The organism is Zavarzinia sp., assembly GCF_041650655.1.
Classification (GTDB): Bacteria; Pseudomonadota; Alphaproteobacteria; order Zavarziniales; family Zavarziniaceae; genus Zavarzinia.
The window spans coordinates 1-56,548 of record NZ_JBAZKR010000004.1 but is presented as its reverse complement, the minus strand read 5'-3'; the positions used below and the strand labels follow the sequence as shown (position 1 = coordinate 56,548).

General features: G+C 68.1%; 52 protein-coding genes, 1 pseudogene and 1 riboswitch (1 of these 54 cut by a window edge). Of the genes and pseudogenes, 41 read left to right on the top strand and 12 right to left on the bottom strand.

Translation table 11 applies throughout. The annotated features are described in order from the left end of the window. The 12 genes from WC493_RS01740 to WC493_RS01685 form a co-directional block, all read left to right on the top strand. On the top strand, positions 1 to 857 hold the 3' portion of the coding sequence (locus tag WC493_RS01740; RefSeq protein WP_373061875.1) for a serine protease. It extends 385 nt beyond the left edge of the window; only the last 857 of its 1,242 coding nucleotides appear in the window; the start codon falls outside the window, past its left edge; its stop codon occupies positions 855 to 857. A 9-nt stretch (positions 858 to 866) separates the two neighbouring features. Then, positions 867 to 2,189, top strand: a complete 1,323-nt coding sequence (locus WC493_RS01735; RefSeq protein ID WP_373061873.1) for a hypothetical protein — start codon at positions 867 to 869, stop codon at positions 2,187 to 2,189. Positions 2,190 to 2,238: 49 nt separating this feature from the next. After that, positions 2,239 to 5,208, top strand: a complete 2,970-nt coding sequence (locus WC493_RS01730; protein ID WP_373061871.1) for a virulence factor SrfB — start codon at positions 2,239 to 2,241, stop codon at positions 5,206 to 5,208. 8 nt (positions 5,209 to 5,216) lie between these two features. Beyond that, the gene (locus tag WC493_RS01725) at positions 5,217 to 7,844 is read left to right on the top strand and encodes a virulence factor SrfC family protein (protein ID WP_373061869.1); all 2,628 of its coding nucleotides are present in this window, start codon (positions 5,217 to 5,219) and stop codon (positions 7,842 to 7,844) included. A 9-nt stretch (positions 7,845 to 7,853) separates the two neighbouring features. Continuing rightward, positions 7,854 to 8,786 (top strand): hypothetical protein, encoded by a 933-nt coding sequence (locus WC493_RS01720; protein ID WP_373061867.1) that lies wholly within the window; start codon positions 7,854 to 7,856, stop codon positions 8,784 to 8,786. Further along, positions 8,783 to 9,010 (top strand): hypothetical protein, encoded by a 228-nt coding sequence (locus tag WC493_RS01715; protein ID WP_373061865.1) that lies wholly within the window; start codon positions 8,783 to 8,785, stop codon positions 9,008 to 9,010. The genes WC493_RS01720 and WC493_RS01715 overlap by 4 nt, the downstream gene beginning before the upstream one ends. An 11-nt stretch (positions 9,011 to 9,021) precedes the next feature. Beyond that, positions 9,022 to 10,959, top strand: coding sequence for a vWA domain-containing protein (locus tag WC493_RS01710; RefSeq protein WP_373061863.1), 1,938 nt, complete (start codon positions 9,022 to 9,024; stop codon positions 10,957 to 10,959). Beyond that, positions 10,959 to 11,675 carry an ABC transporter ATP-binding protein gene (locus WC493_RS01705; RefSeq protein ID WP_373061861.1) on the top strand — a complete coding sequence of 239 codons (717 nt, stop codon included), beginning with the start codon at positions 10,959 to 10,961 and terminating at the stop codon, positions 11,673 to 11,675. The genes WC493_RS01710 and WC493_RS01705 overlap by 1 nt, the downstream gene beginning before the upstream one ends. Next, positions 11,669 to 12,862 (top strand): ABC transporter permease, encoded by a 1,194-nt coding sequence (locus tag WC493_RS01700; RefSeq protein ID WP_373061859.1) that lies wholly within the window; start codon positions 11,669 to 11,671, stop codon positions 12,860 to 12,862. The genes WC493_RS01705 and WC493_RS01700 overlap by 7 nt, the downstream gene beginning before the upstream one ends. Beyond that, positions 12,855 to 14,384: a formylglycine-generating enzyme family protein gene (locus tag WC493_RS01695; RefSeq protein ID WP_373061857.1), complete on the top strand. Its 1,530-nt coding sequence runs from the start codon at positions 12,855 to 12,857 to the stop codon at positions 14,382 to 14,384. Before WC493_RS01700 ends, WC493_RS01695 begins: the two co-directional genes overlap by 8 nt. Before the next feature lie 61 nt (positions 14,385 to 14,445). Further along, a complete protein-coding gene (locus WC493_RS01690) occupies positions 14,446 to 15,189 on the top strand; it encodes a YMGG-like glycine zipper-containing protein (RefSeq protein ID WP_373061855.1) in 744 nt (247 codons plus the stop codon). A 1-nt stretch (position 15,190) separates the two neighbouring features. Then, entirely contained in the window at positions 15,191 to 15,691 is a 501-nt protein-coding gene (locus tag WC493_RS01685; RefSeq protein ID WP_373061853.1) for a hypothetical protein, read from the top strand. A 203-nt stretch (positions 15,692 to 15,894) separates the two neighbouring features. Here WC493_RS01685 and WC493_RS01680 read toward each other — a convergent pair whose 3' ends face one another. The 3 genes from WC493_RS01680 to WC493_RS01670 form a co-directional block, all read right to left on the bottom strand. Beyond that, positions 15,895 to 16,143, bottom strand: coding sequence for a hypothetical protein (locus WC493_RS01680; RefSeq protein ID WP_373061851.1), 249 nt, complete (start codon positions 16,141 to 16,143; stop codon positions 15,895 to 15,897). A gap of 26 nt (positions 16,144 to 16,169) precedes the next feature. After that, the gene (locus WC493_RS01675) at positions 16,170 to 17,300 is read right to left on the bottom strand and encodes a type III PLP-dependent enzyme (RefSeq protein ID WP_373061849.1); all 1,131 of its coding nucleotides are present in this window, start codon (positions 17,298 to 17,300) and stop codon (positions 16,170 to 16,172) included. Between the two features lie 442 nt (positions 17,301 to 17,742). Beyond that, positions 17,743 to 18,402, bottom strand: a complete 660-nt coding sequence (locus WC493_RS01670) for a hypothetical protein (protein WP_373061847.1) — start codon at positions 18,400 to 18,402, stop codon at positions 17,743 to 17,745. A 33-nt stretch (positions 18,403 to 18,435) separates the two neighbouring features. On the opposite strand from WC493_RS01670, the gene WC493_RS01665 reads away from it, so the two are divergent. Then, entirely contained in the window at positions 18,436 to 20,499 is a 2,064-nt protein-coding gene (locus WC493_RS01665) for a protein-disulfide reductase DsbD family protein (protein WP_373061845.1), read from the top strand. On the opposite strand, the gene WC493_RS01660 is transcribed toward WC493_RS01665, so the two are convergent. After that, on the bottom strand, positions 20,490 to 20,714 hold the full coding sequence (locus WC493_RS01660; RefSeq protein ID WP_373061843.1) for a DUF4169 family protein: 225 nt from the start codon (positions 20,712 to 20,714) through the stop codon (positions 20,490 to 20,492). The two genes, WC493_RS01665 and WC493_RS01660, sit on opposite strands and share 10 nt — an antisense overlap. Positions 20,715 to 20,846: 132 nt before the next feature. On the opposite strand from WC493_RS01660, the gene WC493_RS01655 reads away from it, so the two are divergent. From WC493_RS01655 to WC493_RS01640, 4 genes are all read left to right on the top strand, one after another. After that, complete coding sequence (locus WC493_RS01655; RefSeq protein WP_373061841.1) at positions 20,847 to 22,103, top strand: tyrosine-type recombinase/integrase; 1,257 nt, start codon at positions 20,847 to 20,849, stop codon at positions 22,101 to 22,103. 233 nt (positions 22,104 to 22,336) lie between these two features. Then, positions 22,337 to 23,083, top strand: coding sequence for a hypothetical protein (locus WC493_RS01650; protein WP_373061839.1), 747 nt, complete (start codon positions 22,337 to 22,339; stop codon positions 23,081 to 23,083). Next, a complete protein-coding gene (locus WC493_RS01645; RefSeq protein ID WP_373061837.1) occupies positions 23,083 to 23,604 on the top strand; it encodes a hypothetical protein in 522 nt (173 codons plus the stop codon). Before WC493_RS01650 ends, WC493_RS01645 begins: the two co-directional genes overlap by 1 nt. Before the next feature lie 59 nt (positions 23,605 to 23,663). Continuing rightward, complete coding sequence (locus WC493_RS01640) at positions 23,664 to 24,035, top strand: hypothetical protein (protein WP_373061835.1); 372 nt, start codon at positions 23,664 to 23,666, stop codon at positions 24,033 to 24,035. On the opposite strand, the gene WC493_RS01635 is transcribed toward WC493_RS01640, so the two are convergent. Then, positions 24,017 to 24,265 carry a helix-turn-helix domain-containing protein gene (locus WC493_RS01635; RefSeq protein ID WP_373061905.1) on the bottom strand — a complete coding sequence of 83 codons (249 nt, stop codon included), beginning with the start codon at positions 24,263 to 24,265 and terminating at the stop codon, positions 24,017 to 24,019. The genes WC493_RS01640 and WC493_RS01635 overlap by 19 nt on opposite strands. A 281-nt stretch (positions 24,266 to 24,546) precedes the next feature. Here WC493_RS01635 and WC493_RS01630 point away from each other — a divergent pair, with 281 nt between their 5' ends. From WC493_RS01630 to WC493_RS01570, 13 genes are all read left to right on the top strand, one after another. Beyond that, complete coding sequence (locus tag WC493_RS01630) at positions 24,547 to 24,765, top strand: hypothetical protein (protein WP_373061833.1); 219 nt, start codon at positions 24,547 to 24,549, stop codon at positions 24,763 to 24,765. 2 nt (positions 24,766 to 24,767) lie between these two features. Continuing rightward, entirely contained in the window at positions 24,768 to 25,247 is a 480-nt protein-coding gene (locus WC493_RS01625) for a hypothetical protein (protein WP_373061831.1), read from the top strand. Between the two features lie 166 nt (positions 25,248 to 25,413). Then, positions 25,414 to 26,142, top strand: a complete 729-nt coding sequence (locus WC493_RS01620; RefSeq protein WP_373061829.1) for a hypothetical protein — start codon at positions 25,414 to 25,416, stop codon at positions 26,140 to 26,142. Continuing rightward, entirely contained in the window at positions 26,139 to 26,438 is a 300-nt protein-coding gene (locus tag WC493_RS01615; protein WP_373061827.1) for a hypothetical protein, read from the top strand. The genes WC493_RS01620 and WC493_RS01615 overlap by 4 nt, the downstream gene beginning before the upstream one ends. 2 nt (positions 26,439 to 26,440) lie before the next feature. Beyond that, positions 26,441 to 26,728: a hypothetical protein gene (locus WC493_RS01610; RefSeq protein ID WP_373061825.1), complete on the top strand. Its 288-nt coding sequence runs from the start codon at positions 26,441 to 26,443 to the stop codon at positions 26,726 to 26,728. After that, positions 26,718 to 28,544: a DUF927 domain-containing protein gene (locus WC493_RS01605; protein ID WP_373061823.1), complete on the top strand. Its 1,827-nt coding sequence runs from the start codon at positions 26,718 to 26,720 to the stop codon at positions 28,542 to 28,544. The genes WC493_RS01610 and WC493_RS01605 overlap by 11 nt, the downstream gene beginning before the upstream one ends. A 430-nt stretch (positions 28,545 to 28,974) precedes the next feature. After that, on the top strand, positions 28,975 to 30,180 hold the full coding sequence (locus WC493_RS01600; protein WP_373061821.1) for a phage portal protein: 1,206 nt from the start codon (positions 28,975 to 28,977) through the stop codon (positions 30,178 to 30,180). Next, on the top strand, positions 30,177 to 31,790 hold the full coding sequence (locus WC493_RS01595; protein ID WP_373061819.1) for a phage major capsid protein: 1,614 nt from the start codon (positions 30,177 to 30,179) through the stop codon (positions 31,788 to 31,790). Before WC493_RS01600 ends, WC493_RS01595 begins: the two co-directional genes overlap by 4 nt. Before the next feature lie 10 nt (positions 31,791 to 31,800). After that, positions 31,801 to 32,187, top strand: a complete 387-nt coding sequence (locus WC493_RS01590) for a hypothetical protein (protein ID WP_373061817.1) — start codon at positions 31,801 to 31,803, stop codon at positions 32,185 to 32,187. A 456-nt stretch (positions 32,188 to 32,643) separates the two neighbouring features. After that, complete coding sequence (locus tag WC493_RS01585; protein ID WP_373061815.1) at positions 32,644 to 33,219, top strand: head-tail connector protein; 576 nt, start codon at positions 32,644 to 32,646, stop codon at positions 33,217 to 33,219. 2 nt (positions 33,220 to 33,221) lie between these two features. After that, entirely contained in the window at positions 33,222 to 33,692 is a 471-nt protein-coding gene (locus WC493_RS01580; RefSeq protein WP_373061813.1) for a P27 family phage terminase small subunit, read from the top strand. Next, positions 33,661 to 35,262, top strand: a complete 1,602-nt coding sequence (locus WC493_RS01575) for a terminase large subunit (protein ID WP_373061811.1) — start codon at positions 33,661 to 33,663, stop codon at positions 35,260 to 35,262. The genes WC493_RS01580 and WC493_RS01575 overlap by 32 nt, the downstream gene beginning before the upstream one ends. Before the next feature lie 367 nt (positions 35,263 to 35,629). After that, on the top strand, positions 35,630 to 39,115 hold the full coding sequence (locus WC493_RS01570) for an AsmA family protein (protein WP_373061809.1): 3,486 nt from the start codon (positions 35,630 to 35,632) through the stop codon (positions 39,113 to 39,115). 3 nt (positions 39,116 to 39,118) lie between these two features. On the opposite strand, the gene WC493_RS01565 is transcribed toward WC493_RS01570, so the two are convergent. Together WC493_RS01565 and fumC are read right to left on the bottom strand one after the other, a co-directional pair. Further along, positions 39,119 to 39,352, bottom strand: a complete 234-nt coding sequence (locus WC493_RS01565; RefSeq protein ID WP_373061807.1) for a ribbon-helix-helix domain-containing protein — start codon at positions 39,350 to 39,352, stop codon at positions 39,119 to 39,121. Positions 39,353 to 39,361: 9 nt separating this feature from the next. Further along, on the bottom strand, positions 39,362 to 40,765 hold the full coding sequence (gene fumC, locus WC493_RS01560) for a class II fumarate hydratase (RefSeq protein ID WP_373061805.1): 1,404 nt from the start codon (positions 40,763 to 40,765) through the stop codon (positions 39,362 to 39,364). Positions 40,766 to 40,847: 82 nt separating this feature from the next. On the opposite strand from fumC, the gene WC493_RS01555 reads away from it, so the two are divergent. After that, positions 40,848 to 41,525, top strand: a complete 678-nt coding sequence (locus WC493_RS01555; protein WP_373061803.1) for a hypothetical protein — start codon at positions 40,848 to 40,850, stop codon at positions 41,523 to 41,525. A gap of 2 nt (positions 41,526 to 41,527) precedes the next feature. Here the strand turns inward: WC493_RS01555 and WC493_RS01550 are convergent, their stop codons facing one another. Beyond that, a complete protein-coding gene (locus WC493_RS01550) occupies positions 41,528 to 42,427 on the bottom strand; it encodes a LysR family transcriptional regulator (protein WP_373061801.1) in 900 nt (299 codons plus the stop codon). Between the two features lie 109 nt (positions 42,428 to 42,536). Here WC493_RS01550 and WC493_RS01545 point away from each other — a divergent pair, with 109 nt between their 5' ends. From WC493_RS01545 to WC493_RS01530, 4 genes are read left to right on the top strand one after another with little or no spacing between them, the layout of a single operon-like run. Continuing rightward, positions 42,537 to 43,208 (top strand): cysteine hydrolase family protein, encoded by a 672-nt coding sequence (locus WC493_RS01545; RefSeq protein ID WP_373061799.1) that lies wholly within the window; start codon positions 42,537 to 42,539, stop codon positions 43,206 to 43,208. Next, entirely contained in the window at positions 43,205 to 43,519 is a 315-nt protein-coding gene (locus tag WC493_RS01540) for a GYD domain-containing protein (protein ID WP_373061797.1), read from the top strand. The genes WC493_RS01545 and WC493_RS01540 overlap by 4 nt, the downstream gene beginning before the upstream one ends. A gap of 29 nt (positions 43,520 to 43,548) precedes the next feature. Then, on the top strand, positions 43,549 to 44,355 hold the full coding sequence (locus WC493_RS01535; RefSeq protein ID WP_373061795.1) for a transporter substrate-binding domain-containing protein: 807 nt from the start codon (positions 43,549 to 43,551) through the stop codon (positions 44,353 to 44,355). A 9-nt stretch (positions 44,356 to 44,364) separates the two neighbouring features. After that, positions 44,365 to 45,042 (top strand): amino acid ABC transporter permease, encoded by a 678-nt coding sequence (locus tag WC493_RS01530; protein WP_373061793.1) that lies wholly within the window; start codon positions 44,365 to 44,367, stop codon positions 45,040 to 45,042. 36 nt (positions 45,043 to 45,078) lie between these two features. Here the strand turns inward: WC493_RS01530 and WC493_RS01525 are convergent, their stop codons facing one another. The 3 genes from WC493_RS01525 to WC493_RS01515 form a co-directional block, all read right to left on the bottom strand. Next, entirely contained in the window at positions 45,079 to 45,531 is a 453-nt protein-coding gene (locus tag WC493_RS01525) for a cupin domain-containing protein (protein ID WP_373061791.1), read from the bottom strand. Between the two features lie 256 nt (positions 45,532 to 45,787). Continuing rightward, complete coding sequence (locus tag WC493_RS01520) at positions 45,788 to 47,410, bottom strand: fumarate hydratase (protein ID WP_373061789.1); 1,623 nt, start codon at positions 47,408 to 47,410, stop codon at positions 45,788 to 45,790. Between the two features lie 86 nt (positions 47,411 to 47,496). Continuing rightward, positions 47,497 to 48,018, bottom strand: coding sequence for an SspB family protein (locus WC493_RS01515; protein ID WP_373061787.1), 522 nt, complete (start codon positions 48,016 to 48,018; stop codon positions 47,497 to 47,499). A 232-nt stretch (positions 48,019 to 48,250) separates the two neighbouring features. Between WC493_RS01515 and WC493_RS01510 the strand changes: the two genes are divergently transcribed. Together WC493_RS01510 and WC493_RS01505 are read left to right on the top strand one after the other, a co-directional pair. Next, positions 48,251 to 51,472: a carboxyl transferase domain-containing protein gene (locus WC493_RS01510; protein WP_373061785.1), complete on the top strand. Its 3,222-nt coding sequence runs from the start codon at positions 48,251 to 48,253 to the stop codon at positions 51,470 to 51,472. Positions 51,473 to 51,505: 33 nt separating this feature from the next. Further along, positions 51,506 to 52,204 carry an SDR family oxidoreductase gene (locus WC493_RS01505; protein ID WP_373061783.1) on the top strand — a complete coding sequence of 233 codons (699 nt, stop codon included), beginning with the start codon at positions 51,506 to 51,508 and terminating at the stop codon, positions 52,202 to 52,204. A 9-nt stretch (positions 52,205 to 52,213) separates the two neighbouring features. Here the strand turns inward: WC493_RS01505 and WC493_RS01500 are convergent, their stop codons facing one another. Next, positions 52,214 to 52,915: a tRNA-uridine aminocarboxypropyltransferase gene (locus WC493_RS01500; RefSeq protein WP_373061781.1), complete on the bottom strand. Its 702-nt coding sequence runs from the start codon at positions 52,913 to 52,915 to the stop codon at positions 52,214 to 52,216. Between the two features lie 137 nt (positions 52,916 to 53,052). After that, positions 53,053 to 53,140: riboswitch (glycine riboswitch) on the top strand. A gap of 161 nt (positions 53,141 to 53,301) precedes the next feature. Between WC493_RS01500 and gcvT the strand changes: the two genes are divergently transcribed. The 4 genes and pseudogenes from gcvT to WC493_RS01480 form a co-directional block, all read left to right on the top strand. Continuing rightward, a complete protein-coding gene (gene gcvT, locus WC493_RS01495; protein WP_373061779.1) occupies positions 53,302 to 54,426 on the top strand; it encodes a glycine cleavage system aminomethyltransferase GcvT in 1,125 nt (374 codons plus the stop codon). A gap of 9 nt (positions 54,427 to 54,435) precedes the next feature. Continuing rightward, positions 54,436 to 54,810, top strand: a complete 375-nt coding sequence (gene gcvH / locus WC493_RS01490; RefSeq protein WP_373061777.1) for a glycine cleavage system protein GcvH — start codon at positions 54,436 to 54,438, stop codon at positions 54,808 to 54,810. Between the two features lie 13 nt (positions 54,811 to 54,823). Then, a complete protein-coding gene (gene gcvPA / locus WC493_RS01485) occupies positions 54,824 to 56,170 on the top strand; it encodes an aminomethyl-transferring glycine dehydrogenase subunit GcvPA (protein WP_373061775.1) in 1,347 nt (448 codons plus the stop codon). Further along, a pseudogene (locus WC493_RS01480) lies at positions 56,167 to 56,548 on the top strand (aminomethyl-transferring glycine dehydrogenase subunit GcvPB); the annotation flags it as partial. The gene gcvPA and the pseudogene WC493_RS01480, both read left to right, overlap by 4 nt.

Below are 56,548 nucleotides of genomic sequence, written 5' to 3'. Positions count from 1 at the left end.
CCTTGCTCGACCTGATCGACGGTGCCGTCGTCCTGGTCCTGGCGCCGACCAACGACGGGGTCGAGATGGGCTCCGGCTTCTTCGTGGCGCCAGGCCTCGTGGTGACCAACGCCCATGTCGTCGCCGGTGCCGCCGGGCAAGTCTTTGCCACCTCGAAGCCTTTAGGCGGGGCGCACAGGGCGACCGTCGTCGCCTCCACCAATGCGACCAGTCCGGGCGAGGTCGATTTCGCCCTGCTCAGGGTCGACGGCGCGCCCACGACCATCCAGCCGCTCTCGCTGACCACCACGGTCGCCAAGTTGGACCATGTCGTCGCCGCCGGCTTCCCCGGCATCGTGATCGAGGGCGACCAGGCCTTTCAGCGCCTGATGGAACAGGGCGACGCCTCGGCCGTGCCGGAAATGGCGGTCACCAGCGGCGAGGTTTCGGTCATCCAGGAACTCCAGGGCGGGGTTCCGGTGGTGGTCCATACCGCCGGCATATCGCCCGGCAATTCGGGCGGTCCGCTCGTGGACCGCTGCGGCCGCGTGGTCGGCGTGAACACTTTCCTCCGGGTCGAAGCTTCGCAGGCGGTGCGGGTCAACTACGCCCTCTCGGCCAGCAAACTGGTCGAATTCCTCAAAGGACAGGGCATCGGCTTCCATGAGCTGACCGGCAAATGCGTGCCTGCCAACGCCCCGGCGACGCCGCCCGGTCAAGCCCCGCAGACCCCGCCCGGCCAGGGCGGCGCCGCGGCCCCCGCGACTCCGGCCCCCGCGACTCCGGCCCCCGCGACTCCGGCCCCCGCCGCGCCAGCTCCGGCTGCGCCGGCTCCCGCGCGACCGGCCAATCCGGCCGGTCCGTCGAGCGGCCAGTAACGCATCGCCATGACCAGCCAACTCGTCACCACGACACGGTCGACCGAGGTCCATGCCCTCGGCACCGGCGGCCAGCCGGTGACCCTGGCCTATGACCAGATCGCGCAATATCTGCGCCGCAACCTCACGCCCGACCATGCCGCCCTGCTGGCCGAGCCGAATTTCGACCCCGCCCGCGGCCAGATCGACTGGTATGCCGAAGGCAGCGGCAGCCCGCGCCGCCTGACCGAACTGCCGGAGGCCGAACGCCGCCCGCTGGAAGACCGGATCGGCCTGCTCTCGGGCGAAATCCGGACGCGGGGCGAAGCCCTCTCCGCCTCGCGCGACGGGGCGGAGCGGCTGATGGGCCAGATGCTGCTCTCGGCCCTCGAGATTCCGTCGCTCGACCATGTCTATGTGCTCGACGGCCGGCCGGTCTTGACTGCCTGGGGTAATGTCATGCAGGGGGAGGGGGCTGCACGGGGCGTGCTGACCCGCTTCCGCCGGGGCGTGATCCCACCCCCGCCGCCGCCCGAACTGCCGCCGCCGCCGGCCACCGTGGTCGCCATGGCGCCGCCGCCCCGGCGCTTTCCCTGGTGGCTCGCCATCCTCTTCGCCCTTCTTCTGCTGCTGGCCGGGCTCGCCTGGTGGTTCTGGCCGCGCATCCTGGCGCTCTTCGCCATTCCGGAGCCGGTCTGCGGCATCAATCCGAACGAGATTGCCCTGATCCAGGAGCGCGACGAAGCCAGCGCCCAGGAAGCGATCCTGCGCCGCGAGCTGGCCGACCTGGAGCGCCGCATCGCCGAAAAGCGCCTGGCCTGCCGGCCTCCTCCGCCCCCGCCGCCGCCCCCTCCACCACCACCGCCACCGCCGCCGCCACCGCCGCCGCCACCGCCGCCACCCGTGTCGCCGCCGCCACCACCACCGCCGCCGCCGTCGGTGAACGAGGACGATCGCCGTGTGCAGCGCGACGGCGGCCAGCGCGGCAAGATGCAGGTGATCCTGGCCTGGGACGATCCGAACGATGTCGACGTCCATGTCGTCTGCCCGAACGGCCAGCGCATCTATTGGGATCATGTGAGTGCCTGCGGCGGCGAGCTGGACATCGACCACAACCGCTACGACGACCGGGTGATCATGGACCCGGTCGAGAACATCGTCTGGGTCGACGATCCGCCACCGGGCCAATACCGGATCGAGGTGCAACTGCCGAAGGCGCGCGGCATTTCCCGCTCGCACTACCGCATCACGCTGCGCCGCGAGGGCCATCCGGACGAAGTCTTCGAAGGCACGGTCGACCAGGCGCGCAACCGGAACGACACGAAGATCGTTCACGTCTTCAACGTGCCGTGATGTACCGTGCTACAAGGGGTGGGCCGCAGGGTCCGATGGTTGCGAGAAGATGCTGAAACGCCTGACTACGTTCCGCCGCCTGGTGAGTCTGGTGCCGAGCAGCGGGCTCCAGTTCCTCGATTTCGGCTTCGACATCGATGCCCTGCCCAAGGTCACCCGCGCCTTCTGGGAAGAGCCGGTGGCCAATACGGTGACCGCCGAGGGCCAGCAGCAGGTCGTGCTGCGCGGCCTGCAATTCGACGAGACCAGGGGTGGCCTGGTCGACCCGCGCACCGGCCAGCTCGCCCCGTCGGACGACGTCTATGAACTGAACGGGCGAAAGGGCCTGGAACCCTTCCTCGGCCGCTGGGTGCCGCTGCCCTATCTCAAGGTCAAGGCCAAGGCGGGTGACGGGGCCGACATCTTCGACCAGGGGCCGAGCAATTGGGCGCGGCTCCGCGTCGTCGAACTCGCCGAACGGGACCGCGACGGTTTCAGCCACCGTGCGACGCTCGCCTTCGATACGGCGCTGGGCAACCGCCTGCCTGGCCGGCCCTATGTCATGCCGAGCCCGACCGACGCCACGGAGCAGCAGGAATTCGCCCTGGTCGCCGAGGACGACAAGAATGCCTGGTTCATGGAGGAAGCCTGGGTCGACCAGTGGCTCGACGAGAATTTCCGCGAGTTCAAGCAGGCCCAGCGCCCGAACCGCCCGCTGCGCGACGAGGATTTCCCCCATGCCTGCGAGCATTGGGCGCGCTATCTGACCTTGCTCGCCCTGATCGACGCAGCCGAGATCCTGCCCCGAGTCCGCCTGATCGACACGCTGTCCGAAGCGGGGCGCCATATTCCGGTCGAGGTCGACCTGGTGCTCGACATCGGAAATTCCAGGACCTGCGGCATCCTGATGGAATCCCATGCCGACGACCGCATGGACCTGAACGATTCCTATGTCCTCGAGCTGCGGGACCTGGGCCATCCCGAGCAGGCCTACGGCAAGCCGTTCGAGAGCCGGGTCGAATTCGCCCGGGCGAGCTTCGGCAAGGAGGCGGCCTCGCGCCGATCGGGCCGGGCCAATGCCTTCTGGTGGCCGAGCCCGGTCAGGATCGGGCCGGAAGCCATGCGGCTCGCCGGCGATGCCCTGGGCAACGAGGGGGCGACCGGCCTGTCCAGCCCCAAGCGTTACCTCTGGGATACCAGGGCGCTGGCCCAGGGCTGGCGTTTCAACGGCCTCGGCCCCGACGGCGTCACCACCGAACCGCCGGTCTCCGGCCCGATCATGGGCTTGATGACCGAAGAGGGCGAGGTGCTGCGCCAATTGCATGACGGCCGGGGCCAGCCGGCGGTCAGGGCCAAATTCTCCCGTTCGGCGATCTACAGCCTGATGCTGGCGGAAATCCTGTTCCAGGCGCTGGCCATGATCAACGCGCCGGAAATCCGCCTGGCCCGGCGCCACGGCGACGTGCCGCGCCGGCTGCGCCGGATCGTGCTGACCATGCCGCCGGCCATGCCGGTCGCGGAGCAGCGGATCATGCGCCGGAGGGCGGAAGCCGCGGTCAAGCTGGTGTGGGACCTGATGGCCCAGGCCGCGGCCGATGGCAGGCTGCCGCCGGAACCGGCCGTGGTGCTCAATCTCGACGAGGCTTCGGGGACCCAACTCGTCTATCTCTATACCGAGATCACGCAGAAGTTCCGCGGCGACTACGGCGCCTTCTTCGCCTTGAAGGGCAAGATCCGCGACGGTGAAGGTTACGGGGCGGAAGCCGCCTTGCGCATCGCCTCGATCGACATCGGCGGCGGCACCACGGACCTGATCGTCACGACCTATACGGTCGAGGGCCAACGGGCGATCAATCCGAACCAGAATTTCCGCGAAGGCTTCAAGCTCGCCGGTGACGACATCTTGGCCGCGGTGATCGAGCGTCACGTCCTGCCGGCGATCGGCGCCGGCCTGGCCGCTGCCGGTATCGCCGATCCTTCCGCCCTGCTGAAGAAGCTGTTCTCCGGCAATCGCGGTTCGGAGACCGAGTTGGAACGCCACCTGCGCCGGCAGTTCGTCGCCCAGGTGCTGGAGCCCGCCGGGCTCTCGCTGCTCCATGCCTACGAGCAGGGCGGGGCGGGGCCCCAAGTGGGCGTGGAGACGCGCCGGCTCGACCAGGTCTGGGATCGCGGCCTGCCACCGTCGGCCCGTGTGCTCGCCTTCTTCGCACGGGAAGCGGGGGATTACGGCGCGACCGGCTTCGACCTCGCCGCCGTGCCGGTGGAGATCGACCTCGCCGCGATCGAGGCGACCGCGCTCGGCGTCATCGGCCAGACTCTGGCCGACCTCGCCGAAGTGATCCACGCCTATGACTGCGACGTCCTCCTGCTCTCCGGCCGGCCGTCGCGCCTGCCGGCCGTGATCAAGGTGATGCTGGCCAAGCTTCCCGTGATGCCGGACCGGGTGGTGCCCATGCATCAGTATGCGGTCGGGAGCTGGTATCCTTTCCGCGACGTGAATGCCCGGATCGAGGACCCGAAGACCGCGGCCGCCGTGGGCGCCATGCTGTGCGGCCTGGCGGAAGGCCATCTCGAAGCCTTCCTGATGCGGACCTCCAAGCTCACCATGAAGTCGACCGCGCGCTTCTTCGGCGAGATGGAGATTTCCGGCCAGATCCGGCGCCGCAACGTCTTCCTGTCCGATCCGACCCTCGACAAGAAGACGGGCGAGGGCGGGGGCGAGACATTCGTGCTCGATTTCTACGCCCCGGTCTTCATCGGTTTCCGCCAGCTCGACCTCGAACGCTGGCCGGCGACGCCGCTCTATTTCCTGGAATTCGCCGGTACCGGCGGCGCCGCTGGCCTGGCACTGCCGCTCAAGGTGACGCTGGAGCGGGCCGAGGTCGATGTCGACCATCTGGAACGCTGGGAAGAATTCCGCATCACCGAGGTCGAGGATGCGGAAGGCAATCCGCGCCGCGGCCAGGTCGCACTTCGCCTGCAGACGCTGAAATCGGCGCAAGGCTATTGGCGCGACACCGGCGTGCTGAACGTAATGTGAGACGGGACATGAGCAGCGATCAGCAGGCCGAGAACGAGAAGCTGAAGGCGCTCGCCGCCCGCACGGCGGAAGTGGCGGGCGGCGCGCTCGACTGGTTCCAGGCCCATCCGGGCAAGCTCAAACAGGACGAGGCGGCGCTGCGCCGGGATTTCCGGCGTTACGCGACGGGCGCCCGCAAGCTCGCGGCGGCCGCGGTCCGGCCCATGTGCGTCTCGGTCTTCGGGCCGAGCCAGGCCGGCAAGTCCTATCTGATCTCGGCCTTGGCGCGGAAGGGCACCGACCGCCTGATGGCGGTGTTCGAAGACCGCACGCTCGATTTCGTCGCCGAACTCAATCCCGAAGGCGGGCAGGAGGCGACCGGCGTCGTCACCCGCTTCACCATGCGCCGCCAGGCGGGGCCGGCGGGCAAGCCGGTGGCGCTTCGCCTGCTGTCGCAGACCGATGTCGTGAAGATCATCGGCAATGCCTATTACTCGGACTTCAACCTCGAAGACGAGGAACCACCGGCGCCGCAGCAGTTGGGCGAACTCTTCGCCCGCCTGGAACCTCGCGCGTCCAGCACCGCGGCCGACCCGCTGACGGCCGACGACGTCTTCGACCTGCAGGAATATTTCGAGAAATATTTCAAGCCGCAGGCCGGCATCCGGGCGCTTTCGGCGAGCTTCTGGGCGCGCGCGGCCGATCTCGCCCCGCGCCTGTCGCTGGTCGATCGGGCCGAGCTGTTCGCCGCGATCTGGAATTTCATTCCCGAACTGACCAGGCTCTACCTCCGCCTTGCCCAGGGGCTCGAAAAGCTCGGCCATGCGGGCGAGGCCTGGGTCGGCATCGAGGCGCTGGTGCCGCGCGAAACCTCGATCATCGACGTGCGCACCCTGGGCGACCTCGGCAAGGAGGGGGCCGGTGAGACCCTGACCCTGGTGACGCGCGAGGGCCGCAAGGCCGATCTGGCCCGGGCCGAGGTGACCGCCCTGATCGCGGAACTGACCATCGTCATGCGCGACCAGCCCTGGCCCTTCTTCGATCACACCGATCTCCTGGACTTCCCGGGTGCGCGCAGCCGCGAGAATTTCCCGGACCCGCGCGGTTTCATCCGGCAAGTGGGCGCGCTCCGCTCTGTCTATCTCCGCGGCAAGGTCGCCTATCTGTTCGAGCGGTACTGCGCCGAGCGGGAGCTGACCGCCATGCTGCTCTGCATCGGCCCCTCCAACCAGGAGGTGCGCACGCTGCCCGCCATGGTGAAGGACTGGATCGACGCGACCCACGGCGCCACGCCGGAGGAACGCCAGCGCCAGGAGAACGCGCTCTTCCTCGTGCTGACCAAATTCGACCAGGAATTCGAGGAGAAGGCGGGTCAGGCCGCCTCGACCGAAGGACGCTGGACGATCCGCCTGAATGCCTCGCTGCTCGACTTCTTCGGCAAGGCGCATGATTGGCCGAAGGCCTGGACCCCGGGCAACGCCTTCGACAATACCTATTGGCTGCGCAACCCCAATTTCGTCGCCAAGCACATCCTGGATTACGACGCCGAGGGCAACGAGGTGGGCATCCGCGCTTCAGAAGCGGTGCGGATCGCCAATGCCAAGGCGGATTACCTGGCCAATGATGCCGTTCGCGGCCATTTCCGCGATGCCGAGAAGGCGTGGGACGAAGCCTTCCGCCTGAACGACGGCGGCATTTCCTATCTCGCCGCCTCGCTCGATCCCGTCTGCAACCCGGCGATCAAGCGGCGCCAGATCGAGGAACAGCTCAGGTCGCTTCGCCGCGCCATGGCGGAGCGCCTGGCGCGTTACTATGTCTCGGGCGATCTCTCGATCGAGCTCGAGAAGCGCCGCGCGGCGGCCAGGGCTTGCGGGCGGCGGCTGGTCGCCTGCGCGGGCGACCAGAAGTTCGGCGTCCTGCTGCGTGCCCTCCACGTCCGGCCGGAAGCCCTGGTCGACCTGTTCTACCGGGTCGAGGCGAACGACCCGGGCGAGAAGGAAGCGGTCGACGACGGTGGCACCGCGCTGGGCCGGCGGCCGGACGCCAAATCGATGATGGATGCGCTGTTCGGCGACGGCCCGGTTGCGGAGGCACCGGCACCGCTGCCCCAGCGCGCCCGCGACCAGGCGGAACGTTTCGCCGATGCCGCCCTGGAACATTGGATGGAACAGATCCACGCGCTCGCCGACAACGGCCCCTTGCGCGACGGCCTCGGCCTCGACGCGCAATCGGCCGCGACCCTGGCGGAAGAACTCGGCATCGGTGCCCGCCGCCTCGATCTCGCGGAGCGGATCGCGGCCGACGTGCGGCGCATCGCCTCCTACCGCGCCAAGATGGGCGAGGCGGCGGCCAAGCCCGTCGCGGTCGCCGAGACGGCGATCAATTCCTATGTGAACCGGCTGGGTTACGATCGCCAGCCGCTGGCGGCGCGGCCGGTCAACCGGTCCAGCGGCAAGGCGATCTTCACGCCGCCGCCGCCCGCCGGGCCTTACCCGAAGCTGGCGGAAGAACCGGCGGCTTACGACCAAGCCTTCTATGTCGACTGGATCACCGGCTTCTTCGCCTTCACCGACGACAATGTCTCCTTCAAGGATGGCGAGGCGGTGGACGTCGAGGCCAATGCCCGCCTGGGCGGCCTTATCCAGGCGCTGGACTGAGGAGGCGAGATGCCGGTCATCCGCATCGTCGAGGACAAGGCCCAGGTCGACGGCGGCCATGCCATCGTCGTCGTGCAGGGCGTCGAGCAATACCGGGGCGACGGCACGCTGGCGATCCGCCGGCTCGGCTACGAGGCGGCCAATCTGTCGCCCGAAGGCTGGCGCGTGCCCGATGCCCGGCTGACCGCGGAACGCTATGAGATCCGGGACGGCGCCCTGCATCTCTACCTCGGTCCCGACGTCACCGAATTCCTGACCTCGGACGATCACGTCTCGATCGAGGTGAATGGCGTTCCGGGCAGCGCCACCGTGGCCTGGCCGCCGATCACGCCCCATTACGGCGGCCGCACCCAGTTTCGCCGGGTCGCCCAGCGCCCCGTGCCGCCCCCACCGCCGCCCCCACAGGCGCCGCCGCCGGCACCCGTGCCGGACGAGGAACCGACCGTCTTCGTGCCCTTGCCGCCGCCTCCGCCACCGCCCGAACCGCCGAAGGAAGAGGAGGCGGTCCGGCCGGAGCGCATGGTCGATGTGATCGACAAGCCGAAGGCGATGAACCTCGGCTGGCTCGGGCCGGCACTGTGGTGCCTGCTGTCGCTGGCGATCGGTGCTGCGGCCTATGCCAACCGGCCGCACGAGGAGGTGGCGGGGACCGTGCCGCCGGTCGCCGCCCTGCCCGAGACGCCGAGCCTGCCCCCTGCATTGCCGGAGCCCCCCGGAACACCGCCCGCGGTGCCGCCGGTCGGCGAGCTGCCGTCGCCCGGCAACCCGCCGCCATTGTCCCCGCCGCCGCCCGAGGACCAATCGATCCAGGCGATCGTGCGCGCCGCCGGCAGCGCCCAGGAGATTTTCGACTGGGCGCAGAAGTTCCGCGCCCGGGGCGATTACCAGGGCATGTTGCTGCTGCTCGAAAACGCGGCGGAGCGGGCAGCGTCGCGGCGATGATGGAGATCGCCCGGCTCTACGATCCCGCCACCTTCATCGCGGGCCAGCCCTTCTCGAAGGCCAATCCGGCCCAGGCGGCGAAATTCTACCGCAAGGCGGAAGCCGCGGGCTCGGCCGAGGCGGGGCCGGCGCTCGCCGCCCTGAAGAAGCGGCTCGACGCCCTGGCGGCCCAGGGTGACGCCGACGCCAAGGCCGCCCTGGCGACCTATTGGCCCGGGCAATAGGAGGGGTTTCGATGCGGCGGCTGCTGTTCCTGCTCTGCGCCTGCCTGGCCCTGGCCGGCGGCCTGGCGCCCGCCTTCGCCCGCCAGCCCCTGCTGATCGAGGGCAAGAAGACCCTGTTCCAGCGCGTGCTGAGCAGGCCTGGCGCCCAATTGGTGGCCGATCCCATGGCGGGCAGCGGCAAGCCGGTGCCGGCCTTCAGCGTCTTCTACGTCTATGGCCGGCAGAACGCGGGCGGCACCGCTTACGTCGAGGTCGGGCGCGATACCAGGGGCACGGTCGCCGGCTTCATCCGGGCCGACCAGGCGATCGACTGGAAGCAGAGCCTGACCGTCGCCTTCGCCAGTCCCGCCGCGCGGGAACGGGTGCTGTTCCTCAAGGATCGGGACGCCATCGCCAAGCTCATGTCCTCGCCCCGCCGCGCGGCCGAGGCAACCGAGTTGCGCAATGCTGCGATCGGCGACCGCCTGCCGGCGGATAGCCCGGTGCTGGCGATCGAACCGCCGACCTATGTCGACATCGCCAAGCAATTCTACCTGCTGCCCATCCTGCAGGCGGATTCGGTGCTGACCGACGACGGTTTCGCCGCCCGCCTGCTCGAAGTCGCCTCGGTGCCGGCGGCGGGGGCCACGCCGCCGCCGGCCACCGCGCCGCCGGCCGATCCCGCCGCGGCGCTTGCCGCCTTCAAGGTCGGCATTACCGTGGTGATCGACAATTCGACCTCGATGCAGCCCCATATCGAGCGGACGCGCGAGGCGGTGCGCCGGATCTACGACAAGATCAAGGGCACGCCCTTCGCCGACAGCGTCCGTTTCGGCGTCGTCGGCTTCCGCGACAATGCCAAGGTGACGCCCGCCCTGGCCTATGTTTCGCGCGTCTTTTCGCCCCTCTCGGTCGACCGCAAGCCGGAGGAGACGCTGGCGGCGCTCGACCAGATGAAGGCAGCCGACGTCTCCAGCCCGAATTTCTACGAAGACAGTTTCGCCGGCATCAAGACGGCGATCGACGGCATGGATTGGGCGCCCTTCGGCGGGCGCTACGTCGTGCTGATCACCGATGCCGGCAGCCGGGCGGCCAACGACCCCCTGAGCGAGACACGCCTCGGCCCCGAGCAGTTGAACCAGCTCGCCCGGACCAAGGGGATCGCCATCTTCGCCCTTCACCTGTTGACCCCGCCCGGGGTGAACGACCACGCCAGGGCCAAGGCGCAATATGTCGAGCTGACCCGCTTCCCGGGCGCCGGCAGCCTCTATTTCCCGGTGCCCGGCGGCACCGCCGACGCCCTCGGCCAGACCGTCGACCGCCTGGTCGACGCCCTGGTCGCCCAGGCCCAGGCCACGGTCGCCGCCGCCACGCCGGCACCGGCACCGGCCCCCGCTGCGGCGGCAACCCCGACGATCGAGGAACAGAGCGCCATCGTCGGCTATGCCATGCGGCTCGCCTATCTCGGGCGGACGCAGGGCACCCGGGCGCCGGACGTGTTCAAGGCCTGGACCTCGGACCGCGACACCACGAGGCCCAATATTCCGGCGCTCGACGTTCGCGTGCTCCTGACCAAGAACCAGCTCTCCGACCTCGCGACGGCGCTCAGGCTGATTCTCGACAAGGGCGAGCAGAGCCGGCTGTCGCCCCAGGATTTCTTTGCCGAACTCCGCTCCGCCGCCGCCGCCACGGCGCGCGACCCTTCCCAGGTGCGCCAGGTCGGCAATCTGGGCGACCTGCTCGGCGAATATCTCCAGGACTTGCCCTACAAGAGCCAGGTGCTCGGCCTCGGCGAATCCGAATGGCTCGCCATGGGGCCGTCGGCCCAGCGCGAGATCCTCGATACGATCGAAGCGAAGCTCCGCCTCTATGCCGAATTCGACGCGACGCCGGCTCTCTGGGTCTCCTTCGGCGAGGGCCAGGCGGCGGGCGATTCCTATTTCCCCGTGCCCTTGGAGGCGCTGCCCTGATGGCCGTGATCGAGGTCGAAGACCTCGCCTATGGCTGGCAGGGGGAGGGCGGTACCTACCGCGTCGAGGTGGCGGCCCTGTCGATCGCACCGGACAGCCGGATCGTGCTGACCGGGCCTTCCGGTTCGGGCAAAAGCACGTTGATCGACGTCCTCGCCCTGGCGCTGGCGCCTTCTGTGGCGCGCCGCTTCACCCTGAACATGGACGGCACGCCGGTCGACCTCGCCCGCCTGTGGCAGCGCGGCGGCCGGGGGCGGGAGGCGCTGGCCCGGCTGCGCGCCCGCCTGATCGGCTATGTGCCGCAGACCGGCGGCCTGCTGCCCTATCTCTCGGTCGAAGGCAATATCGCGCTGACCCAGCGCCTGTCCGGCCGGCCGGACCGGGCGCGGATCGCGGACTTGGCGCAAAGGCTCGAAATCGCCGACCTGCTGCCCCGGATGCCGGAGAGCCTGTCGGTCGGCCAGCGCCAGCGCGTCGCCATCGCCCGGGCGCTCGCCCATCGCCCGCTGCTCGTGCTCGCCGACGAACCCACCGCCTCGGTCGATCCGGTGCGCGCGGCGGCGATCCTCGACCTCCTGTTCGAGGCTTCCGCCGGTTCCGCCCTGGTGATCGCCAGCCATGATGCCGACGGTCTGGCCGGGCGGGCCCCCTTGCGCCTGTCGCCCCGGATCACGACGGGGGCGGGGGGCACCACCGCGGTCTTCGTGCCATGCTGAGCCTTCGCCTGGCGCTCGCCGACCTCTGGCACGAGCGGGGCCTCGCCGCCTGTTTCATGGTGGCGCTGGCGGCGATCATGGCGCCGCTCCTGGTCCTGCTCGGTCTCAAGACCGGGGTGGTCGATACGTTGCGCGGCCAGTTGCTGCAGGACCCGCGGATGCGGGAAGTCTCCTCCCTCGGCAATCGGACGCTGGAAGCAAGTGAGATCGAGGCGCTCGGCCGGCTGCCCGGCGTCGTCTTCATCGTCGGCCGCACCCGGCAATTGGCCGCCACCGCGACGCTCGCCCGGGCGGACGGTAGCGGCGCCTTGACCGCCGAACTGGTGCCGAGCGGGCCGGGCGATCCCCTGATCGCCCCCGTGGCGGCACCGGCGGGCGACGACCAGCTCGTCCTGGCGGCGCCGACGGCGGAACATCTGGGCCTCGCCGCGGGCGACAAGATCCGCCTCGCCGTGCAGCGCCGCCTGGGCGAGACGGTGGAGGGCAAGAGCCTGACTCTGACGGTCGCCGGCATCGCGCCGCTGTCCGCCTTCGGGCGGGACGGCGCCTTCGTCTCCCTGCCGCTGCTGGCGGCGCTGGAAGACTACCGGGACGGCCGGCCGGTGCCGCGATTCGGCTGGGACGGGCCGAATACGCTGGCGATCCGGGCCTATGCCGGGTTCCGCGCGGTCGCCGCAGACCTGGAAGCGGTGGCGACGGTGGCCGCCGCCTTCGAGGCCCGGGGCTATACGGTGACCACGCGGGCGGACGAGATCGAAACCGTGCTCCGCCTCGACCGCAATCTGACCGCGATCTTCCTCATCGTCGCGGTGATCGGCGGGGCCGGTTTCGCCGTCTCGCTCGGCGCCAGCCTGATCGGCCATGTCGCGCGGAAGCGGGGCGAATTGGCGCTACTCCGCCTCATGGGGCTGTCGCTCCGGGGCATGGCGGGATATCCGCTGTTCCAGGGCTTGGCCATCGCGCTCGCCGGCAGCGCCCTTGCCGTCGGCACCTTCTTCGGCGGGGCGGCGGTGATCAATGCGCGCTTTTCGGCCGGGCTGCCGGGGGGCGAGGATCTGTGCCGGCTCGGGCCCGAACAGCTGGCGGCGGTGGCCGGCTTCGCCGTGCTGGTGGCCCTGGTGTCGGCCGGGGCGGCGGGCATCGCGGCGGCGCGAGTCGAACCGGGGGAGGGGATGCGCCATGGCTAGAGCCTTCGGAATCCTGCTCGCGCTCCTGCTGCTGCCGGCGCCTGCCTTCGCCGCGGATTGGGACGCCAAATATTGGAACCCGCAGGCGGCGGGGGACGACGTCGTGCTGCCCATGCCCTGCGGCGGCGCCATGGCCTTCCGTGTGGTCGAGACGCCGGCCGGCGATGCCGCGGCGGGGCCGCTGGACGACCGCCAGGTGACGCTCGGGCTGAGCGATCCCGAGACGGATTATGTCGAGCACAGCCGGAAGGACTATCTCGCCGGCGGCCTCGTCGACGGCAAGGGCAGGCGGCGCTTCCTGATCGGCAAATACGAGGTCACGGCCGATCAATTTGCCGCCGTCACCAGCGGCCAATGCCCGGCGCCCTCGATGCAGGGGCGCCTGCCGGCAGTCAATCTCTCCTGGTTCGACGGTGTCGGCTTTACCGAGAAATACACCGAATGGCTGCTCGCCAATGCCAAGGGCAGCCTGCCCAAGCAGGGCGACACCACGGCCTTCCTGCGCCTGCCGACCGAGGCCGAATGGGAATTCGCGGCCAGGGGCGGGGCCGCCGTTTCCGAGGCCGATTTCCGCGCCCGCACCTTCCCGATGCCGGAAGGCGCCGCCGCCTATGCCTGGATCGACGGGCCGGCCTCGGCCGACGGGCAGTTGCACCCGGTCGGCCTGCTGAAGCCCAATCCGCTCGGCCTCTATGACGTGCTGGGCAATGCCGCGGAATGGGTGCTGGAGCCCTATCGCCTGGTCCGGGTCGCGCGGCTGCATGGCCAGGCCGGCGGGCAGATCGCCAGGGGCGGCGATTTCCGCACGGCGGAGGGGCGGTTGCGTTCCTCGCTCCGGCTCGAGATCCCGCCCTATGACGCCGCCACCGGCAAGGCGACGCGGCTGCCCAGCGTGGGCTTCCGTCTGGTCGTTTCGGCTCCCGTCTCGGTCAGCCAGTCGCGCATCCAGGCGCTCCGCGATGCCTTCGTGGCGATCCAGCGTGGCCGGGCGGGGGAGACCGATCCGGTCGCCCTGCTGCGCCGCCTTTCCGACGACGCGACCGACCCCGACATGCGGCGCGCCGTCGAGACGATCGCCGATGCCTTGGGGGCCGAACGCGCGGCGCGGGACGAGGCGGAGACGCGTTCGGCCAAATCGACCATCTATGCCGCCGCGGCCATGATCCGCTCGATCCGCGACCTCGACCGCCGCCTGGCGCCGGTGAAGGCGCGCTGGGAACTGGCGGAACGGAGCCGGGCCGGCAACCCGGCCGATGCCGACGAATGGAAGACTCTCTACGAAACGACGCAGCAGGCGCTCGACATCTCGAAACGGGCCTATCGTGATATCCTGGTGCAAACGGCGGACGATGCCGACGCCGCCCGCCTGGCCAAGGCGCTGGGCGTGGCGACGGCGGAATTCGAGGCCCAGGGGCTTGCCAGCTTCAGCCGTTTCGCCAAGCTCTTTGTGGCTCAAGTCACTGACTATGCCGCGCACCCGTCGCAGAATGACGACCGTTGGTATCGTCAGTTGTTGGAATAGGGCGGAACCCGGCCGCGGCCCGGCCGTTGGTTCCACGGGCTATTGGATCTGGGAGGTCGGCATGGTTCGGCGGCGTTCGCGCCATATGGTTCGTCTGGGCGGCACGCTCGCGCTGGCGGCGGCGCTCGGACTCGCGGGCTGCGCTTCCGGCGGGCGCTATGGCGGCGATCCTTACGGCGGTGGCTATTACGACCAGTCCTTGACCCCGGCCCAATCGGCCCTGCGGTCGCAGACCGATCGCTTCAACGAAACGGTGGGCACCGGCGCCGTCGCTGGTGCGCTGCTCGGCGCCCTGATCGGCGCGGCGGCCGACCCGCATCATGCGGGTCGTGGGGCGGCCATCGGCGCGGTCGCCGGCGGCTTGGTCGGCGGTGCCTCCGGCTATTACATCGCCAGCCAGAACGAGCAATATGCGAGCCGGGAGCAGGCGCTGGACGCGCGCATCCAGGCGGCCCAGAACGAAGCCCAGTCCTACCGCCAGATCGCCCAGTCCTCGGCCCGGGTGGCGGCCGAGAACCGCCAGCGCATCGCCGAGCTGGAGCAGCAGTACCGCCGCGGCCAGATCAGCGCCAAGGATTTCGCGGCCCGCACCGAAGTGATGAACGAAGACCTGCAACGCATGGACGAGGCGCTCTCCAACGCCAACGACGTGCGCCAGAAGATGGGCCAGGACGCCGCCTATGCCGGGCCGCAAGGCCGTTCCATGCTGGGCCAAGCCAATGCCGACATCGGCCGTTCCCAGGCCGAGATCGCGCGCAGCCGCGACGAGCTGGCGCGCGCCCTGGCGGCGGTGCCGGATGCCTAGGATGAACTATTGGCCGCTGCTGGCCGGCGCCATGCTGCTCGGCGCCTGTGCCCGCGATCCCAATCCGGCCTCGGCCGGCTATTTCTCCGGCCTCGGCAATGTCCTCGACGGCACTTACGACCAGCGCGTGGCCGAACGCCAGGCCGATGCCGCCAGGGCCGAGCAGATGGCGCAGGAGATGCAGGCCCGCGCCGCCCAGTCCCGCTCGGAGGCGGCGGTGACCAGCGCCCAGGTCGATGCCCTCCGTGCCCGGAACGCCAAGCAGAAGGCCGAGCTGAACCGGCTCCAGGCCGCCTATGAACGGGCGCGCCAGAACCGCAACGCCAGGGCCGCCGAACTCGACGCCGCCCAGGCCCAGCTCGACGCCGCGCGCCGCCGCCAGCGGGAGCTGGAACAGCATCCGCCGGCCGATCCCGCCGAACGCGCCCGCCAGCAGGCGGAATTGGACCAGCAATTGAAGGCGCTGGACGACCTGATCCTGCATTCGACCCGGGCCGAGTGATTCCGGGCGTCTTCTGGCGGTCGCCTTGTGCCTCTGGGCCGGTACGGCGATCGCGGAACAGAAAGTCTGTCCGATGGGCGGCTTCGGCACCGAGCCCGGCCCGATGGACGCCATTCCGCCAGCCGTGCGGTGACACGTAAGGCACCGCGAATCGAAAAGGCCCGCCGGTTTCCCGGCGGGCCTTTCCCTGAAGGCGTCGGCTGTTACGCCGCGCGAGCCTGCGGGTCGGCGCCGCCGAAGGCGCGGGCGCCGCGGTTCAGGCGGAACAGGCGCTCCGGCGTGTCGCTCGACACGCGGCCGTCGTCGAGGCGGTAGACCACGACATGGGCGACACGGCCGGCGTTACGCCCCTGCAGGGTGGCGAAATCGATCACGGTGCCCATCTGCTCGCCCCAGAGACCCGGAACGGTGATGCGCTCGCCGACCCGGAAACCCCAATGTTCGTTGATCATCGTTCTGTTCCTTCGCCAGACGGGGGTCAGATGCAGATGGTGTTCAGCGGCGCGAAGCCGTTGAAGTTCACCGATGAATAGGAGGTCGTGTAGGCGCCGGTCGCCAGGATCTCGATCTTGTCGCCGATCTGGAGGTCGACGGGCAGTTCGTAGCTCGCCTTCTCGTAGAGGATGTCCGCCGAATCGCAGGTCGGGCCGGCCAGGATCACCGGGCCCGTTTCCTTGCCGTCGTGCGGAGTGACGACGCGATATTTGATCGCCTCGTCCATGGTCTCGGCGAGACCCGAGAATTTGCCGACGTCGAGGTAGATCCAGCGCTTGTCCTCGGCAGTGTCCTTCTTCGAGATCAGCACGACTTCGGTCTGCAGCACGCCGGCATCGCCTGCCATGCTGCGGCCCGGCTCGATGATGATGTCGGGGATCGCATTGCCGAAATGGCCGTAGATCGCCGCCATCACCGCTTCGGCATAGGCTTCCAGCGGGGGGATGTCCGAACGGTACTTGGCCGGGAAGCCGCCGCCCAGGTTGATCATGCGCAGCTCGACATCGCGCTCGCGCAGGATCGAGAACAGGCGGGCGACGCCGCCCACCGCCTTGTCCCACTGGCCGAGGTCGGTCTGCTGCGAGCCGACGTGGAAGGAGATGCCATAGGGGTCGAGGCCCAGGCTGCGGGCGCGCACCATCAGGTCCGCCGCCATTTCGGGGGCGCAACCGAACTTGCGCGACAGCGGCCATTCGGCACCGTCGCATTCGACCAGCACGCGGCAGAACACGCGCGAGCCGGGGGCCGAACGGGCGATCTTCTCGAGCTCGGCGTCAGAGTCGAAGGCGAACAGGCGCACACCCAGGGCATAGGCGGTCGCGATGTCGGTTTCCTTCTTGATCGTGTTGCCGAAGGAAACGTTCTCAGGGTTCGCCCCCTGCGACAGCACGAGCTCGATTTCACCGCGCGAGGCGGTGTCGAAGGACGAGCCCAGCGCATTCAGCCGCGCCACCACTTCCGGCATCGGATTGGCCTTCACGGCGTAGAAGATCTTCGCCGCGGGCAGCAGGTGGTTGAGCTTGCGATAGTTGTCCTCGATCACGTCGAGATCGACCACCAGGCAGGGGGTGGCGGGTCGGCGCTCGTCGAGGAAGCGGCGGATCTTCTCGGTCATTGGCGTAGTCCCAAGCGTGCCGCAGCAGATGCGGCCCAAAGCAATAACGGCGATGTGAGGTTTTGGATGCGAGGTCGGCCCGTCGGGGCCGGGCGCCGGAAGTCAGTCCGGCGCCCGCATACTCGAGCGCAGGGGACTATCGCTGCCGACGGCGGCGAACACCTGCCGGCCCCCCATGTACTGGGTGGCGGCTTCGTCTCGGGTGTGGCAGTGGGCAGTGCCAGCCTTCCGGCCTTCACGGTCCAACATCGTGGTTCCCTCTCGGGTTTCGGGGCGAACCCCGGAAATTCCAAAAAGGACGCCTAACGTCGTTGCTGTACCACCGTGGGCCAAGGGCACGTGCGGGTGCGTCTGGAGCGGAGATATAGGCGAATATCCTGGGGGTGCAAGTGGAAATTTGTGACGATTCCGGACCGGATTCCCTGGATGTGACCGAAATCACTCAATCGAGCCGAAGAGGCGCCCAGACCAGGCAGAAATAATCGGCCCGCAAGAACCCGCTACCGCGCCGCATCAAGAGCGAAGAGCCGTTCCGGGACCAGCGGAAAGTCAATCGCTCGCCCGACTCGGCATCGCGCCAGGCGAGTTCGATTCGGGGGCTGCCCAGCGACTTCTCGCAGCATTCGTGGGCGCCGCAATCGGCGACGCAGCAACCCCAGGGCTTGGCCGGATCGGCCAGGCAGGCGTGCAGGGCAGGGGGGAAGGCGACCGTGGCGGTCGGATGGCCCAGGCTGCGGGCCTTGCCGCCGGGCTCCAAGGCGACCAGCGTGGCGGCCTCGAAGCCCGCCTTGGCGGCGAGGTCGGCGGCGGCGAGCGGCAGGGTCTCGGCCAGATGGCGAAGGTCGGCATCGCCCAGCGGCCAGCTCATCAGGAAGCCGCGCGGCGGTTCGCCCAATAAGGCGTGGGAGAAATAGCGGGGGCCGGTCTCGACCGCGGCGTCACCGCAGGCGATCACGCCCCTGGTGCCGCAATCGGGGCAGACGGTGAGGATCGCCGCGCGCAGATCGGCGGTCAGGTGTAACCTTTCCGCCGCCCGTGCCGAAGGGATCAGGGTGCAGACCAGGACCAGAAAAAAATGCAGAGCGGCAAGGCGGCGCATCATCACACGGCCTCATTCCTGCGTATAAGAGGCAGCATGACACGCCGAGATTCCCGCTTCAATTTCGCCTTCCTGCTGTTCGCCCTGGTCGCGGCGCTGCTGATGCCGCTTGCCGCGCGGGCCGGGGTGAAGACCGAGAATGCGGAAGTCGAGCTGGTGGCCGACCATGCCGCGGTGCCGGGCCAGAGCCTGACGGTGGCGCTTCGCTTGGTCGCGCGGCCGGGCTGGCATACCTATTGGCTGAACCCCGGCGACACCGGCCTCGCCACCACGATCGCCTGGAGTCTGCCCGAAGGGGTCACCGCAGGGCCGATCCAATGGCCCTTCCCGGAGGCGATCCCGGTCGGCCCCCTGGTCAATTACGGCTATGAGGGCGAGACCTGGCTGCTGACCGAGGTCACCGTCCCGACCGGCTTCCAGGGCCCTGTGCTGAGCCTCAAGGCGCGGGCCGATTGGCTGATCTGCGAGACGATCTGCGTGCCCGAGGGGGCGGATCTCAGCCTCGACGTGCCGGTCGCGGCCGGTGCAGCGGAACCCAACGCCGGCCGGGCGCTGGGTTTCGAGCGGGCGCGCGACCGCCTGCCGTTGCCCCTGCCGGCCTCCGCCGTCGCCATCCGCCACGGTGCGGCGCTGCGCCTGACTCTGCCGGCGGAGGTCCAGGCCAAGAGCGCGCATTTCTTCCCCGAGGACGACGCGGTGGCCGCGGCCACGCCGCAGAATTTCACGGGCGACAGCCTCGAATTCGCCCTCGACTCCACCTACAAGGGCAGTGCCCTGAAGGGCATCGTGGTGGTCGCCAACGACGGCTGGCGCCGGGCCTATGTCGTCGACGCGGCCCTGCCGCCGGCCCCCGCCGCCGCATCGCCACCCGCCGCCGCGGTTACGGCGCCCGCGCCCGCGCCGGACCTCGGCCTCTGGCTGGCACTCGGCTTCGCCTTCCTGGGCGGGCTGATCCTCAACCTGATGCCCTGCGTGCTGCCGGTGCTCTCGATCAAGCTGCTCTCCCTCGCGCGCTCGGGCGAGGCGGGCCATGCTCAGCGCCACGGCATCGCCTATACACTCGGCGTCCTCGTCTGCTTCTCGGTGCTGGCGGGCGTGCTGATCGCGCTCCGCGCCGGGGGCGAGGCGATCGGCTGGGGTTTCCAGCTTCAGTCGCCGCTGATCGTCGGCCTGCTCGCCTACCTTTTCTTCGCCCTCGGGCTCTGGTTGCTCGACGTCATTTCGACCGGCAGCGGGCTCATGGGGCTCGGGGACGGGCTGGCGCGGCGGGGCGGCGTGCTCGGCTCCTTCTCGACGGGCTTGCTGGCCGCCGTGGTGGCGACGCCCTGTTCGGCGCCCTTCATGGGGGCGGCCCTCGGCTTCGCCCTGACACGGCCCATCGTTGAAGCCTATGCGATCTTCCTCTTCCTCGGACTCGGCCTGTCGTCGCCCTTCCTGGCGGTCGCCCTGGTGCCGGCGCTGGGCCGGCGCCTGCCCAAACCCGGGGCCTGGATGGTGCGGCTGAAGCGGCTGTTGGCCTTTCCCATGTTCGCCTCCTGCGTCTGGCTGGTCTGGGTGCTCGCCGTGCAGGCCGGGCCGATGGCGGTGGCCGCGGCCGGCGGCGGCATCCTGCTGATCGCCTTCGCCGCCTTCCTGGTCCGGGAATTCGCCGGGGGCGGGGCGCGCATGGCCGCTTTCGCTGCCGTGCTGGTCGCCCTCGGCCTCGCCGGAATGCCGGTCGGCGGGCTCGGCACCAGCGAACAGGGGTTGGCCGCGGCGGCCGGGGCCGAAGCCTATTCGCCCGCCCGCCTGGCCGAGCTGCGCGCCGCGGGCAAGCCGGTCTTCGTCAATCTGACCGCCGCCTGGTGCATCACCTGCCTCGTGAACGAGAAGGTGGCGTTGGAGCGGCCGGCGGTGAAAAAGGCGATGGAAGAGACCGGCACGGTCTACATGGTCGGCGACTGGACCAACCGCGATCCCGAAATCTCCCGCCTGTTGACGGAAAACGGGCGCTCCGGCGTGCCGCTCTACCTGCTGTTTCCGGCCGGCAGCGGCGCGCCCCGCGTGCTGCCCCAGTTGCTGACCGAAGGACTGGTCGCCGAGGCGATTGGTCACCCCTGATCGTCGTCGCGGTCGAGGCGGTGGCCGTCGAGTCGGCGGGTTTCGAGTTCCTTCTCGGCGGCGTCGCGTTTGCGCTCGGCCCCAGGGCGGCCGAAGCGGACGCGGTTCTCGGCCGCCTGGACTTCGGCCTCGCGCCGCTTCTTCGCCTTGCGGGCCTGGCGCAGATTGACGATTTCCGCTGACCCACCTTTGGTTGTGTCGCCTATTTTTGCCATTCTGTGATTTTCCATGCAATTTCAATATGTTAAAGGGTCTGCTTCGTTTACATGCGTTCCCTTCCCGTTCTATCCTTTGCGCCGCCGTGGGTGCTGGGTGGGTGCTGGGATTGCTCGGGAGGTTACGCCGGGATGCGCGAAAAGATCACCAAGACGCTGGTCGAAAGTATCGAGCCGCAGGCGGTCGATGTCTTCGTTTTCGACACCAAGCTGGCGGGCTTCACACTGAAGGTGACGCCGAGGGGATGCCGCGTCTACCAGCTGCGCTACCGCATGGGCGGCGGACGGTCGGCGACCAAGAAGACCTTCACCATCGGCCGGCACGGGCAGCCCTGGACGGCGGAGCAGGCGCGGAAAGAGGCCGAGGTAATCCTTGCCGGTGTCCGGCGGGGAGTCGACCCGGCCACCGAAAAGCAGGCTGTCGTGGCGCAGCGCTTCACCCTCGACCAGTTGGCCGATCGCTTCATGGCCGAGCATGTCGAGGTCAAGACCAAGCCGAGCACGACCAAAGCCTATCGATATGTCGTCGACACTGTCGTTCGCCCGCAGTTGGGGCAGCGGAATGTGGCAGCACTCACCCGGAGCGATATCGCCGGCTTCCACCACGGCCTCAAGGACACGCCCTATCAGGCGAACCACGCCCTGGCGATTCTGTCGAAGATGCTGAACCTGGCAGAGGTATGGGGGTACAGGCCCGACGGTTCCAATCCATGTCGTCATATCGAGCGTTATCGCACCAGGCACCGGGAACGCTTCCTCGCGACCGAGGAGGTCAAGCGGCTCGGTGAAGTCCTGGGGCGCTTCGAACGGGACGAGGGTGCGCCCGATGTCGTCATCTTGGGTATTCAATTGCTGCTGTTGACGGGGTGCCGGGTAGGCGAGCTGCTGAAACTGCAATGGGACGATATTGACTTCGAGGCCGGCACCTTCCATTTCGCCGACAGCAAGACCGGCGCGAAAACGGTGACCGTGGGGTCGGTCACCATTGCCCTGCTGGCCGACAGGCCGCGCCAGGGTTCGGCCTGGGTCCTGGCAGGCTATGTGAACCCCAGGAAGCCATTGCCCTATTCGACGCTGAAAGCCTGGTGGCACAAATTCCGGGAAGCGGCCGACATCGCCGATGTCCGCATCCATGACGCGCGCCACACGGTCGGCACCTATGCGGGCCAGGCCGGCGCCAATGCTTTCCTGATCCGCGACAAGCTGAGCCACAAGACCGTGGCCATGACCGGCCGCTATGTGAACCCCGATCACGGCCCCCTGCGGCAACTGTCCGACCAGGTGGAGGGCAGGGTTTCCGCGGCGCTCCAGGCCGGCGCCACGGGCCGAGAGGGGGATGTGGAGCCCCTGTCGAAGGCCCCGAAACCAGCAAACCGCCGCAGGACATGACCAATTTCGGTTGGGACAGGTTGGGACAGTTGGTACAGCGCTGAATTCAAAGGGAAATTCGCTGTCCCAACCTGCGCTGAGAGGTTGGGACAAGTTGGGACGTGAATTGAACGGTTCTAAACTGCTGCCCGGCGAGGCGAACGGCGTTCGCGTGTCGGGCGTGCGGCTTCGGCGGGTGGTGGTGCTGGACGTCGCCACCTGCTGCGGATAATCATCAGCATCAGGAGGCCACTGTGGACGACCTGCGGTTCAAGATCGACGCCTGGCGCCCGGACACGATCCCCATGGCGCGTCTGGCAGAATACATGGCGGAGCTGGCGGCCCTTCTCGGCAACGAGAAGGCAGTTCATTTCGTTCGTCTCGATCAAGGCAGCGTGCAATTGGTCCACAGGGTCGATGTCGAGGATCAGCCGAAGGTCGAAGCCCGCCTTGAGGCCATGCGCCTGGGGGAGGGGCCGAGCGACGCGACAAGGGCCTTCCGCCGGATCGATGGCATGTTGGCTGACGACAATGCCACCGGCACACTGGCCTATGACCAGGACGCCGTGGTGATCGAGTTTCCCGGCAAGAACCGCCCCAAACCGATCGACTATGGCAGCGTCACCCAGGCCAGCAGCGTCGACGGGGTGCCGATCAAGGTCGGTGGCCGCAAAGACAGTGTAGCGGTCCACCTTCAGGCGCCGGGATTGGCCGGGCGCGAATATCACTGCAAGGCCAGTCGCAGCATGGCACGGGCGATTGCTGCACATCTCTTCGAGGCGACAATCAGGGTGCGCGGCCCCGCGACCTGGCACCGCGAGGGCGACGGCACATGGACCCTCAAGGAATTGACCATCAAGGATTTCGAGGTTCTGGACGGCACGCCGATGGCTGACGTCGTCGAGCAGCTGCGAGCCGTGACAGGGAACGGATGGCGCAAAGTGGCCGATCCGCTCGCCACTCTCGCCGCGATCCGGGGCGACGAGGACAGCGCCCACTGATGGTCATCTTCGACGCCAACTTTCTGCTGCTGTTGCTCGATCCCGCGGTGGCGGTGCCGAGCGACCCTGCGACTGGCGCCCCGCTGACTCATCACAAGGCGCGTGTCGATCACCTGATCGCCACACTGGCGAAACAGGGCGAAGCCATCGGCATTCCGATGCCGGCTGTCGCCGAAGTCCTGGTGCACGCAGGGTCTGCGGGTCCAGCCTATCTCGCCATCATCGGCAAGAGCAGTCGATTCGAGTTGCTGCCCTTCGACCTGCGGGCGGCCGTCGAAGTCGCTGCCATGACCAAGGCGGCGATCGACGCCGGCGACAAGAGGACCGGCAGCGCCGCACCCTGGCAGAAGGTCAAGGTCGACCGCCAGATTGTCGCCATCGGACGGGTGGCCGGCGCAACAGCGATCTATTCGGATGACGGCAATCTCGCAACGCTGGCGCGTGGTGCGGGGCTGGCAGTGGTGGCCAGTCACGCCTTGCCGCTGCCGCCCGAGGCAGCACAAGGTCGGCTCGATTTGTAGCAAGACAGTGACGCCGATAGAGATCGACGAAATGCTGAAGAGGGAAGCGAGGCGAGGTGATGGCGACTGCAATGCCTTCGGGCTGGACGTCACACGTGCAGACACTTTTGGATCTCCGCAGTTCGGTCGAACTGCTCGCCGACGGTTCCAAGTCGTTCAATCAAAAAATGCAGACCATCACCCTCATGCTGGTGCGATGGCGGGCGAGCGATGTTCCTCTTGCCTTGAGACCTAAAATCGAGCGTGTGCATGAAGCCCGTCGCCAGGCAATGGAGCAGCTTCGCCACGCCGAAATCTGGCATTTCGACGACATCCGGGGAAAGGCGCGGAAGCAACTGATCGCTGACATCATCGATCTATATTCGGCGTGCCTATTGGATGTCCACAAGTTGGGGCCAGAATATGCCTTCCTCTACCCCTCCGAAGAATAGCCCGTCGTCTTCCGAAGCCGGACCCCGGCCCCGCCGCCGTTTTCGGCGATGAACTCGACGCCGGCCGTCTCGAGGGCGGTGCAGATGGCCGCGAGCGCATGACCTGATGCTGTCGCATCTGTTTCGATCCTGGTCACCGTGTTCCGGTGAACCCCTGATTTCTCGGCTAGGTCGCGGACCGTCCAATTGAGCAGCCCCCGCGCCGCACGCACTTGTGCGCTTGTCACCATGAAAAAGCCTTGTATAGTGCGTTTGTCACCTTCATGGTGCATATAGCACATTTAAGGAGGCTTTTCATGCCGAAACATCCGAATTCGGCTGCTGGCGGAGCTTTCCCCACAGCAGACACGAAAACGCGCAAAAGCAGGAAAGGGAAGAGACCGGAGCCGACCCAGGGACCACCCGCACCCGATCCGCAAATCGTGGCTCTCGTCCAGGCCTTGGCCAAACAGGCGGCCAGGGAAGATCACCAGCTCGAGGTCGAAGCTCGCCGGTCACGGGAGGCCAAGCCATGAAGGCCGTATCCTGGAGCACGGTCATGGAAGCCCTCGACCGGCTGTCGGCCGTCAGAGACCTGGTGATCTTGATGGGCGACGGCGCTTCCGGCGCCGATCCGCGTACCCGAAGGGCGGTCGCCCGCGGCGGCGAGTATGTCGAGAACCTTCTGGACGAGATCGAGGCTCTCTTGAAGAGCGAACACGAGCCGGTGCCGGCCGAGGGGGAGGGCTGACCTTGGCAAAGAACCCGATGCTGATCCCGCGGAAGCGCCGCGGGCCGGATATGTCGGCCCCGCCCCGCTGGGCGAAGGCAGATCGTGCGACGGCGCAGGCCACGGTGATCCGGCCGAAGATCTGCCGGCGGCACAATTGGACGGCCAGCGATGCCGAGGAAATCCTGGCCCGGCTGATCGAGCGTGCCGACGTCATCGGCGAGGTCGAGGGCGATGTGACGGCCGAGGTGTCCTGGGCGCTGCCCGGCACCTGGCTGCTGGTCGTGGCCGACCGCGAGACGATGGCGTGGTTGGCGGAATTCGGCCCGGCCGACGACATCGAAGATGGCGATCCGCCGGAAATCGACGACGTGGACGGCGGCGATGTGAACGATAGATGGCTTAACGCCCCAGGCACTTCCGAAGACGCCGAAGAAGATGACCCGCCGGAGGTAGACGACGAGGACATGGGTTGCAACGAGGAGGAGCCGAACTTCTCCTGACGCATGGGCTGGTGGTTGTAGCGGAGTGGCCCGGGCCGGCAAACCTTGAGAAGGCATTGTGTCGCACTGTCGTCTGAGGTGGAACGCCGCCATATTTCCACGGCATCTTATTGACTGAAATTAAGATGTCTGCCTATCTTAATTTTATAAATGAAGATAGGCAGACATGAGAATCATTGCTGACCTGCCGGAACTCAAGAGGGCCGATGTCAATCGATGCTGGCTTCCGCCGGTAGAGCTTTGCCAACTGGCCGGGCTGGATGACGCCTCGGCACAAGAGGTTAGGAATCTGCTCAGCAATGCGTCGCTGGCCGGGCTCATTCCCTTCGAGCGGGCAGGGCGAGCTAAGACATCGCCCAAGCTCTATTCGGCCACCGGCGCGGCAATGTTGCGGACCGTCTGGGAAATGACACGTTCCGGCCGGTCCTATGAATTCGTCGCCCCGGTGGCGCATGTGATCGGCGAGATGATGGGCGCGCTGGTCGAGAATCTGCCGCGCATCGACGACCTGGACCGAGCGGACGGCTTGAGTCACCTAGTCATCTATGCCTGCGACGGCAATGGTCAGATCGTGGACGTTCGGCAGGTGACCGATCGGTCGTTGGCTCCCCGGTCTTTGCTCGGAGACCATGGTGGATTCGATGTCGGCGTGGTCTTCGCGGGCGAGATCGTCTGGAATGTCCTGCGTCACTATCCCGACTTCTGGCGCCGTGATCTCGCTCAGCGTACGGCGGCGCGGCGGCGATCGCTCTATCGCGGCGCCGACCCTGATGGAAATCCTCTCGATCCCGATCACCCGTTCAATAGGGATCGACCGGCCGTGGATCGTGCCCGGCGACTGTTGGAAATCGAGGAATTCATCGAAGCCCTTATGGAACGAGAGGTGAGCGAATGACCACCACCGAATTGAGCGCTGAAGAGATCGAGAGCCGCCTTCGCCTGATCGGCCGCAAAGCCAATCTCAACACGGCCGAGGCTTCGTTCTACCTTCTGCACTGCCATGGGCTCACCCAGTCGCCCGCGACCTTGAACCGCAAGCGGTCGGTCGGCGGCGGGCCGCCGTTTCGTCCGGCGCCGGGGACTAAGAGCCCACTCTATCCGAAGGACCTGCTCGACACCTGGGCGGCCGAAGTCTTGGGGGCGCCGGTATCGAGCACCAGTGAGGTACCACGGCGCGGGCATCGGGGGTGACAATGGCCAGCCAGATGGAGCTTTCCGTGCGGGCGCTGGGGCATCGTGATGGCCGCTATCTGCTGTTGTCGGGCGCCGGCGAGATGCGGCAGATGACGGCCGGCCGCATTTGCAGCGCATCCGGACTCCTGGATCTATTCGCCGGCCGAATCGGTGAACTGGAGACACGATTTCCCTCGTCACAAACGAAGGCGCCTTTCGATGCCATGGCGGCAGGCTCGCATCTGATACGGCAATGCGTCGAGCGCGGCCTGGTCGATATGCCGCGGAGAAGCCGACGTGGACGATAACTCTCGCGCCGATCGTGGATTATCGATTTGTGAACTTGTCCTTGGTTCACAGGATATGCTCGCTTCCGACCACCCCGACCAGGCGCCGCCATTTCGCCTTGGCGAGCGCGGGGTCGAACGGCGGATCGATCGGACCGACAAGGAAACCGGAGAGGTTACCACGGAATGGCGGTGGGTATGCTCTTACCTCGAAGTCCTGGCCGACACCCGCAGCGCCGAAGGCAGTGAGTGGGGACGCTACTTGGAGGTGAAGGATCGGGACGGCAAGGCGAAGAACTGGGCCATGCCCATGTCGATGCTGGCCGGCGACGGACTTGCTTACCGGGAGATCCTGCTCTCGCTCGGTCTGATCCTGGCGCCTGGGCCGCAGGCGCGCCATCACCTTCACGAATATATTTCGACCGCCAGGCCCGGGTTGAAATTACGTTGTGTCGGCCGTGTCGGGTGGCACGGTGATGCCTTTGTGATGCCAGACATTACGATTTCACCCTCAAAGGGCCGCGGCGAGGGGACGATCCTGCAAACGATCGGTGCGCCGGACCATGCGTTCCGCGTCAGCGGGACCTTGGCGGAATGGCAGCAGGCGGTGGCAAGGCCAGCCGCCGGCAATTCGCGCCTGGTATTGAGCCTGAGCGCGGCATTCGCTGCACCGCTCTTGTACCTTGTCGACGGCGAGAGCGGCGGTTTCCAATTGCGGGGTGGGTCTTCGATCGGCAAGACGACCGCACTGGTGGCGGCCGGTTCGGTGTGCGGCGGCGGCGGCATCAAGGGCTATGTCCGATCTTGGCGCATGACTGACAATGGTGCGGAATCGGTGGCGCTGGCCCATTGTGACTTGTTGCTGTGCCTCGACGAGCTTGCCGAAGTCTCCGCCCAGGCTGCCAGTGCCGCTGCCTACATGCTGGCCAATGGCCGCGGCAAGGTGCGTGCCAATAAGGGAGGGGAGGCGCGGCCGGCGGCCGAATGGCGCTGCATGTTCCTTTCCACCGGCGAAATCACTCTGGCCGACAAAATTGCGGAGGAAGGGCGCGGTAGAAGAACGACAGCCGGCCAGGAAGTTCGGGTGATCGACCTGCCGGCCGATGCCGGCGCCGGTCTCGGCTTGTTCGAGAATTTGCACGGCGCCGCCTCGGCCGATGCCTTCGCAAGGCAGTTGAAGGAGGCCGCCGGGCAATTTTATGGGACAGCCCTTCGTGCGTTCCTCGACCGTCTGGTGAAGGAGCGTGACTCGGTTGCGGTGGCGGCCCGGCACTACGCCCGGGAGTTTGTGGCCGAGCAATGCCCGCCAGACGCGGACGGACAGGTGAAGCGCGTGGCTACGCGCTTCGGATTGGTGGCCGCTGCCGGAGCGGTGGCGACCGCCTATGGCATTCTGCCCTGGGGGTCGGACGAGGCGGCGTGGGCGGCCGCGACTTGCTTTCGGGCCTGGCTGGACAATCGCGGCGGCACTGCATCCGGTGAGGAATGTGAAGCCCTGGCGGCCGTTCGGCGCTTCATCGAGCAGCATGGATCGAGCCGCTTCGAGGCGATTCGGCCGAACCAATTCGGTGAGGCGACGGCAGCCGACCGGACGGTGAACCGGGCCGGGTTCCGTGAGGAGGAGTTGGATCGCGGCACCAGTTTCTTCGTCCTGCCCGAGGTGTGGAAGCGGGAAGTCTGCGCCGGCCTTGACGCAACGGCCGTGGCCCGGGCGATTGCCAGAAGTGGTCATCTCAAGGTGCCGGAAGGCAGCAAGAGCCTCCAAATCAAGCGGCGCATCCCAGGGTACAGCAGCCCTGTTCGCTGCTACCACATCGCCAGCACGATCCTGGGCTAGTCATGCCGGATTTTCGACGTTTGGCGGTCGGGCTGGGCGTCGATATCACTACATTAGAATCGTTCAACCATGTCCCAACTTGTCCCAACCTCTCATCGCAGGTTGGGACAGAGAATTCCCCTTTAGATTCAAGGCTGTACCAACTGTCCCAACCTGTCCCAACCGAAAATGATGATGCCTGTGCGCGCAGCGGCGGCGAGGCGGGTTTCGAGGAGCGGGCAGCAATCATGGAGTACGAGGGCGGCGCGTGCCGGGTCGAAGCAGAACGGCTGGCTGCCTACGAAATACGCCGAGAAACCCGCAATAAATCACGCCAAAATACAAATAATACATAAAAATCAAATGATTATCTTGCCGCATCTCGGTCCGAGACGGTTGCGCGGCCGGCGCCTGTGATGGCGAAGTTCCTTCACCGATCGAGGGAACGACATTGTTCGACCGCCTGAAGACTTTCTTCCGACCCGATGAAACTCGCGCCCAAACAACGGCGCCCGCCGACGGCTGGGCGGTGTTCACGCCGCCCGCGACCGCGGCCGGCATCGCTGTCGGCCCCGAGACGGCCTTGCGGTCGCCGACCGCGCTGGCCTGCATTCGGGCCATCACCGAGACCGTGGGGGCACTTCCGATCCATGTCTTCCGCACGACCGAGGCGGGCCGGGAACGGGATGTCGGGCACCCGGCGGCGGCGATCCTGGCCGGAGACGCCAACCCCTGGACCGGATCGACCGAGCTGCGCACCGCCTTGCAGGTCGACGCGCTGCTGCACGGCCGGGCCTTTGCGCTGGTGATCCGGGCAGGTGGCAAAGTGCGGGAGATGCACCGCCTGGACCCGCGGTCGGTCGAGGTGAGCTTCGACCCTGACACGCTGGAGCCCAGCTTCGCCGTCAGCCAGCAGGAAGGCGGGGTGCGGCGCTATGCCTGGCCCGATGTGTTCTTCCTGCAAACGCCGGGCGGCACCCTGGACCGGCCGATCAGCCTGACCCATCTGGCGCGGGAGGCAATCGGCTTGGACCTTGCCATGGCCGAGCATCAGGGACGGCTGTTCAGTGCCGGTGCGCGGCCGAGCGGCGTTCTGGAATATGGCAAGCCGTTGTCGCCCGAGACGGTGAAGCGGCTGCGCGCCAGCTTCGACGCGCAGCACGCCGGCGCCGGCAATGGCGGCAAGACCCTGATCCTGGAAGACGGCATGACCTTCCGGGCCATCCAGTTCACCTCGGTCGACCTGCAATTCCTCGAACTGCGCCGGTTCGCGGTGCAGGAGATCGCCCGAACCTATCGGGTGCCCGGCACACTGATCGGCGATCTGGAACGGGCCACCTGGAACAATGTCGAGGAGCTGTCGCGCCAGTTCCTGACCTTCACCCTGCTGCCCTGGCTGGATGCCTGGGAGGCGGCCTTGTCGCGCGTGTTGTTCACACCTAATGAACGCGGGCGGCTCTTTCTGGAATTCGTCACCGACGACCTGCTGCGGGGAGACATCGCGGCCCGCTTCGAAGCACTGGCCAAGGCGGTGGGCGCGCCCTGGATGACGCCGGACGAGGCCCGCGCCCTGGAAAACCGGCCGCCCATCGCCGGCGGCGACCAGTTGGTGCGGCAGGCCGGGCAGACCGGCGCCGCCGGGAAGGCCGCGCCATGACCGAGACCCGTGCCCTGGACCTTGTCGACGTCCGCTTCGAGGCGGGCGACGACACCGGCCTGATCGAGGGCTTCGCCGCCCGCTTCGACGAGGCGGACTCTTACGGCGACGTGATCGAGCGCGGCGCCTTCGCCGCATCACTGGCCGAACATCGGGCGGCGCAGACCATGCCCGTGATGCTATGGAGCCATGAGCCGGGGGACGTGATCGGCCGTTGGGAAGCGATCGAGGAGACGGGCGAAGGACTGAAGGTCCGCGGCCGGCTGAACCTGGATGTGCAGCGCGCCAGGGAAGCGCGGTCGCTGGTCCGGTCCGGTGCCGTGACCGGCCTTTCCATCGGCTTTCGGGTACGCCAGGCGGCGGCCGGGGCGAACGGCGTTCGCCTGGTCCGGGCGATCGAGCTGCACGAGGTATCCATCGTGTCACTGCCGGCTGCCAGGCGCGCCCGCGTGACCAGCATTCGCAGCGCCGCATCGGCGGTAGAACAGGAGGTCCGCATGGACACGAGCACCCCGGCGACGGCGCCGGACAACAAGCCGGCGTCCGGCACGGGGAGCGGTGACGGCGACGAGACGGCGTTGGCCGATCTGACCAAGCGGATCGCCTCGATCGAGGAAATTCTCGCGAGGAACGAGATCCGCGCCCAGCGGCCGGGTGCCACCGCCAAGGCCGCCACCGAGGGCCTGGAAACCCGCGCCTTCACCGGCTTCGTACGGCGCGGCCGCGAGGCCCTGGCCGCCGACGAGGTGCGGGCCCTGACCGTCGCCGACGACACGGCCGGCGGCTATCTGGCGCCGGCCGATTTCCAGACCGAGCTGTTGAAGAACCTGGTGCTGATCTCGCCGGTGCGCCAGGCAGCACGGGTGATGAACACGTCGTCCGGTTCGGTGATCCTGCCCAAGCGGACGGCGGCGCCGACCGCCGGCTGGGTGGGCGAGCTGGAAGACCGGCCCGAAGCGACGCCGGCCTATGGCCAGGTGGAAATCTATGTCCACGAGATGGCAGCCTATGTCGACGTTTCGGTGAAGCTGCTGGAAGACGCGGCGGTGAACATCGCCAGCGAATTGTCGGCCGACCTGGCCGAGGAATTCGCCCGCCTCGAAGGTGTCGCTTTCCTGGCTGGGGATGGCGTGAAGAAGCCGCGCGGCCTGATGGTTCATCCCGACGTGGCGAGCGTCGCCAACGGCAATGCCACCACCCTGCAAGGCGACGGCCTGGTCAGCCTGATGCACGCCCTGCCGGCCTTCTACCGGAACCGCGGGGCCTGGATGATGAATGCCGCGACCATCGGCGCCGTGCGCAAGCTGAAGAACGGCACGGGCGACTATCTGTGGCGCGACAGCCTGGCCGACGGCAATCCTCCGACCCTGATCGGCCGGCCGGTGATCGAGGCGCCGGACATGGACGACGTCGGCAGCGGCACCTATCCGGTCCTGTTCGGCGACGTGCAGAGCGCCTATCGGATCGTCGACCGGGTGGCCGTCTCGATCCTGCGCGACCCCTATTCGCAGGCGACCAAGGGCCTGGTCCGCTTCCATGCCCGGCGCCGCACCGGCGGCGACGTGGTGAAGGCCGAAGCGGTGAAGAAGCTGCATATGGCGGTGAGCTGAGGAGGCGACGATGCGTGATCTGGTTCATTCCCTCGGCCTGTTGCAGTCCGTCAAGCCGCAGGTGCTGGCCGCGACCGACGTCGGCGCGGCGATCGACCTGTTGGGCTTCAACTCGGCAACCGTCATCATCACCACCGGGGCCATTGTCGGGGCCTGCGACTACACGGCAAAGCTCCAGGAGAGTGACACCACCACGTCCAGCGACTTCACCGATGTGGTCGCCGCCGACCTGCTGGGCACGTTCCCGGCCTCGCTGGTGGCAGACAGCTTGGTGAAGGTCGGCTACGCCGGCAACAAGCGCTATGTCCGCACGGTGGTGACGAAGAACAGCGGGACTTCGATCGCAGCCGCAGCGCTGATCGTGAAGGGCCACGCCGATACTCGACCGGTGACTTGATGCCCTACGCCGCCCCGCGCATCTGCAAGTGTGGCCGTGCTGTGCCGGCTGGGTCGAACTGTCCGGCCTGCGCACTCGATCGACATGAAAAGGGCAAGGGGCGGCCCTCAGCTGCCGCACGCGGCTATGGCAAGACATGGGTGAAAGCCCGCGCCGAATTCCTGGCCGGGCATCCTCGCTGCACCTGCGGCGCCGCCGCCACCGTGGTGGATCACTCGGTTTCGCACAAAGGAGATCGGACCCTGTTCTGGGATCGCAGCCTGTGGCGTCCCATGTGTGCCCCCTGTCACAACCGGAAGACGGCCTCGACCGACGGCGGGTTCGGCAACCCGGTCCGACCCCAGGGGTAGGAGGCGAGCTTTTCCCGCAACGCCAGGGGACCGTGTCCGAAGACAGCTTTTAGAGAGACGCTGAAATGGGGTTTGGCCGAAACCCGCGGGAATTGGAGATGTCGAGATGGCCTTGCTGCGACTGACTGCACCGGCGGCGGATCTGCTCACGGTCGAGGATGCTAAGGCCCAGCTCAGGGTCGAGGTCGACGACGAAGATGCCCTGATCGGCAGCTATATCAAGGCCGCGACCGCGCGCTTGGACGGTCCGGCGGGCCTGCTCGGGCGAGCGCTGGTTACGCAACAGTGGCGCCTGACACTGCCTTCCTTCTTGCCCGCGATCCCGCTGCCCCTGCCGCCCTGCCAATTGGTCGAGACTGTCACCTACGAGGACGCCACGCGGACCATTCAAACGCTTGATTCGACCACCTACCGCGTGGACGGCGCTGGTGGAGACGATGCCGCGGTTCTGATACCGACCGATGGGACGCCCTGGCCGGCCGGCAGCAACGTCACGGTCGATTTCACGGCAGGTTACGGCGACACAGCCGAGGACGTGCCCGAAGGGCTTCGCCAGGCAGTGCGCCTTCTGGTCGGCCACTGGCACCGCGGCCGCGAGGCCGTCGTCATCGGTTCCATCGTCAATGATCTGCCCTTCGGCTTCGAGGACCTGATCCGCGATTACCGGCTGTGGAGCTTCTGACCATGAAAGGCCGCAAGGGGCACCTGGCACTTGTCACCGGGGATGCGTCGCCGTCGCGATGCCCCGGCCCGCCGTCCAATCTGAATGACCATGCCAAGCGGGAATGGAAGAGGGTTGCCGTCATCCTCCACCGTCGCCGCCTGTTGGGGGTCGACATGCTGGCAACCCTCGAAGCCTATTGCATCGCGGTTGGCATGGTCCGGACCTGCCAGGACAAGCTGGCGGCGGAAGGCGACTTCATCGCCTGCGGCCCGAGCGGCAAGACCGCTCCCCTGTTCTCGGCGGCTGGTGTCGATCTCGGCACCGGCGGCACGCCGGAGATCAAGGAGCACCCCGCGAACCGGCTGATGCTGGCGGCCATGCGCGAAGCCCGGCTTCTCGCGGCCGAACTCGCCCTGACACCGCACCGCCGGGGCAAGAAGGGCGCCGAAGATGACAACGATGAAGACGACCTGTCCGACCTGGGTCTTTGACGATTCGCCGATTGCCGACCCGCTGGGGTATGGCGACCGCGCCGTGCGCTTCCTGCACGCCCTGCGGCATCCCAAGAGCCGGAAGGAAGGCCAGGGCTTCGAGCTGGTGCCCTGGCAGGAACGGATTGTCCGCCGCATCTATGGTCCTTGCGACGAAGACGGCCGGCGCCAGGTGCGCACGGTCTTCATGCTGCTGCCGCGGGGCAATCGCAAGACGGCGCTGGGGGCCGGCCTTGCCCTGCTCCACACCTTCGGCCCGGAACGAATGCCGGGCGGCCAGGCGATCACCGCCGCCGCCGATCACAAGCAATCGCGGATCGCCTTCGACGAGGCGGTATCCATCGTTCGGGCCGACAAGCGGATCGCCAGGGCGACGACGGTGGTCGATCACAAGACCCGCATCACCCACCCGAAATCGGGCGCCTTCCTCGAGGCAATCGCCGCCGACGCCGGCACCCAGCACGGCCGCACGCCGACCTTCGTCCTGGCCGACGAGCTGCACGCCTGGCGCAAGCGCGACCTGTGGGACGTGCTGCGCACCGGCCTGGTGAAGGTTCCCGGATCGCTGTTCGTCGTCATCACCACGGCTGGCCGCGGCCAGGAGAACATCGCCTGGGACATCTACAGCTATGCTCGCAAGGTCGCCCTGGGCGAGGTGATCGATCCCGGCTTCCTGCCGATCCTGTTCGAGACCCCGCGCGACGCCGACTGGCGCGACGAGACCGTGTGGACCGCTGCCAACCCCGGCCTGCCCTACGGCTTCCCGGACATCGCCGGCCTGCGGCAACTGGCGCGGGAAGCCGAAGCAAGGCCAGCCGACCGGGAAGCCTTCCGCAACCTTCATCTGAACATCTGGCTGGACCAGAGCGCCGATCCCTTCGTCGACATGGATGTCTACGACCAGGGTGCCGCGCCGGTGGACCTGGATGCCCTCGAAGGAGCGCCTTGCTGGCTGGCCGTCGACCTGTCGTCTAACGTCGACCTGACGGTCGTCGTCGCCTGCTGGCGGACCGACGACGATGGCTTCGTGGCTTGGCCCTGGTTCTTCTGCCCGGCCGACAATCTGCGCAAACGGGCCGAGAAAGACGGCGTGCCCTATCCCCTGTGGGCGGACGAAGGCTTCATCGCACCGACACCGGGCAATGTCGTCGACTACCGCTTCGTCGAGGACACGATCCGCGACCTGTGCGACCGCTTCGACGTCCGCGAGATCGCCTTCGATCCGCACCTGGCGCAGCAGATCATGAACAACTTGGCCGACGAGGGCTTGCCGGTTGTGGCGATGCGCCAGGGCTGGGTGACGATGGCGCCGGCCGTGAAGGAGCTGGAACGCGCCATCGTCGGCCGCCAGTTCCAGCATGGCGGCCATCCGGTGCTGCGCTGGAACTTCGACAATGTGGCGGTCGAGACCGACCGGGCCGGCAACCGCATGTTCACCAAGGGCAAGAGCCGCGACCGGATCGACGGCGCTGTAGCAGCAGCAATGGCTGTCGCCCGCGCCGCGGCGGCCGGTTCGATTCGCTCGATCTACGAGACCGAGGACAGGCCCGAAGGCTTCGTCTTCCTGTAATCCCCGGCCGGCGGGGTCTCGCAAGAGAGGAGGCCGGAGGCGTGTCAGTCGCGGGTGGCGCCGTCCAAACCAACAGCGACAGCCGGCGGCACGGGTTTCTTCAGCCGTGCGTGGCCGGAAGAAGGCCGGGTTGCCTACGGGCGCCCGGCCTTCGCATTATGGTCGAAATCGGTCACTATCGTGGGTACTGGGTGGGTGCTGGAGCATGATTGACAACATCAGGAATTATTTATAACTATTTGATATTCATATATAATTTCTCTTCGCAAGACGTTATCCGTTCGAGATTGACGATTTCAGCCATGGGCGGTTTCCGTTGCCGTGCCTCGGCGGGTAGACTGGTAACAGGATTCGACGGAGGGGTGAATTGCGCAAGCTTCTGATCGGTGTCGGTCTGGTCGTTGGCCTTCTGATCGGACTGGCCTTCGCCGCGCCCTTGCTCGTCGACCTGAACGACCGCAAGCCCCAGATCGCCGCCCTGATCGAGGAGGCGACCGGCCACCGGGTGGTGCTCGGCGGCGACATCCGCTTCCGCCTGCTGCCGGCCCCTTCGATCTCGGTGCGCGCCGTGCGCGTGACGGGGGCCGATCCCGCCGCCCCGGATCTCGCCGCGGTGCAGGCGCTGGACGTTCGCCTGGGCCTGCTGCCCCTGCTGGGCGGCAAGGTCGAAATCGCCGATGTGCGCCTGGTGAAGCCCGTGCTGCGCCTGGCCGAAGCGGCGGCCGCTGCGCCGGCACCCGGCGGTTCGTCAGGTTCCAGGAGCAATGCTCCAACCTCCCCGACTCCCGGGCCGGCGCCCGGCGGCACGGCCGCGCCGGCGACTTCTCCGGCACCGGCCGGCGGTGGCAGTGACATCGCCGTGCAGCGCGTGGTGATCGAGGAAGGACGGATCGAATACCACCCCGCCAGTGGCCCGCCCGTCACCGTCGATTCGATCGAGGCGACCCTTTCCGCCCCCAGCCTGTCCGGCCCCTTCAGCGCCAGCGGCGGCGCTACCTACAAGGGCCAGCCGGTGACCGTCGATATTGCGGTCGGCCGCCTGACCGGGGTGCAGCCGGTCGGGATCGAGGCCAAGCTCGGTCTGGTCGGCGCCAATGCGCAGTTCGGCGGCACGCTGGACCTTTCCGGGGCCGAACCGCGGGTTGCCGGCAAGGCGTCGCTTTCGCTCGACGATCCGGCGGCGCTGGCCGCCCTGACCGGGGCCACTCTGCCGGCCCTGCAAGGGCCGATCGCACTCGAGGGCACGGTCGGCGGCACGGCTTCGGCGTTGGCGATCGACGATCTCACCCTGATGCTGGGTGAAGCACGGGGCACCGGCCGGCTGGCGCTGACTCTGGGGGACCGGCCCGCCGCCTCGCTCAAGTTGCGTATCGCCCGGATCGACGCCGACGCCCTGCAGGCCGCGCTGACCCCGGCGAAACCCAAGACCCCCGCTGCCACGGCTGCCGCCCCGGCGCCGGCCGCGGGCGAGGCGGGCTTCGCCCTGCCGTCCGGTTTCGATGCCGATGTCGACTTGGGTATCGATGCCGTTCAATGGTCGGGCGGCGTGGTGCAGAAATTGGCCCTGGTCGCGTCGCTGGAAGGCGGCAAGCTGACCGTCTCCAATGTCTCCGCCCTGCTGCCGGGGGCGACCGACGTCGGCCTGTCGGGCACGGCGGTCAATCGTGACGGCCGGCTCCGTTTCGACGGCAGCATCGACATCGCATCCGACAATCCCCGCGCCTTGACCGACTGGCTCAAGGTGACGCCCCAGGGCCTGCCGGCCGACCGGCTGACCCGTTTCGGCCTGACCGGCAAGGTCTCCAGTGACGGCAGCGGCTTCGCCCTGAGCGGCCTCGTGCTGCGGCTCGACGGCGCCACCGCCAAGGGCAGTGCCGGCTGGCAGCCCGGACCGCGGCCCAAGGCCATGGTCTCGCTCGATGTCGATCGCCTCGACCTCGACGCTTATGGCATCGGCGCGGCGCAGGCACCGGCAGCAAAACCAGCGGGCAGCCCGCTGGCCGAGATCGGCGCGCGCGATTCGGCGTCGCCCTTGCCCGATCTCGGCTTCGACTTGGCCCTCCGCATTTCCGTGGCCGAGCTCGGCTTGCGCGGCGGTACGCTCCGCAACGTGCTGTTCGACGGCACGCTGGCGCCCGAGGCGCTGCGCCTCAACACGGTTTCGGTCGGCGACTATCAAGGCCTGAAGCTTTCGGCCGCGGGCAAGCTCGGCTTCGCCAAGGGCGGGACGGAGGCGGATCTCGGCTTCAAGGTGACGGCGCCGTCGCCGGCGCCGCTGCTGGCCCTCGGCGGGGTGGCGGCGCCGGCCGGTGCCGCCGGCCTCGGCGCTCTGGCGATCGATGGCCACCTGACCGGGCGGCCCGATGCGCCGGTGATCGATGCCGGCCTTTCGATCGGCGAGACGCGGCTCGCCCTGGCGGGGTCGCTCGGCGATCTCGCGGCTCCCAAGCTCGATCTCGCCGGCACGCTGAGCGCGCCCGAACTGGTCACCTTCGCCCGGCAGGCGGGGCTGGAGCCGACCGCCGGGGGCACCGCCCTCGGCCCGGTCGACCTCGCGCTGTCGGTGAAGGGGGCGCCGGCCACCCCCGCCGTGACCCTGAAAGGCAAGATGGGCCTGGCGACACTCGATGCCGCGGTTTCGGTGGCGGCGGAGGCGACCAGCGTCGACGCCACGCTCCAGGGCCCGCAGGCGGCCGGGATGCTGACCCGCCTCGGCCTGACCGGCCCGGTCACCGGTATCCTGTCTCTCGACCTGAAGGCCAGCCTGGCGGGCGACCTGCTCGACGTCTCCACCCTGAAGGTTCAGGTCGGGCCGAGCAAGATGGAGGCGACGGCAAAATTGCCGCTCGGCGGTGGCGGGCATTTCGATGCCAAGGTGAAGGCCACCACGCTGGATCTCGCCCTGTTCGGCGGCGGCTCGTCGGCCGCCGGCGGAAGCGGTTCCGGGGCTGGCGGCGGCGGCAAGCCGGCCGCGGCCGGCGGGCACTGGTCGACCAAGCCGATCGACTTGGCCGGCCTCCGCACGCTCGACGGTACTGCCCAGGTGACGGTCGACCGCCTGGTGAGCGGCACCCTCGAACTGACCGGGGTCGGCTTCCGGATCGAGGCGGCGGGCGGCAGGATCGCCCTGAAGGATGTCGCGGCCGCGGCCAATCCGGGCAGCGTGACGGGCAGCGCCAGCCTCGATGCCTCGGGCCCCAGCCTGCGCCTCGCCCTCGAGCTCGTCGGCAACGGCTTCGACCTCGACGCCCTGACGGGGCGGAAGGGGGTGGAACCCGGCCTTTCCGGTACCGGCGACCTCGCCCTGAAGCTGGCCGGCCAGGGGCGCAGTTCCTTCGAGATCGTCTCCAGCCTGGCCGGTCAGGGCCGGCTCGCCGCCAGCAACGGCAAGATCGTGGGTATCGACCTGAAGACCCTGTCGGACGGCCTGAAGACCGTGAACCAGCCGGGCGATGTGATCGGCCGCCTGGCCGCGGCACTGAAATCCGGCAGCACACCCTACCGCAAGATCGCGACCGACTTGGTGGTGGAGCGCGGCGTCGCCCGCCTCGCCAATTTCACCTCGGACGTCGACGGCGGCACCATCGCCGGGGACGGCAGCGTCGACCTGCCGGCCTGGAGCGCGCGCCTCCATTTCGCCGTCAAGCTGATCGAACCGGCCGACCTGCCCCCCCTCGGCATCGACGTGAGCGGCCCCCTCGACAATCTGAACGCCGAGGTGAAGAGCCGCGACATCGAGAACTATTACCTGTCGAAATTCATCGGCAGCAAGGTGCCCGGCCTGCCCCTGCCGGGCGGTGGCGGCGGCAAGGGCGTGGTCGACCAGCTCCTGAAGGGCCTGGGCGGGAACTGAGGGTCAGGCGTCGGCCCCGCCCGCGGGCAGCTTGCCGGCGCGGGCGTGGGCGAGGAGGAACTGGCGGATCGCGCTCGACAGATTGGTGTCGGCGTCGCGTTCGCTGTCGATCCGGGTGACCAGGGCGTTCACAGTCAGGCCCTGGAGCCGGGCGCAGTCGGACAGGGCGGACCAGAAGCTGTCTTCCAGGCTGACCGACGTGCGGTGACCGGCGATCTCGATCGAACGCTTTTGCATGATCTTCCTTCAGGTGGCGCCGGGGCCGATCATCTTGGCCGGGTCGACCAGGCGGTCGAAGGTGCCGGCGTCGATCAGGCCGAGGGCGAGGGCGGCTTCGCGCAGCGTCAGGTTTTCGTGATGCGCGTGTTTGGCGATGCGGGCGGCGGCGTCATAGCCGATCTCGGGGGCGAGTGCCGTGACCAGCATGAGCGAGCGGCGCATCGACTCGTCGAGCCGGGCGAGGTCGGGTTCCGCCCCGATCACGCAGCGATCGGCGAAGGAACGCGCACCGTCGCCGAGCAGGGCGATCGACTGCAGCAGGCAGGCACCGATCACCGGCTTGAAGACATTGAGCTCGAAATGGCCCTGGGAGGCGGCGAAGGCGACCGTGGCGTGATTGCCGACGATCCGGGTCGCCACCATGGTGAGCGCTTCGGCCTGGGTCGGATTGACCTTGCCCGGCATGATGGATGAGCCGGGCTCGTTCTCGGGCAGCTTCAGTTCGCCGAGGCCGGAGCGTGGCCCTGAGCCCATCAGACGGATGTCGCTGGCGATCTTGAAGCAGGCGACGGCGGCCACTTCGACCGCGGCGGAGAGGGCAAGCGCCGGCTCGTGGCCCGCCAGCGCCGCGAATTTATTGGCCGCCGTGCGGAAGGGCAGGCCGGTGAGATGAGCGAGTTCGGCCGCGACTTTCTCCGCGAAGCCGGGCGTCGCGTTGAGCCCGGTGCCGACCGCGGTGCCGCCCTGGGCCAGTTCCAGCACGCCTTCCAGCGCATGTTCGATGCCGCGGATGGCGAAATCGAGCTGGGCCGCATAGCCGCCGAATTCCTGGCCGAGGGTGAGCGGCACGGCGTCCTGGAGATGGGTGCGGCCCATCTTGATCACGCCGGCCCAGGCTTCGGCCTTCTTGGCCAGGGCACCGCGCAGGTGGCGCAGCCCGGGCAGCAGGCGCTGGTCGGTCTGTTCCGCGGCGGCGACATGGATGGCGGTGGGGAAACTGTCGTTCGAGGACTGGCCGTGGTTCACGTGATCGTTCGGATGCACCGGCGCCTTGGCCCCGCGTGCCCCGCCCATCGCCTCACTGGCGAGATTGGCGATCACTTCGTTCACATTCATGTTGGACTGGGTGCCGGAGCCGGTCTGCCAGATCACCAGCGGGAATTCGCCGTCATGCTTGCCGGCCGCCACTTCGGCCGCCGCCTCGGCGATGGCGAGGGCGATCTCGGGCGAAATCTCGCCGAGTGCCGAATTGACCCGCGCGGCCGCCTGCTTGACCAGGGCGAGGCCGCGGATGACAGGCAGCGGCATGTGATCGGCACTGCCGCCGATCGGGAAATTCTCCAGGCTCCGCTGCGTATTGGCCCCCCAAAGGCGGTCAGCCGGCACCTCGATGGGGCCGAAGCTGTCGCGTTCGGTACGGGTATTGCCCATCTGTTCCTCCATATGGACGGTTTCATGGTAGCGAGGATCGGCGACGCTTCTGTGTCAGCGGCCGACAACGACAAGGTGGCACATGGCGCGGCATATCCAGATCGTCCTGTCGAAGCCGGCGACGCCCGCGCGCGAAGCCGAATACAACGACTGGTACGACCGCCAGCATATCCCCGACCTCTTCACCCTGCCCGGATTCGTGAGCGCCCAACGCTACCGGATCGCCGAGCCCTTCACCGGCCGGATTCCCTGGTCCTACATGGTGCTCTACGAGATGGAGGCGGCGGACCTGGGGGAGGTGTTGACGGAGTTGGTCAATTCCCACGGCGACGGCCGGATCGCTGTCTCCGACGTGCTCGACCCGGAGACGCTGACCGCCCTGGTGTTCAGCCCCAGGACGGCTTTTGCCGGCCAGCCGGGGCACCGGCGCCAGCTCTTCGCCGCATTGTCGAAGCCGGCGGAGGGGCGGGAGGACGATTTCAACGCCTGGTACGACGGCCAGCATGTGCCGGACGTGACTTCGATCCCCGGCATTTTCGGGGCGGAACGCTTCGCGCTCTCGATGCCCTTCCTCGACCCCTTGGGCGGTGGGCAGAACTACCTGGCGCTCTACGACGTCGACAGCGACGACCTCGCGGTCCTGGCGTCGGCGGTCAAGGCGGCGGCCCGCTCCGGCCGGACGGTGATGTCCGATGCGATCGACCTGAAGGCGCTCACCGCCTTCTTCCTGGAACCGGTCGGGCCGCTGCGCCTGGCCTAGGCTCAGGCCCGTTTCGGCCGCAGGTGATCGGTGACGTGATCGACCAGGGCGCGGAGCAGGGGATCCTCCGCCCGTTCCTCCGGGCAGAGGATGTAATATTCATGGGCGGCGTTGATCGAGGCGAGGAAAGGCTGGATCAGGCGCCCCTCGGCCAGGAAGCCCCGGGTCAACATGTCGGAGACCAGGGCGAGGCCGCGGCCCTGCACGGCGGAAGCGACCGCCTGCGCCACTGAGCCGACACGGACGCGCCGGCTGCCCTGCAGGCTGACGCGCGCTTCGACCGCCCATTTCGCCCATTCCGCCCCGTCGTCCTCATGGAAGAGCGTGATGCCGCCGAGCTTCCGCTCGCGCTGCTGGAGGTCGAGCTTGGGGAAGAGCACCGGGGCACACACGGTGCGCAGCCTGACCGCACTCAACAGGTGCCAGGACTTTCCCGGAAACGGCGGGTTGTCGTAGACGATCGCGACATCGTTTCGTTCCCAGTCCACTTCGGCGCCGGTGACCGCTTCGTTGATGGTCAGTTCGGGGATGTTCCGGCCCTCCGCGAACTCGACCAGGACGCCGCTGAGCCAGGCGATGCCGAGCGCGGTCGGCACCGAAACGCCGAGCGAGACGGCGGGGGCCGCCATGTCGATCCGTCGGGCGGCGCCGGCCGCCCCCTCCAACTGCCCGAGAGAGACGGCGACGGCCTGGGCGAAGTCGGCCCCGGCCCTGGTCAGGGCGACACCGCGCCCGGTCTTTTCGAACAGGGCAATGCCCGTGGCCTCGCCCAATTTCTTGATCTGGAGGGAGACGGCGCTGGCGCTCAAATTGAGTTCATCGGCCGCCGCCCGGATGCCGCCGAGGCGCGCGACCGCCTCGAAGGCGGGCAGGTAATGCAGATAGGTGAGGCTCCGCGTCATCCAGTCCTCGCACCGTAATCGTTGAGTTTTATAGAACGATTTTGGCGAATATAAATCGATTTTCGTAAATTGTTGCCCGTGCTAACCCTTGTCCCGAAAGGACAAAGCCATGATCCATGCAAAGCCCTTCGACTTTCCCTACGACGGTCGCCTGGACGCCGCGAAGACGGCGCTGGTGGTGATCGACCTGCAGGAGGACTTCCTGTCCCCGACGGGTTATTTCGCCAGGCATGGCTATGATCCGGCGCCGCTGCGCGCCATCCTGCCCACGGTGTCGCGCCTGATCGCGGCCTGCCGGGAGGCCGGCGTCCGGGTGATCCACACCCGCCAGGGCTACCGCGCCGACCTGGCGGACATGACGCCTTACGAGAAATGGCGGCGGCGGCGGGCGGGCCTCGAGGGGACCGACATCCTGCTGCGCTCCAGCCCGGGGTTCCAGATCGTGCCGGAGATCGACGTCCGGCCGGAAGACATCGTGGTCGACAAGACCTGCAACGGCGCCTTCACCTATACCGATTTCGAGCATGTCCTGCGGGCGCAGGGCATCACCCATCTGCTGTTTTCCGGCTGCACCACCGATGTCTGCGTGCACACGACGCTGCGCGAAGCCTGCGACCGCAATTTCCAATGCCTGACCATCGCGGATGCCTGCGCCAGCGGGGACGCCTATGCCCATGCCGCCGCCCTTCACATGGTGACGGTGGAGCAGGGCATCTTCGGCGTCTTGGCCGATTCCACGGCGGTGCTCGCGGGCCTGGCCGAGCTTGGGCGGCGGGCATGAGTGACGCGAAGGGTGCCGGCCAGAAATATATCTCGCTGATGAAGCTGACGCCGGCCGGACTCGCCGAACTGTCCGACAGCGCCCGACGGCGCGAGCTGAGCGAAGAGAGGGTCGCCGCCCTGGGCGGGCGCTCGATCGCCTTCTACGCCGTGATGGGGGCCTATGATTTCGTCCAGGTGTTCGAAATGCCGAGCAACGAGGCCATGATGCAATATGTCCTCACGGCCCGGCGCGACGGCCATGTCGAACCCCTGATCCTGCCAGCCTTCGATGCCGACACCTGGAGCGGCATCATCGACGGGGTCCGGTGACACGGCCCAGCACAAGGGGAATCGTGACGATGAGAATGGTCCTTGCGCTCGCTCTTCTCTCGGCCAGTGCCGCGCCGGCCGCCTTCGCGGCCGAGCCTGGCTTGGTCGCCGACGGCAAGGTGACGGTCTGCACCACGGCGGGCTTTCCGCCGCTCACCTACAAGGCCGACCCCGGCGATACCCGGCCGATCGGCATCGATATCGAGATCGCCGATGCGCTGGCGGCGAAATGGGGCGCCGAGGCGGTCTATACGACGACGGATTTCGCCGGCCTGCTGCCGGCCCTGGGCGCCGGGCGCTGCGGCCTGATCGTCAGCGGCATCTATATCAACGCCGAACGGCGCAAGGCCTATGACGGCATCCGTTACATGAAGTCGGCGACCGTGATCGTCGCCAAGGCCGGCAACGACGCGGTCACTGGGCCGAAGAGCCTGAGCGGCAAGACCGTCGCCCTCGAAGCCGGCACCTATTACAAGGAAGAGCGGGTCGATCCGCTGAACGCCGCCCTGGCCGCCGCCGGCAAGCCGGCGGTGACGGTACAGACCTATCCCGCCCAGCAGGCCGCCTATCAGCAGGTCCTGGTCGGCCGGGCCGACGCCACCCTGACCGAGGAGGCCGAGGGCGCCTATCGGGTGGCAACCACGGACGGCCAGTTCAAGGTCACCTATACTTGGGCGTCCGAATTCACCTATCGGATCTACATGCGCCGGGAAGGCGACAATGCCGACGCGGTCAGGGCCGCGCTGAAGAAGCTCAAGGAGGAGGGGTTCTTCGCCGCCCTGGCGAAGAAATACGGCCTCGATCCCGCCGTCTTCGACGTCGACTACGACGGCTGACGCGGGACGATGGCCTTCGACCCCGGCCTGTTCGCATCGGCGCTCGCCTCGCCGGCCCTGCTGGCCGGGGCGGGTGTCGCGATGGTCCTGTCGGTCGTGGTCTTCGCGCTCTCGTTCCTCGGCTGCCTGCCCATGGCGCTGTGCCTGAACAGCAAGCAGCGGAGCCGGCGTCATGCGGCCCAGCTTTATGGCTGGGTGTTCCGGGCGGCGCCCTTGATCCTGGTCCTGCTGATCGTCTGGAACGGCACGCCCCAGGTCTTTCCGGCCCTGCTGCGGGCAGGCTGGTTCACGCCCTTCGTTGCCGCCGTCCTGTCGCTCTCGCTGGTTTCGGTCGCCTATATGGCCGAGGTCATGCGGGCGGCGCTGCGCGCCATCCCGCCGGGCCAGTGGGAAGCCGCTTCGGCGCTGGGGCTGACCCGGTTGCAGACTTTCCGCCTGGTGGTCATGCCCCAGGCGCTCCGGGTGGCGTTGCCACCTTTGATGAATGAATTCATCAATATCCTGAAGGTCTCGTCGCTCGCCTATGTGATCTCGCTCCGGGAGATCATGGCGGTCGTGAACGATGCCATCGCCGCCTCGTTCCGCTTCGTCGAATGGTATTGCGCGGCGCTGGTCTATTACCTGGTGATCGTCTCGATCTTCATGCTGGCCCATGCCGCGATCGAGCGGCGGATGCGCGGCGCCTGAGCGCCGCGCGCCCCGGTCACATCAGGCCGGCGGCTCTCACGGCCTGACTTCGGTGTTCCCGGTGACACCCTCCGGCACCTGGTCGATCACCAGGAGTTCGACCGGCGCGCTGCCCGTGTTCTCGCCATAGTGCCAGTCGCCCAGCAGTTCGACGATGAAGTCCCCCGCCTTGTAGTCGAAGCGCTTGCCGCTGTCGGCGGCATAGACGGCGAGGGTGCCGGCCTCGACATAGGCATAGCGATGATAGGGATGGCGATGCACCGGCAGCTTGGCCCCCGGCTGGATGACATAACGCGAGACGATGACCGACGCCGGCCCCGCCGGCAGGGTGATCGGCTGGCCGGTCACCGTGGCACTGCCCGAGAACACGGGCGTCACGGTCACCGCCTTGGGGGCATCGTCGGCCAGCGCCGCGGCGGGAAGGAGGAGGTGGGCGAAGGCGAGGCTCAGCACGAGTTGGTGCTTCACCTTCATTCTCGATGCTCGCATGACTGCCATTCTCCCATTTTGGAAGCAACGGTCTCGCATTGGCGGATAGGTGTCCAGTGGCATTGATCTGGGTACACCGAGCCGCACCCTGCTCGAGTGGCGGCTGGGCGCGATCATCGGCGGCGACGGCCTGGACGAAAGCGAGGGCGCAACACCTGGCGCCGCGCCCGCTGAAACGAAACGGGCCGGGGCGCTGCTCGCACCCCGGCCCGCCGGAAAGGTCCGCCGGATCGCCCCCCGTCCTGGGGGCGGGATCTCACATCAGGTCGGCGAAGAAGTCGTTGCCCTTGTCGTCGACCACGATGAAGGCGGGGAAATTCTCCACCTCGATCTTCCACACCGCTTCCATGCCGAGTTCCGGATATTCCAGGACCTCGACCTTGCGGATGCAGTTCTGTGCCAGGATGGCGGCCGGGCCGCCGATCGAGCCGAGGTAGAAGCCGCCGTGCTTCTTGCAGGCGTCGGTCACCTGCTTGGAGCGGTTGCCCTTGGCCAGCATGACCATGGAGCCGCCGGCTTCCTGGAACTGGTCGACGTAAGAGTCCATCCTGCCGGCCGTGGTCGGCCCGAAGGAGCCGGAGGCATAGCCGGCCGGCGTCTTGGCCGGGCCGGCGTAATAGACCGGGTGGTCCTTGATGTATTGCGGCAACCCTTGCCCGGCGTCGAGCCGTTCCTTGAGCTTGGCATGGGCGATGTCGCGGGCGACGATCATCGGGCCGGTCAGGGACAGCCGGGTGCGGATCGGATACTGAGACAGGGTCTTCAGGATTTCCGCCATCGGCTTGTTCAGGTCGATCTGCACGACCTCGCCTTCGAGGTCGTCGTGCGTCACCTCGGGCAGATATTTCGCCGGATCATGCTCCATCTCCTCGAGGAACACACCGTCCTTGGTGATCTTGCCGAGCACCTGGCGGTCGGCCGAGCAGGAGACGCCGATGCCGACCGGGCAGGAGGCGCCGTGACGGGGCAGGCGGATGACGCGCACGTCGTGGCAGAAATATTTGCCGCCGAACTGGGCGCCGATGCCGGTCTGCTGCGTCAGCTTGTGGATCTCGGCTTCCAGCTCGACGTCGCGGAAGGCGCGGCCGAGCTCGTTGCCGCTGGTCGGCAGGTCGTCGAGATAGCGGCAGGAGGCGAGCTTCACGGTCTTGAGGTTCAGCTCGGCCGAGGTGCCGCCGATCACGATTGCCAGGTGATAGGGCGGGCAGGCGGCGGTGCCCAGCGTCTTGATCTTGGCTTCGACGAATTTGAGCAGCGAGGCCGGGTTCAGCAGGGCCTTGGTCTCCTGGTAGAGATAGGTCTTGTTGGCCGAACCGCCGCCCTTGGCGACGAAGAGGAAGTGATATTCGTTGCCCGGGGTCGCATAGAGGTCGATCTGCGCCGGCAGGTTGTTGCCCGTGTTCTTTTCCCGGTACATGTCGAGCGGCGCCATCTGGGAATAGCGGAGGTTGGTCTCCGTATAGGTGCGGGCGACACCCTTGGAGATCGCTTCCTCGTCCTTGCCGTCGGTCCAGACATATTGGCCGCGCTTGGCCATGACGATGGCCGTGCCCGTGTCCTGGCACGAGGGCAGCACCATGCCGGCCGCGACATTGGCGTTCTTCAGGAGTTCGAGCGCCACGAAACGGTCGTTCGCCGAGGCTTCCGGATCTTTCAGGATCGAGGCGAGCTGGGCCAGGTGGCCGGGGCGGAGCAGGTGCGAAACGTCGCGGTAAGCGGCGAAGGTGAGCGCTTCGATCGCTTCCGGCGCCACTTCGAGGATGCGCTTGCCGCCGACAACGATCTCCTTGACGCCGTCCGAGGTGATCTTGCGCCACGGCGTCTCGACGTGGTGGGAGGGGTCGTGCTCGAACATTTCCTGATAGGCGAACGCCGTCATGGCCGAAACCTTCTGATGATGTCGAAAGGCGCCGGGCCAGCCGGCGCCGAGGGGATGGCGGCCCTGCTTATTTCTTGCGGCCCTGGCTATTTCTTGCGGAAAGCGTCCAGGGTCAGGACTTCGCCGCGCTTCTCGCCCGCCGTTTTCTCCTCGGCTTCGGCCGTGGGGGCGGTGTCTTCGCGCTTGGCGGGGACGAAACTGGCCGGCTCGCCCGCGGCGGGCGTGGCCGCGGCCGGGCGGGCCGAGGCTTCGCCGGTCGGCTGGAATTGCAGGCCGAACTGGACCGAGGGGTCGAAGAAGCCGGTCATGGCATCGAAGGGGATGACCAGCCGCTCCGGCATCTTGTTGAAATTGAGCTGTACCTCGAAGCCGGAGTCGGAAACCTTCAGGCCCCAATACTGGTGCTGGAGGATGATGGTCATCTCGTCCGGATAGCGCTCGCGCAGATAGTCAGGGATGTCGACCCCCGGCGCGGTGGTCTTGAACGAGAGATAGAGGTGATGGTTGCCCGGCAGGCCCTGAGCGGCCACCCGGTTCAGCGCCAGACGCACGACGCCGCGCAGCGCGTCCTGCACCATGGCACTGTAATTCATGTAATCCTTGCCCATCACTCCAGACTCGATCTTCCCGCGGGATACAGCTTCGGCCCAGCCTATCGCTCGGTGCGCCGCAGTCAATGCGCGAGCGGGGGAGAAGGCCCCGCACATGGCCGCCCTGCACCCCGGAAATGGCAGTTTCGGCGGCTTCCCGGCCGGACTTCCGACCTTGGTCGCGTCGCGGGTCTTGCAGGCGAATTCGGAAAGAACCAGCGTGCCGGCAAGACAAGAGGGAGGCGAGGTGGTGTTTCAGCGTATCCTGATCGCGAACCGGGGCGAGATCGCCATCCGCATCGCCCGCGCCTGCGCCGCCCTGGGGATCGAGAGCGTCGCCGTCCATGGCGAGGACGACGCCCGCTCGCTCCATGTCGCCGCCGCAGACCGCGCGCTGGCGCTGATCGGCTCCGGCGTCGCCCCCTATCTGGACGGACCGCAGATCCTGGCGGTAGCCAAGGCCGCCGGCTGCGACGCCGTCCATCCGGGCTATGGCTTCCTGGCTGAGAATGCCGCTTTCGCGGCGGCCTGCGCCGCTGCCGGCATCAGTTTCGTCGGCCCCTCGGCCGAGACGCTGGCCCTGTTCGGCGACAAGGTGGCGGCACGGCGCCTGGCGGTCGAGGCCGGCGTGCCGGTCGTCGAAGGTACGGCGCGGGCGGTCGACCTCGGTTGTGCCGAAGCCTTCCTGCGCAAGCTCGGGCCGGGCGCCAAGGTCATGGTGAAGGCGGCGGCGGGCGGCGGCGGGCGTGGCATGCGCCTCGTCGAAAAGCCGGAAGACATGGCCGAAGCCTTCGCCCGCTGCCGCTCCGAGGCGAAATCCGCCTTCGGCGACGACAGCCTCTTCGTCGAGTGTTTCGTCCCCGCGGCGCGCCATATCGAGGTGCAGATCCTGGGCGACGGCGAGGCGGTCGCCCATCTGTTCGAGCGCGATTGCAGCCTGCAACGCCGGCACCAGAAGCTGGTCGAATTCGCGCCCGCCCCCGGGCTCGATCCCGGCTTGCGCGAAAAACTGTGCCAGGCCGCCCTGACCCTGGCCCGGGCAGCGCGCTACCGGACCGTGGGCACGGTCGAATTCCTGGTCGAGGGCGAGGACTTCCGCTTCATCGAGGCCAACCCGCGCCTCCAGGTCGAACATACGGTGACCGAGGCGGTGACCGGCGTCGACCTGGTCGCCGCCCAGATCCGCCTCGCCGCGGGCGAGCCTCTGTCGGCCCTCGGCCTGGATGGCGTGATCCCGCGCGGCCAGGCGGTCGAGCTTCGCCTGAATCTCGAGACGGTGGCGGCGGACGGCACGGCGCGGCCGGCGGGCGGCACCATCGCCGTCTTCGAGATGCCGGGCGGGCCGGGCCTCCGCGTCGATGCCGCCGGCTATGCCGGTTACGGCATCAATCCCGCCTTCGATCCGCTGATCGCCAAGCTGATCGTCAGCGCGCCGGGCAGCGATCCTGCCCGCCTGGTCGGCCTGGCGGCGCGGGCGCTGCGCCAGGTCCGGATCGAGGGGGTGGCGAGCAACCTCGGCTTCCTCGGCCGCCTGCTGGCCCGGCCGGAAGTGGCCGCGGGCGTCTTCGACAATCGCTTCGTCGAACGCCATCTGGCCGATCTGGTCGGGCCGCTGGAGGCCGGCGGCTTTTTCGCCGGTGCCGTGGAGCGGGCTTCGGCGCCCGTGATGGCGACGCCGGAAGGCACGGTCGCGGTGGCCGCACCGCTCTCCGGCAAGCTCGCCGCCTTCGAGGTGGAGCTCGGCCAGGCGGTCGCGGCAGGTGAGCCGGTCGCCGTGATCGAAGCGATGAAAATGGAACATGTGGTGACCGCGCCGGTCGCCGGCATCCTGCGCGGCTTCGCGGCGGCGCCGGGCGCCACCGTGATCGAGGCGGCGCCGATCGCCTTCGTCGAGCCGGCGGAAGTGGCGGCAGCGGCGGGCGAGGGGGCGGCGATGCGCGATCCCGGCCATATTCGTCCCGATCTCGCCGAAGTGTTGGCGCGCCACGCCCCGGGGCTGGACGAGAACCGCCCGGCCGCGGTCGCCCGCCGGCAGAAGACCGGCCAGCGCACCGCCCGCGCCAATGTCACGGACCTGCTCGATCCCGGCAGTTTCGTCGAATACGGTGCCCTGCTGCTGGCCGCCCAGCGCCGCCGCCGCGGTCTCGACGACCTGATCCAGGCGAGCCCGGCGGACGGGCTGATCAGCGGGATCGGCACCATCGGCGCCGAGGCCTTCGGGCCCGAGATATCGCGCTGCCTGGTGCTCGCCTATGATTACACGGTGATGGCCGGCACCCAGGGCATGATGAACCACAAGAAGACCGACCGGGTCCTCCATCTGGCCGAGGAATGGCGGCTTCCCGTGGTGCTTTTCGCCGAGGGCGGCGGCGGGCGTCCGGGCGATACCGATTGGGTCGGCGTCGCCGGCCTGGACGTGCCGACCTTCGCCACATTCGCCCGGCTCTCCGGCCTGGTGCCGACCATCGGCATCGTCTCGGGTTACAGCTTCGCCGGCAATGCGGCCCTGCTCGGCTGCACGGACCTGATCGTCGCCACCGAAAACTGCTCCTTCGGCATGGCGGGACCGGCGATGATCGAGGGCGGCGGCCTCGGCAGCTTCCGGCCCGAGGAAGTGGGGCCGGCGGCGGTGCAATGGGCCAACGGCAATATCGACCTCCTGGTCGCGGACGAGGCGGCGGCTGTCGCCGCGACGCGCCGCCTGCTCTCCTATTTCCAGGGCCCGGTCACCGATTTCACCTATCAGGACCAGCGCGAACTCCGCCACGCCGTGCCGGAGAACCGCCTCCGCGTCTATGACGTTCGGAAGGTGATCGAAGGACTGTGCGACAACGCCAGCGTGACCGAACTCCGCGCCGGTTTCGGCAAGGGCATGGTCACCGCCCTGGTCCGGATCGGCGGCCGGCCCTTCGGCCTGATCGCCAATGATCCGGGCCACCTCGGCGGTGCCGTCGACGGCCCGGGGGCGGACAAGGCGGCGCGCTTCCTGAAGCTCTGCGAGCGCTGGCGCCTGCCGGTGCTGAGCCTGATCGACACGCCGGGCTTCATGGTCGGCCCCGCCTGCGAGGCGGAGGGCATGGTCCGCCGCGCGGCCGATCTCTTCGTCGCGGGTGCTGCGCTGACCGTGCCCGTGCTTTCGGTCGTGCTGCGCAAGGGCTACGGGCTGGGCGCCCAGGCCATGGCCTGCGGCTCGTTCCACCGGCCGCTGTTCACGGTCTCCTGGCCCAGCGGCGAATTCGGCGGCATGGGCCTCGAAGGCGCCGTCCGCCTAGGCTTCCGCCGCGAACTGGAGGCGGAGACCGATCCCGCCGCCCAGAAGGCCCTGTTCGAGCGCCTGGTGGCCCAGCAATATGCCAGTGGCAAGGCGATCAACATGGCGTCCTTCGGCGAGATCGACGCCGTGATCGACCCGGCCGAGACGCGCGACTGGATCCTGCGCGGGCTCGCGGCCGGGGCACCGCGAGCGCTATAGGTCGGGGCCGGGTTCCGGCAGGAAGGAAGAGAGATGGACAAGGTCGCGATCGTCACCGCCGGGGGCAGCGGCATGGGCGCCGCCGCGGCGCGCCGTCTCGCCGAAGCCGGCTTCAGGGTGGCGATCCTCTCTCCCTCGGGCAAGGGGGAGACCCTGGCGGCGACACTGGGCGGCATCGGCGTCACCGGCTCCAACCAGTCGGCGGACGACCTGAAGCGCCTGGTCGATCTGACGATGGAACGCTGGGGCCGCATCGATGCCCTGGTGAACAGCGCCGGCCACGGCCCGCGCGGCCCGGTCTTGGAGATTTCGGACGAGGATTGGCACGCGGGGATGGATACCTACCTGCTGAGCGCGATCCGGCCGACCCGGCTGGTGACGCCGATCATGCAGGCGCAGAAGGGCGGTGCCATCGTGAACATCTCGAGCTTTGCCGCCTTCGAGCCGGACCCGGCCTTCCCGACCTCCGCCGTGTTCCGCGCCGGCCTCGCCAGTTTCACCAAGCTCTTCGCCGACCGTTATGCCGCGGACAATATCCGCATGAACAACGTACTGCCCGGCTTCATCGACAGTTTCCCGGAACAGCCGGCGATCGCCGCCCGCATCCCCCTCGGCCGCTATGGCAAGGTCTCGGAAGTGGCCGAACTGATCGCTCTGCTGGCCGGCCCCGGCGGCGCCTATATCACCGGCCAGAACATCCGGATCGACGGTGGTCTGACCAGGAGCGTCTGACCCCGGCGCTCAGCGCTTGCGCGGGCGGCGGCGCCAATCCTTCTTGGGTTGGCCCGCCTTATAGGCGGCGAGCAGCTTGTCGAAGGTCGCGCGCATTTCCGTCTCGATCTCCGGCCGTCCTTCGAGACGGGCGAGCAGGAGGGCGGTCGATTCGAGGGTGGAAAGGGCTTCCTTGCGCGGCTCCTTGCGGAGCTTGCCATAGGCGCTCGGCTTTGCCGGGTTCAGCACCAGGCGACGGCATTTGAGGACCCAGGGATTGCGCCACCACAACGTCTTGGCCTGCTGCCAGTTGCCGTCCAGCAGGATGACGCCCTGGATGCCGTCGAGCGCGTCTTCCTGGTCGGCCAGGGGCACGCCCTTGATGTCGACCGCGACCACGTCCCGGTCTGCCGGCAGGCTCGCCATGTCGACCGAGCCGAGATAGAGCACGGCCCAGCGCGACGGCATCACCTCGCGGCCCAGCGCCTTGCTGAGGCTGGCCCAGGAGAGGCCGATCTTGAATTGCGCCTTCTTGAGGTGCAGCGCGGTCAGGCGCGCCGTGCCCAGGTCCTTGTCCTGTTCCTGCGGGTGCTGGAGGATCAGCACCTCGATCTTGTTGGCGATCGGGGCGATGCCGGCACAGACGCAGTACTTCGGCAGCTTGCCGCAGCGCGGGCAGGGTTCCGGTTCGGGCGTCTCGAGGGCGGGAGAGGGGATCTCGGCTTCTGTCATGATGGCCGGATATTGCCCGATTTGCCGCCGCCGCATCAGCGGAAAAACAATTTGTCGATTAACGACATCTCCCCATTGACGCATTGCAGCGCTCCCCTATCCTTGCGGCGTCGGGGTCAGCCGGATTCCGACACCTCATATTCCCTGTGGGAGAGACCGGGTTTTCCCGGCGCCGAAGGAGCAACCGCCCCGGAAACTCTCAGGCAAAAGGACCGCAGGGAAGACGGCACTCTGGAAAGCAGGCGCGCGGCTTCGGCCTCGCGGCCTCACCCAAGGGGTAAGCCGGCGGCTTCGGCCTCGCCGGTCAATCTCTCAGGTTCTCCGACAGAGGGGGCGGTTCGGGCGGTCACTCGCCCGGGCGGCACCTATTTTTGCGGAGAGCAGCCTTGGGCCATGACGCCGATCTGAAGTTCACCCCGCTCTACGACCTGCATCTTTCGCTGGGCGCCAAGATGGTGCCCTTCGCCGGCTATGCCATGCCGGTGCAATATCCGGCCGGCATCCTGGCCGAGCACAAGGCGACCCGGGCGGCGGCCGGCCTGTTCGACGTTTCCCACATGGGCCAGGCCTGGCTCGAAGGGCCGGACGTGGCCAAGGCCTTCGAAAGCCTGGTGCCGGGCGACGTCGTCGGGCTCCAGCCCGGTCAGATCCGCTACAGCCTGCTGATGGCGGAAGACGGCGGCATCCTGGACGACCTGATGGTCACCCGGCCGGTCGACGATACGGACGGCAGCCGCCTGTTCCTGGTCGTCAATGCCGCCTGCAAGGAGCAGGACTTCGCCCATATCGCGGCAAAACTCGCCGGCAAGGCGGTGCTGACCAGGCTCGACGATCGCGCGCTCCTGGCGCTCCAGGGGCCGGAAGCCAAGGCGGTGATGGCCCGCCTGGGGCCGGCGGCCAATGCGCTCTCCTTCATGACCGCCGCCCCGGTCGAGATCGCCGGGATTCCCTGCCTGGTCTCCCGCTCCGGCTATACGGGCGAGGACGGCTTCGAGATTTCGGTGCCGGCCGATCGCGCGGTCGAACTGGCCAAGGCGCTGCTGGACCAGCCGGAAGTGGCGCCCATCGGCCTCGGCGCGCGGGACAGCCTGCGGCTCGAAGCCGGGCTCTGCCTCTACGGCCACGACATCGATACGACGACCGACCCGATCGAAGCCTCGCTCGCCTGGACCGTGCCGAAGCGCCGGCGCGAGGCGGCGGATTTCCCCGGTGCCGCCCGCGTGCTCGCCGCCCTGAAGGATGGCGTCAGACGCCGCCGGGTCGGCATCAAGCCGCTGGGAAGGGCGCCCGCGCGCGACGGCACCGCGGTGGCGCTGCCCGGCGGGGCCGAGGTCGGCATCGTCACCTCGGGCGGTTTCGGCCCCTCGGTCGAAGGCCCGGTCGCCATGGGCTATGTCCCGCCCGAACTGGCCAAGCCCGGCACCAAGATCGACCTCATCGTGCGGGGCAAGCCGCTGCCCGCCGAAGTGGTCGCCCTGCCTTTCGTTCCCCATCGCTATGCCAAGCCCTGAGAGACCGTCATGACCGTCAAATTTTCCAAGGACCACGAGTGGATCGCCGTCACCGGCACGACCGGCCGGGTCGGCATCACCGACTATGCCCAGGCCCAGCTCGGCGACATCGTCTTCGTCGAGCTGCCGGCGGTGGGCAAGGCCCTGACCAAGGGCGGCGAGGCCGCGGTGGTCGAATCCGTGAAGGCGGCTTCGGAAGTCTATTCGCCGGTGACCGGCACGGTGACCGCGGCCAACGAGCCGCTGGCCGACGAACCGGCCCTGGTGAACAGCGACCCGCAAGGTGCCGGCTGGTTCTTCGAGGTCGAGATCGCCGATCCGAGCGAGCTCGAGACGCTGCTCGACGAGGCGGCCTATCAGGATTACGTCGCCTCGCTCGGCTGACCGGAGCAACCCCATGCGTTACCTGCCCCTGACCGAGGCCGACCGCGCCGAGATGCTGGCTGCGATCGGCGCCCCCTCGGTCGACGCCCTGTTCCGCGACGTGCCGGAAAGCGCCCGGCTTTCCGGCCCGGTCGACCTGCCCGCCCATCTCGGCGAATGGGAGGTCGACCAGGCGATCACCGCACTCGCCGCCAAGAACCGCCATTCGGGTGCGCTGGCGAGCTTCCTCGGCGCCGGCGCCTATCGCCACCATGTCCCGGCGGCGGTCGATCACCTGATCCAGCGCTCGGAATTCCTCACTTCCTACACGCCCTATCAGCCCGAGATCGCCCAGGGCACGCTGCAATATCTCTTCGAGTTCCAGACCCAGGTCGGCCTGCTGACCGGCATGGAAGTCGCCAACGCCTCGATGTACGACGGATCGACCGCCTGCGCCGAGGCGGTGGAGATGGCGCGGCGCGTCACCGGGCGGCACCGCGTCGTGCTTTCCGGCAACCTGCATCCGCATTATGCGGCGGTGGTGAAGACCCTGGCCGCGCTGCACGGGACCGAGATCGTGGCGGAAGCCCCGGCGCCTTCGGGCGAGGGCGACCTGGCGCCGCTGCTCGACGGCACCACGGCCTGCGTCGTCGTCCAATATCCGGACGTCTTCGGCCATATCCGGGATTTCTCGGCGCTCGCCCGCGAGGCCCAGGCCAAGGGTGCGCTGCTGGTCGTGGTGGTGACCGAGATCGTCTCGCTGGGTGCCCTGGTGCCGCCGGGCGAGATGGGGGCGGATATCGTGGTGGGCGAGGGGCAGTCCCTCGGCGTCGGGCTCGGCTACGGCGGTCCCTACCTCGGCCTGTTCGCCGCCAAGAACAAATATGTCCGCCAGATGCCGGGCCGGCTGTGCGGCCAGACCGTGGATGCGGAAGGGCGGCGCGGCTTCGTGCTCACCCTCTCGACCCGGGAACAGCATATCCGGCGCGAGAAGGCGACCTCGAACATCTGCACCAATTCGGGCCTCTGTTCGCTCGCCTTCACGATCCATCTGAGCCTTCTGGGCGAGGCGGGGCTGACCAAGCTCGCAGCGCTCAATCACGCCCGCGCCGTGCAACTGGCGGAGAAGCTGGCGACGGTGCCGGGTGTCACCCTGCTGACCGACGCCTTCTTCAACGAATTCGCCCTGAAGCTGCCGAAACCGGCCGATGCGGTGGTCGAGGCCCTGGTCGCGCGCGGCATCCTCGCCGGCGTGCCGGGTGCCCGCCTGTGGCCCGGCCGGGCCGACCTGGCCGATGTCCTGTTGGTCGCCGCTACCGAAACCAATTCGCTGGCGGAGTGCGATGCCTTCGCCGCCGCCCTTGCCGAGGTGCTGGCATGATGAACCGTCAAGGCCGGCCCTCTGCGCCGGGCACGGAAACCCCCGGCGTCGTCGAGACGGTGCTGGGCCACCGCGGCCTCGACCACGAGGAAGCGCTGATCTTCGAACAGGGCCAGGACGGCCGCAGCGGCGTCGACCTGCCCGACGTGCCTGTGGTGGCGAGCCGTCTGGGCGGCCTCGCGCGCAAGGCGCCGGTGGGCCTGCCCGGCCTCTCGGAGCCGCAGGTGGTGCGCCATTATGTGCGCCTGTCGCGCCGGAACTATGCGATCGACATGGGGCTCTACCCGCTCGGCTCCTGCACGATGAAGCATAATCCACGGCTCAACGAGAAGCTGGCCCGGTTGCCGGGCTTTGCCGATCTGCACCCGCTGGCCCCGG

Bases quoted from the DNA above. Each gene is read 5' to 3' on its own strand.
- WC493_RS01735 (WP_373061873.1), top strand. From the start codon at position 867: ATGACCAGCCAACTCGTCACCACGACACGGTCGACCGAGGTCCATGCC.
- WC493_RS01730 (WP_373061871.1), top strand. From the start codon at position 2,239: ATGCTGAAACGCCTGACTACGTTCCGCCGCCTGGTGAGTCTGGTGCCG.
- WC493_RS01725 (WP_373061869.1), top strand. From the start codon at position 5,217: ATGAGCAGCGATCAGCAGGCCGAGAACGAGAAGCTGAAGGCGCTCGCC.
- WC493_RS01720 (WP_373061867.1), top strand. From the start codon at position 7,854: ATGCCGGTCATCCGCATCGTCGAGGACAAGGCCCAGGTCGACGGCGGC.
- WC493_RS01715 (WP_373061865.1), top strand. From the start codon at position 8,783: ATGATGGAGATCGCCCGGCTCTACGATCCCGCCACCTTCATCGCGGGC.
- WC493_RS01710 (WP_373061863.1), top strand. From the start codon at position 9,022: ATGCGGCGGCTGCTGTTCCTGCTCTGCGCCTGCCTGGCCCTGGCCGGC.
- WC493_RS01705 (WP_373061861.1), top strand. From the start codon at position 10,959: ATGGCCGTGATCGAGGTCGAAGACCTCGCCTATGGCTGGCAGGGGGAG.
- WC493_RS01700 (WP_373061859.1), top strand. From the start codon at position 11,669: ATGCTGAGCCTTCGCCTGGCGCTCGCCGACCTCTGGCACGAGCGGGGC.
- WC493_RS01695 (WP_373061857.1), top strand. From the start codon at position 12,855: ATGGCTAGAGCCTTCGGAATCCTGCTCGCGCTCCTGCTGCTGCCGGCG.
- WC493_RS01690 (WP_373061855.1), top strand. From the start codon at position 14,446: ATGGTTCGGCGGCGTTCGCGCCATATGGTTCGTCTGGGCGGCACGCTC.
- WC493_RS01685 (WP_373061853.1), top strand. From the start codon at position 15,191: ATGAACTATTGGCCGCTGCTGGCCGGCGCCATGCTGCTCGGCGCCTGT.
- WC493_RS01680 (WP_373061851.1), bottom strand. From the start codon at position 16,143: ATGATCAACGAACATTGGGGTTTCCGGGTCGGCGAGCGCATCACCGTT.
- WC493_RS01675 (WP_373061849.1), bottom strand. From the start codon at position 17,300: ATGACCGAGAAGATCCGCCGCTTCCTCGACGAGCGCCGACCCGCCACC.
- WC493_RS01670 (WP_373061847.1), bottom strand. From the start codon at position 18,402: ATGATGCGCCGCCTTGCCGCTCTGCATTTTTTTCTGGTCCTGGTCTGC.
- WC493_RS01665 (WP_373061845.1), top strand. From the start codon at position 18,436: ATGACACGCCGAGATTCCCGCTTCAATTTCGCCTTCCTGCTGTTCGCC.
- WC493_RS01660 (WP_373061843.1), bottom strand. From the start codon at position 20,714: ATGGCAAAAATAGGCGACACAACCAAAGGTGGGTCAGCGGAAATCGTC.
- WC493_RS01655 (WP_373061841.1), top strand. From the start codon at position 20,847: ATGCGCGAAAAGATCACCAAGACGCTGGTCGAAAGTATCGAGCCGCAG.
- WC493_RS01645 (WP_373061837.1), top strand. From the start codon at position 23,083: ATGGTCATCTTCGACGCCAACTTTCTGCTGCTGTTGCTCGATCCCGCG.
- WC493_RS01640 (WP_373061835.1), top strand. From the start codon at position 23,664: ATGGCGACTGCAATGCCTTCGGGCTGGACGTCACACGTGCAGACACTT.
- WC493_RS01635 (WP_373061905.1), bottom strand. From the start codon at position 24,265: ATGGTGACAAGCGCACAAGTGCGTGCGGCGCGGGGGCTGCTCAATTGG.
- WC493_RS01630 (WP_373061833.1), top strand. From the start codon at position 24,547: ATGAAGGCCGTATCCTGGAGCACGGTCATGGAAGCCCTCGACCGGCTG.
- WC493_RS01620 (WP_373061829.1), top strand. From the start codon at position 25,414: ATGAGAATCATTGCTGACCTGCCGGAACTCAAGAGGGCCGATGTCAAT.
- WC493_RS01615 (WP_373061827.1), top strand. From the start codon at position 26,139: ATGACCACCACCGAATTGAGCGCTGAAGAGATCGAGAGCCGCCTTCGC.
- WC493_RS01610 (WP_373061825.1), top strand. From the start codon at position 26,441: ATGGCCAGCCAGATGGAGCTTTCCGTGCGGGCGCTGGGGCATCGTGAT.
- WC493_RS01595 (WP_373061819.1), top strand. From the start codon at position 30,177: ATGACCGAGACCCGTGCCCTGGACCTTGTCGACGTCCGCTTCGAGGCG.
- WC493_RS01590 (WP_373061817.1), top strand. From the start codon at position 31,801: ATGCGTGATCTGGTTCATTCCCTCGGCCTGTTGCAGTCCGTCAAGCCG.
- WC493_RS01585 (WP_373061815.1), top strand. From the start codon at position 32,644: ATGGCCTTGCTGCGACTGACTGCACCGGCGGCGGATCTGCTCACGGTC.
- WC493_RS01580 (WP_373061813.1), top strand. From the start codon at position 33,222: ATGAAAGGCCGCAAGGGGCACCTGGCACTTGTCACCGGGGATGCGTCG.
- WC493_RS01575 (WP_373061811.1), top strand. From the start codon at position 33,661: ATGAAGACGACCTGTCCGACCTGGGTCTTTGACGATTCGCCGATTGCC.
- WC493_RS01565 (WP_373061807.1), bottom strand. From the start codon at position 39,352: ATGCAAAAGCGTTCGATCGAGATCGCCGGTCACCGCACGTCGGTCAGC.
- fumC (WP_373061805.1), bottom strand. From the start codon at position 40,765: ATGGGCAATACCCGTACCGAACGCGACAGCTTCGGCCCCATCGAGGTG.
- WC493_RS01555 (WP_373061803.1), top strand. From the start codon at position 40,848: ATGGCGCGGCATATCCAGATCGTCCTGTCGAAGCCGGCGACGCCCGCG.
- WC493_RS01550 (WP_373061801.1), bottom strand. From the start codon at position 42,427: ATGACGCGGAGCCTCACCTATCTGCATTACCTGCCCGCCTTCGAGGCG.
- WC493_RS01545 (WP_373061799.1), top strand. From the start codon at position 42,537: ATGATCCATGCAAAGCCCTTCGACTTTCCCTACGACGGTCGCCTGGAC.
- WC493_RS01540 (WP_373061797.1), top strand. From the start codon at position 43,205: ATGAGTGACGCGAAGGGTGCCGGCCAGAAATATATCTCGCTGATGAAG.
- WC493_RS01535 (WP_373061795.1), top strand. From the start codon at position 43,549: ATGAGAATGGTCCTTGCGCTCGCTCTTCTCTCGGCCAGTGCCGCGCCG.
- WC493_RS01530 (WP_373061793.1), top strand. From the start codon at position 44,365: ATGGCCTTCGACCCCGGCCTGTTCGCATCGGCGCTCGCCTCGCCGGCC.
- WC493_RS01525 (WP_373061791.1), bottom strand. From the start codon at position 45,531: ATGCGAGCATCGAGAATGAAGGTGAAGCACCAACTCGTGCTGAGCCTC.
- WC493_RS01520 (WP_373061789.1), bottom strand. From the start codon at position 47,410: ATGACGGCGTTCGCCTATCAGGAAATGTTCGAGCACGACCCCTCCCAC.
- WC493_RS01515 (WP_373061787.1), bottom strand. From the start codon at position 48,018: ATGGGCAAGGATTACATGAATTACAGTGCCATGGTGCAGGACGCGCTG.
- WC493_RS01505 (WP_373061783.1), top strand. From the start codon at position 51,506: ATGGACAAGGTCGCGATCGTCACCGCCGGGGGCAGCGGCATGGGCGCC.
- WC493_RS01500 (WP_373061781.1), bottom strand. From the start codon at position 52,915: ATGACAGAAGCCGAGATCCCCTCTCCCGCCCTCGAGACGCCCGAACCG.
- gcvH (WP_373061777.1), top strand. From the start codon at position 54,436: ATGACCGTCAAATTTTCCAAGGACCACGAGTGGATCGCCGTCACCGGC.
- gcvPA (WP_373061775.1), top strand. From the start codon at position 54,824: ATGCGTTACCTGCCCCTGACCGAGGCCGACCGCGCCGAGATGCTGGCT.